The sequence below is a fragment of the Streptomyces purpureus genome (assembly GCF_014648195.1).
GTDB lineage: Bacteria > Actinomycetota > Actinomycetes > Streptomycetales > Streptomycetaceae > Streptomyces > Streptomyces purpureus.
Window position 1 is genome coordinate 46,851 of sequence record NZ_BMQQ01000004.1, and the last position, 57,423, is coordinate 104,273.

Here is a 57,423-nt window from a genome sequence, read left to right on the forward strand (position 1 = left end):
GCCCCGCCGCCGCACCCGCACCGCCCCCCGAGCCCACCGCGCCCGCCTCCTCCCCGCCGCCCCGCACGGCCCCCGTGAAACCCGCCCCGACGACCTCCGGCAGGTGACGCAGTGCCGCCCCAGGACCCTTCGCGCCGCCGCGTACCGGGCCCCGCGCGCCCCCGGCCCACCGCGCGCCCCCAGCGTCCCCGCACCACCGCCCGGCCGCGCACGATCCGGCTCGGCAGCCCCCGCCCCCGGCTGCGCCTGGTCAGCCTCGGCCTGACCCTGGTGATGCTCGCCTTCGTCGTACGGCTCCTGCAGGTCCAGGCCGTCGACGCCAGCGCGTACGCCGCCAAGGCGGAGAAGAACCGGTACCTCAGCCACACCCTCGCCGCCGAACGCGGCGAGATCACCGACCGCTCCGGCATCGCCCTGGCCGCCAGCGTCGACGCGTACGACATCACCGCCGACCCCAAGATGTTCACGCCCGAGGACAGCAAGGTGAAGGACGCGCCCGAACAGGCCGCCGCCCTCCTCGCCCCCATCCTCGGCAGGGACGCCGCCGAGCTCGCCAAGAAACTCCGCGCCCCGGGGTCCCGCTACACCGTCCTCGCCCGCCGCCAGACCCCCCAGGTCTGGAACCAGATCAAGGACCTCAAGAACGTCTTCGCCGAGAAGGCCCGCGCCTCCAAGGCCAAGGGCGGCACCGGCATCAGCGTGCTGGCCGGTGTCTTCAACGAGAAGAGCAGCAAGCGGGTGTACCCCAACGGCCGGCTCGGCGCCGGGATACTGGGCTACGTCAACGCCGACGGCCACGGCGCCGGCGGCCTGGAGTCCATGCTCGACAAGGAACTCGCCGGCAAGGACGGCAAGATCACCTACGCCCAGTCCGGCGGCCGCCGCGTCCCCACCGCCGGAGCCCGCGAGACCCCGGCCGTCCCCGGCTCCGACATCGAGCTCACCATCGACCGGGACATCCAGTGGGCCGCCCAGCAGGCCATCACCGAACAGGTCACCAAGTCCAAGGCGGACCGCGGCTACGTGATGGTCCAGAACACCCGCACCGGCGAGATCCTCGCCATGGCCAACGCCCCCGGCTTCGACCCCAACGACCTCTCCCAGGCCAACGCCGCCGCCATGGGCAACGCCGCCCTCCAGGACGTCTACGAACCCGGCTCCACCGCCAAGGTCATGTCCATGGCCGCCGTGCTCGAAGAGGGCGCCGCCGCCCCCGACACCCACGTCACCGTCCCCAACCGGCTCCACCGCGGCGACCGGCTCTTCAAGGACGACATCGACCACCCCACCTGGCACCTCACCCTCAACGGCGTCCTCGCCAAATCCAGCAACATCGGCACGATCCTGGCCACCGGCCGCCTCGGCAAGACGCAGCCCGAGGCGAACGCGGTCCTCGACTCTTACCTGCGCAAGTTCGGCATGGGCAGCCCCACCGGACTCGGTTATCCGGGCGAGAGCTCCGGCATCCTCGCCAAGCCCAAGGCCTGGTCCACCTCGCAGCAGTACACGATCCCTTTCGGCCAGGGCTTCTCCCTCAACGCCATGCAGGCCGCGTCCGTCTACTCGACCATCGCCAACGGCGGCGTACGCATCCAGCCCACCATCGTCCGCGGCACCAAGGGACCCGACGGCCGCTTCACCCCCGCCCCCGCACCCGAGCGGACCAGGGTCGTCAGCGAGAAGACCGCCAAGACCCTCGCCCAGATGCTCGAATCCGTCGTCGGTGACGAGGAAGGCACCGGCACCAAGGCCGCCATCCCCGGCTACCGCGTCGCCGGCAAGACCGGTACCGCCAACCGCGTCGATCCGGCCACCGGCCGCTACAAGGGCTACACCGCCTCCTTCGCCGGCTTCGCCCCCGCCGACAACCCCCGGATCACCGTCTACTGCGCCATCCAGAACCCCACCAAGGGCAGCTACTTCGGCGGCCAGATCTGCGGACCGATCTACAAGAAGGTCATGGAATTCGCCCTGAAGACCCTGCACGTCGCCCCGACCGGCGCCCAACCCCCGCGGATGCCGGTCACCTTCAAGCCCTGATCCACGCCTGAGCCGCCGGGAGCACCAGTGACAACGATCACCCCCTCGTCCGGGAACCGGAAACCGAACCCCGACGGCGCGGCCCGCCCATTTAGGCCCTCGCAGGGTGCGCCCGGTACGCTCACCGCCGTGCCACACGCTGATCAGTACCGAACCACCCCGCCCCGGCCGGAACGGGTCCACCCGACCCCCCTCGGCGAGCTGGCCGCCCGCCTGGGTGCCGACCTCCCCGGCAGCGGCGAAGTCACCGGCATCACTCACGACTCCCGGGCCGTCCGCCCCGGTGACGTGTACGCCGCACTGCCGGGCGCCCGGATGCACGGCGCCGACTTCGTCGCCCAGGCCGCCGGACTCGGCGCCGCCGCGATCCTCACCGACCCCTCCGGCGCCGCACGCGCCGCCGAGACCGGCCTGCCGGTCCTGGTGACCGAGAACCCGCGGGGCCGGATGGGCGAGCTCGCCGCCGAGATCTACGGCCGCCCGGGCAGCGACCTCCTCCAGATCGGCATCACCGGCACCTCCGGCAAGACCACCACCGCCTACCTGGTCGAAGGCGGGCTCAAGGCGGCCGGCCGACACACCGGACTGGTCGGCACCGTCGAGATGCGGATCGGCGACGAACGCATCAAGTCCGAGCGCACCACCCCCGAAGCCACCGACCTTCAGGCCCTGTTCGCGGTCATGCGCGAACGCGGCGTCGACGCGGTCGCCATGGAGGTCTCCAGCCACGCCCTCGTGCTCGGCCGGGTCGACGGCTGCGTCTTCGACGTCGCCGTCTTCAACAACCTCAGCCCGGAACACATGGAGTTCCACTCCGACATGGAGGACTACTACCGAGCCAAGGCGCAGCTGTTCACCCCGCACCGCTCCCGCGAGGCGGTGGTCAACCTCGACGACGAGTACGGCAGGAGGCTGGCCAAGGAGGCCACGGTGCCCGTCACCACCTTCTCCGCCGAGGGCCACCCCGACGCCGACTGGCGTGCCGAGGACATCGACCTGCGCCAGGACAGCAGCACCTTCACGGCCGTCGGCCCCAAGGGCGAGCGGATCTCCGCCACCGCCCCGCTGCCCGGCCCGTTCAACGTCGCCAACACCCTCGCCGCCGTCGTCACCCTCGCCGTCGCCGGACTCGACCCGCAGACCGCCGCCGACGGCATCACCGCCGTCGCCGGCGTCCCCGGCCGCCTCGAGCGCGTCGACGCCGGCCAGCCGTACCTCGCCGTCGTCGACTACGCCCACAAGACGGACGCCGTCGAATCGGTCCTGCGCTCCCTGCGCAAGGTCACCGAGGGCAGGCTCCACGTCGTCCTCGGCTGCGGCGGCGACCGCGACACCACCAAGCGCGGCCCGATGGGCGCCGCCGCCGCCCGCCTCGCCGACACCGCCGTACTGACCTCCGACAACCCCCGTTCCGAGGACCCCCTCGCCATCCTCGCCACCATGCTCGCCGGCGCCGCCGATGTCCCCGTCCACGAACGCGGCGACGTGCTCGTCGAGCCCGACCGGGCCGCCGCGATCGCCGCGGCCGTGGCCCGCGCCGAGCCCGGCGACACCGTCCTCGTCGCGGGCAAGGGCCATGAGCAGGGCCAGGACATCGCCGGGGTGGTACGCCCCTTCGACGACCGCCAGGTCCTGCGCGAAGCCATCCAGAACAGTCAGGGATAAGTTGTGATCGCCCTCTCCCTCGCCGAGATCGCCGCAGTCGTCGGCGGGCAGTCGTACGACATACCGGATCCGGACCTGATGGTCACCGGCCCCGTCGTCATCGACTCCCGTGAGGTGCGGGCCGGCAGCCTCTTCGCCGCCTTCGCCGGCGAGCACGCCGACGGCCACGACTACGCGCAGCGCGCCGTCGAGGCGGGCGCGGCGGCGGTGCTGGCCACCCGCCCCGTCCAGGTGCCCGCCATCGTCGTGGACGACGTCCAGGCAGCCCTCGGCGCCCTCGCCCGTCATGTCGTCGAACGCCTCGGCACCGACGTCGTCGCCCTCACCGGCTCGGCGGGCAAGACCTCCACCAAGGACCTGATCGCCCAGGTCCTCCAGCACCACGCGCCGACCGTGTGGACCCCCGGCTCCCTCAACAACGAGATCGGCCTGCCCCTCACCGCGCTGCGCGCGAGCGAGGAGACCCGCCACCTCGTCCTGGAGATGGGCGCCCGAGGCATCGGCCACATCCGCTACCTCACCGGACTGACCCCGCCCCGGATCGGTCTCGTCCTCAACGTCGGCAGCGCCCACATCGGCGAGTTCGGCGGCCGCGCCCAGATCGCCCAGGCCAAGGGCGAACTCGTCGAGGCCCTGCCCTCCGCCGACGCGGGCGGCGTGGCCGTCCTCAACGCCGACGACCCCCTCGTACGGGCCATGGCCGGGCGGACCCACGCGCGCGTGACGCTGTTCGGCGAGGCCGACGACGCCGACGTACGTGCCGAGAATGTCCGGCTCACAGCGAATGGTCAGCCCTCTTTCAGTCTTCACACACCCACCGGGTGCAGCGACGTGACCTTGCGCCTGTACGGTGAGCACCACGTGTCGAACGCGCTCGCCGCGGCCGCCGTCGCCCATGAGCTGGGCATGCCCGTCGACGAGATCGCCACCGCGCTCTCCGAGGCAGGCACCCTGTCGCGCTGGCGCATGGAGGTCACCGAGCGTCCGGACGGCGTGACGGTCGTCAACGACGCCTACAACGCGAACCCCGAGTCCATGCGAGCCGCCCTGCGCGCGCTCGCGGCCATGGGCAAGGCCGCACAGGCCCAGGGGGGTCGTACGTGGGCGGTGCTCGGCCCGATGGCCGAGCTCGGCGACGAGTCGCTCGCCGAGCACGACGCGGTCGGACGGCTCGCCGTCCGGCTCAACGTCAGCAAGCTCGTCGCGGTCGGGGGCAGGGAAGCGTCCTGGCTGCAACTGGGCGCATATAACGAGGGTTCGTGGGGTGAGGAGTCGGTGCACGTGTCCGACGCGCAGGCGGCGGTCGACCTGTTGCGCAGTGAGCTGCGCCCGGGAGACGTCGTGCTGGTGAAGGCGTCCAGGTCGGTCGGTCTCGAGCGGGTCGCCCTGGCACTGCTCGACTCCGGGAGCGAGGTCGCCGGCCGATGAGGCAGATCCTCTTCGCGGGAGCCATCGGGCTCTTCCTGACCCTGATCGGTACCCCGCTGCTCATCAAACTGCTGGCCCGCAAGGGATACGGGCAGTTCATCCGGGACGACGGCCCGCGCACCCACGGCAGCAAGAAGGGCACGCCCACCATGGGCGGTATCTCCTTCATCCTGGCCACGCTCATCGCGTACGCGCTCGCCAAGGTCATCACCGGCGAGGACCCGTCGTACTCCGGCGTCCTGGTGCTCTTCCTGATGGCGGGCATGGGACTGGTCGGCTTCCTCGACGACTACATCAAGATCGTCAAGCAGCGGTCGCTCGGTCTGCGGGCCAAGGCCAAGATGGCCGGCCAGCTCATCGTCGGTATCGCCTTCGCGGTGCTGTCGCTGCAGTTCGCCGACTTCCGCGGGCTGACCCCGGCCTCCGAGAAGCTCTCCTTCATCACCGACTTCGGCTGGTCCATCGGACCGGTGCTGTTCGTGGTCTGGGCGCTCTTCATGATCCTGGCCATGTCCAACGGCGTGAACCTCACCGACGGTCTGGACGGCCTCGCCACCGGCGCCTCGGTGATGGTCTTCGGCGCCTACACCTTCATCGGGCTGTGGCAGTTCCAGGAGTCCTGCGCCAACGCGATGACGCTGACCAACCCCAACGCCTGCTTCGAGGTGCGCGACCCGCTGGATCTCGCCGTGGTCGCCTCCGCCCTGATGGGCGCCTGCTTCGGCTTCCTGTGGTGGAACACCTCGCCCGCCAAGATCTTCATGGGTGACACGGGCTCCCTCGCCCTCGGCGGCGCGCTGGCCGGTCTGGCCATCTGCTCCCGTACGGAGCTGCTGCTCGCCCTCCTCGGCGGCCTCTTCGTGATGATCACGATGTCCGTGGTCATCCAGGTCGGCTCGTTCAAGATGACCGGCAAGCGGGTCTTCCGGATGGCGCCGCTCCAGCACCACTTCGAACTCAAGGGCTGGTCCGAAGTCCTTGTGGTGGTCCGGTTCTGGATCATCCAGGGCATGTGCGTGATCGTCGGCCTCGGCCTCTTCTACGCGGGATGGGCAGCGGACAAGTGAGCACCCCGGACTGGCAGGGCAAGAAGGTCACCGTCGCCGGACTCGGCGTGAGCGGCATCCCCGCCGCCCGCGTCCTGCACGGCCTCGGCGCGGACGTGACCGTCGTCAACGACGGCGACGACGAACGCTCCCGGGCACAGGCGGCCCAGTTGGAGGCCGAGGGGATCACCGTCCGCCTCGGCGACGGGGCCACCCTGCCGTCCGGTACCGAACTGATCGTCACCACCCCCGGCTGGCAGCCCGACAAGCCGCTCTTCGCGGCCGCCGCCGAGGCGGGCGTGGAGGTCTGGGGCGATGTCGAACTCGCCTGGCGGCTGCGCGGCCTGGACGGCCGGGAACCGGCCCCCTGGCTCGCGGTCACCGGCACCAACGGCAAGACCACGACCGTACGGATGCTCGCCTCGATCCTTGAGGCGGCCGGACTACGCACGGCCGCCGTCGGCAACATCGGCGTCTCGCTGCTCGACGCGGTCCTCGGCGAGGAGACGTACGACGTCCTCGCCGTCGAGCTCTCCAGCTACCAGCTGCACTGGTCGCCGTCCCTGCGGGCCCACTCGGCCGCCGTGCTCAACCTCGCCCCGGACCACCTGGACTGGCACGGCTCCATGGCGGCCTACGCCGCCGACAAGGGCCGTATCTACGAGGGCAACAAGGTCGCCTGCGTCTACAACGCGGCCGACCCCGCCACCGAGGACCTGGTGCGCGAGGCCGACGTCGAGGAGGGCTGCCGGGCCATCGGCTTCACCCTCGGCACCCCCGGCCCCTCGCAGCTCGGTGTCGTCGACGACATCCTCGTCGACCGCGCCTTTGTCGAGAACCGCCAGAAGCAGGCCCAGGAGCTGGCGCAGATCTCCGACATCAACCCCCCGGCCCCGCACAACATCGCCAACGCCCTCGCCGCGGCCGCCCTCGCGCGCGCCTTCGGCGTCGAGGCCACGGCCGTACGGGACGGACTGCGGGCCTTCCGCCCCGACGCCCACCGCATCGAGCACGTCGAGAACATCGACGGCGTCGCCTACGTCGACGACTCCAAGGCGACCAACACCCACGCCGCCGAGGCGTCGTTGGCGGCCTACGAACCGATCGTCTGGATCGCCGGCGGCCTCGCCAAGGGGGCGACGTTCGACGCGACCGTCGAGAAGGCCGCCAAGCGGCTGCGCGGTGTCGTCCTGATCGGCCAGGACCGGGCCCTGATCGCCGAAGCGCTCGCGCGACACGCGCCCGAGGTCCCGGTCGTCGACCTCGACCGGACCGACACTGGGGCGATGTCGGCGGCGGTCCAGGAGGCGGCCCGGCTCGCCCGGCCCGGGGACACCGTACTGCTGGCCCCGGCGTGTGCCTCGATGGACATGTTCACCAACTACAACAAGCGAGGCGAGGCGTTCGCGGAAGCGGTCAGGGCGCTCGCCGCCGCGCGCGACTGACCAGCCATCAGGCCCGGCCGCGCCGGGCACGACTGGAGGGGACAGCGATCATGGCGCCGCAGGACACCGCGCACGCCGCCCGTAGCCGCAGGTCCTCGGCCTCCGGCGGCCGGCGGCCCGGTGCGTCGCGGCCCCCGCGCGGCTCCGGCGTACGACGCCTGTACGAGCAGGCGCGACGGGCCTGGGACCGGCCCCTGACCGCCTACTACGTCATCCTGGGCGCCGGACTGCTGATCACCGTCCTCGGCCTCGTCATGGTCTACTCAGCCTCCATGATCAAGGCCCTGGAGCTGGACAAGGGCGCCACGTACTTCTTCCGCAAGCAGTTCCTCGCCGCCACCATCGGCACCGTACTGCTGCTGATCGCCTCCCGGATGCCCTCCAGGCTCCACCGGGCCCTCGCCTACCCGCTGCTGGTCGGCAGCGTCTTCCTGATGGCGCTGGTGCAGGTCCCCGGGATAGGGATGTCGGTCAACGGCAACCAGAACTGGCTCTACCTCGGCGGTCCCTTCCAGCTCCAGCCCAGCGAGTTCGGCAAGCTCGCGCTGATCCTGTGGGGCGCCGATCTGCTCGCCCGCAAGCAGGACCGGCGGCTGCTGACCCAGTGGAAACACCTGCTGGTGCCGCTGGTGCCGGTCGCCTTCCTGCTGCTCGGCCTCATCATGCTCGGCGGCGACATGGGTACGGCGATCATCCTCACCGCGATCCTCTTCGGCCTGCTCTGGCTGGCCGGCGCGCCCACCCGGCTCTTCGCGGGCGTCCTCGGGGTGGCCGGCCTGGTCGGTGCGCTGTTCATCCAGACCAGCGCCAACCGGCTCTCCCGCTTCGACTGCGTCGGTGCGACGGACCTCGGGCCCAAGGGCGAGTGTTTCCAGGCCGTGCACGGCATCTATGCTCTGGCATCGGGCGGATGGTTCGGTTCCGGTCTTGGTGCAAGTGTGGAAAAATGGGGCCAACTACCCGAACCTCACACCGACTTCATCTTCGCCGTCACCGGGGAGGAACTGGGTCTCGCGGGGACGCTGTCGGTGCTGGCCCTGTTCGCGGCTCTAGGCTATGCGGGTATCCGCGTGGCCGGACGCACGGAGGATCCCTTCGTCAGGTATGCCGCGGGAGGCGTGACCACCTGGATCACGGCCCAGGCCGTGGTCAACATCGGTGCGGTGCTCGGTCTGCTGCCGATCGCCGGTGTTCCCCTCCCGCTGTTCTCCTACGGTGGATCGGCCCTGCTGCCGACCATGTTCGCCGTCGGGCTGCTGATCGCCTTCGCGCGAGAGGATCCCGCCGCGAAAGCGGCCCTGGCCATGCGCCGGCCCTCCGTGGGCAGGCGAGCCGGGGTGAGATGGAAGTCGATGCGACGGCGCGTCAAGAAGCGTCCGTCCGGAGAGCGGTGAATTTCGGTGCATGTCGTACTCGCCGGTGGGGGGACCGCCGGCCACATCGAGCCCGCGCTCGCCCTCGCGGACGCCCTGCGCAGGCAGGACCCCAGCGTGGGGATCACGGCCCTCGGCACGGAGAAGGGCCTGGAGACCAGGCTCGTACCCGAGCGGGGCTACGAGTTGGCGCTCATCCCCGCCGTGCCACTGCCGCGCAAGCCCACCCCGGAGCTGATCACCGTCCCCGGGCGGCTGCGCGGCACCATCAAGGCCGCGGAGCAGATCCTGGAGCGCACCAAGGCCGACTGCGTCGTCGGCTTCGGCGGCTACGTGGCCCTGCCCGGCTACCTCGCCGCCAAGCGGCTCGGCGTACCGATCGTCGTCCATGAGGCCAACGCCCGCCCCGGCCTCGCCAACAAGATCGGCTCGCGCTACGCCGCCGGGGTCGCCGTCGCCACCCCCGACAGCAAGCTCCGCAGCGCCCGCTACATCGGCATCCCGCTGCGCCACTCCATCGCCACCCTGGACCGCGCCCGGGTCCGGCCCGAGGCCCGCGCCGCCTTCGGTCTCGACCCCGGCCTGCCCACGCTGCTCGTCTCCGGCGGCTCCCAGGGCGCCCGCCGCCTCAACGAGGTGATCCAGCAGATCGCCCCGGTGCTCCAGCGCTCCGGCATCCAGATCCTGCACGCGGTCGGCCCGAAGAACGAACTGCCGCGCGTCGACAACATGCCCGGGATGCCGCCCTACATCCCGGTACCGTACGTGGACCGGATGGATCTGGCGTACGCCGCGGCCGACATGATGCTCTGCCGCGCCGGCGCCATGACCGTCGCCGAACTCTCCGCCGTGGGCCTGCCCGCCGCCTACGTCCCGCTGCCCATCGGCAACGGCGAACAGCGGCTCAACGCCCAGCCGGTGGTCAAGGCCGGCGGCGGACTGCTGGTCGACGACGCGGAGCTGAGCCCGCAGTGGGTGCAGACCAACGTCCTGCCCGTGCTCGCCGATCCGCACCGGCTGTACGAGATGTCCCGCGCCGCCGCCGAGTTCGGCCGCCGGGACGCCGACGACCTTCTCGTCGGCATGGTGTACGAGGCGATCGCCGCACGCCGACAGGCGTAGGAAGGCAGGGGACGTGGCCGGACCGACGACCGCCGAACGGGGCGCGCGCACACCGAAGGGGTCGTCGGGCCGGCCGTCCCGCCCGGGAGAACCGGCCGGCCGCGGCTTCTCGAGCCTGCGTACCCTCCTGCTGAGCGCGCTCGCACTCGCCCTCGCCGCCGGTGCGGTCTGGGTCCTCTACGGCTCCACCTGGCTCCGCGCCGAACACGTCAGGGTCTCCGGCGTCCGGGTCCTGACGGCCCGTGAGGTCCAGTCCGCCGCGGAGGTCCCGCTCGGCGACCCCCTGATCTCCGTCGGCACGGGAGACATCGAGGACCGGCTGCGCCGCGAACTGCCCCGGATCGACACGGTGGAGGTCAGCCGTTCCTGGCCGCACGGAATCGTTCTGGAAGTGACCGAACGAAAGCCGGTCCTCCTCATCGAAAAGGGCGGAAAGTTCACAGAAGTGGACTCGAAGGGCGTGCGCTTCGCCACGGTCGACAAGGCGCCCTCCGGCGTACCCCTGCTCCGCCTGGCCGCCGAGCGCTCCCCGAGCCTGCGCCGCTTCGACTCCGACCGGCTGCTGGCCGAGGCCGTGGAGGTGACCGGCGAACTCCCCGGAGAAATCGCCGAGGACGTCCGGGTCGTCACCGTGACCTCGTACGACTCCATCACCCTGGAGCTCGGCCGGGGCCGCACCGTCTTCTGGGGCAGCGGCGAGGACGGCCCCGCCAAGGCACGGGTCCTGACCGCCCTGATGAAGGCCGCGCCCAAAGCGGGGCACTTCGATGTGAGCGCCCCGAGTGCCCCGGCGGCAGCGCGGAGTTGACGCACATCCGTGCTGGCCAGCACCCTGGTTGGTCAGCGCTATGGGTGATCACATAGGGTGAAAAGAAAAACGGGAGGTTCGGCGTGTTCGTTGAACGTGCGCCACTTGTCGACTTAGTGTCCTGTTCGGAAGAGTCCAGCGAACAGACACACTGGTAACCCTAAACTTCAACGTTAGGGTTTGGGTCGGCGTTTCGGACCGTCCCATTCGGCATCCGTCGTCGCGACGCGTCTACCACCGCGCAGCGGCGACACGTAACTCGAGGCGAGAGGCCTTCGACGTGGCAGCACCGCAGAACTACCTCGCAGTCATCAAGGTCATCGGTGTCGGCGGCGGTGGTGTCAATGCCATCAACCGAATGATCGAGGTGGGCCTCAAGGGCGTCGAGTTCATCGCGATCAACACTGATGCGCAAGCCCTGTTGATGAGCGACGCCGACGTCAAGCTCGACGTCGGCCGCGAACTCACCCGCGGCCTCGGCGCCGGGGCGAACCCGGCAGTCGGCCGCAAGGCGGCAGAGGACCACCGCGAGGAGATCGAGGAGGTCCTCAAGGGGGCCGACATGGTCTTCGTCACCGCCGGTGAGGGCGGTGGCACCGGCACCGGCGGCGCACCCGTCGTCGCCAACATCGCGCGCTCGCTCGGCGCCCTGACGATCGGCGTCGTCACGCGCCCCTTCACCTTCGAAGGCCGCCGCCGCGCCAACCAGGCGGAGGACGGCATCGCCGAGCTCCGCGAAGAGGTCGACACCCTCATCGTCATCCCGAACGACCGGCTGCTGTCCATCTCGGACCGCCAGGTCTCGGTCCTCGACGCCTTCAAGTCGGCCGACCAGGTCCTGCTGAGCGGTGTGCAGGGCATCACCGACCTCATCACCACCCCGGGTCTGATCAACCTCGACTTCGCCGACGTCAAGTCGGTCATGTCCGAGGCCGGTTCGGCGCTCATGGGCATCGGCTCGGCCCGCGGCGACGACCGCGCGGTGGCCGCGGCCGAGATGGCGATCTCCTCGCCGCTCCTCGAAGCCTCCATCGACGGCGCCCGGGGCGTACTGCTCTCCATCTCCGGCGGCTCCGACCTCGGTCTCTTCGAGATCAACGAAGCCGCCCAGCTGGTCAGCGAGGCCGCCCACCCCGAGGCGAACATCATCTTCGGCGCCGTCATCGACGACGCGCTCGGCGACGAGGTCCGGGTCACGGTCATCGCGGCCGGCTTCGACGGCGGACAGCCGCCGGCCCGCCGCGACAACATCCTCGGCTCGGCCGCCGCCAAGCGCGAGGAGCCGGCGCCCGCCACCCGCCCGACCGAGCCCCGCCCCATCGGCGGCCTCGGCACGGTCACCTCCCGCGAGGAGCCGCCGGCCGCCCCGGCCGAGCCGGCCCCGGCCGCCAGCGAGACCGCGGCCACGCCGGTCGCCCCGCCGGTGGTCCCGCCGGCCCGTCCGTACCCGGACACCTCGGCCGAAGAGCTGGATGTCCCGGACTTCTTGAAGTGATAGGGCAGCACGATCACGTGAGCGGCGCCCACTTCGCCTTCACCGACCGGTGGGGCGGGGTGAGCGCCGTTCCGTACGAGGAGCTCAACCTCGGGGGAGCGGTGGGGGACGACCCCGCCGCCGTACGGACCAACCGCGAGCGGGCCGCCGCCACTCTCGGGCTCGACCCGGCGCGGGTGGTCTGGATGAACCAGGTCCACGGCCCGGACGTCGCGGTCGTCGACGGTCCATGGACCACGGACGACATTCCGGGCGTCGACGCGGTGGTCACCGCCCGGCGCGGACTCGCCCTCGCCGTCCTCACGGCCGACTGCACCCCGGTCCTGCTGGCCGACCCGGTCGCGGGGGTGGTCGCCGCGGCCCACGCGGGCCGGCCCGGAATGGTCGCCGGAGTCGTCCCCGCCGCGGTGCGCGCCATGATCGAACTGGGCGCCGAGCCCTCCCGGATCACCGCGAGAACCGGTCCCGCGGTCTGCGGACGCTGCTACGAGGTCCCCGAGGAGATGCGGGCCGACGTCGCCGCGGTCGAACCGGCGGCCTGGTCCGAGACCAGCTGGGGCACCCCGGCCGTCGACGTCACCGCCGGCGTCCACGCCCAGCTCGACGCGCTGGGCGTGAAGGAGCGAGCGGCGTCCCCGGTCTGCACCCTGGAATCGCGCGACCACTACTCGTACCGCCGGGACCGCACCACCGGGCGGCTCGCCGGATATGTCTGGCTGGACGGATGAGGCACACGGCATGACCGATCGAACCGATCACACCGATCGCAGGGACGAACTCGCGGCGAACCTGGCGCGGGTGGAGGAACGTATCTCCGCCGCCTGCGCGGCCGCCGGGCGCAAGCGGGAGGAGGTGACCCTGATCGTGGTCACCAAGACCTACCCCGCGAGCGACGTCCGGCTGCTGCACGAGCTCGGTGTCCGGCATGTCGCCGAGAACCGCGACCAGGACGCCGCTCCGAAGGCCGCCGCGTGCGCGGATCTTGACCTCACCTGGCACTTCGTGGGCCAGCTGCAGACCAATAAGGTCCGTTCCGTGGTGGGTTATGCCGATGTGGTGCAGTCCGTCGACCGGATCAGGCTCGTCGACGCACTCTCCGCGGCTGCGGTGAAGGCGGAGCGTGAGATCGGCTGCCTCGTCCAGGTCGCGCTCGACGCCGAGGCGGGGGAGCGCGGCGCGCGCGGCGGCGTCGCCCCCGACGGCATCGAGGAGTTGGCCGCGGCGGTGGACGCCGCCGAGGGGCTGCGGCTCGACGGACTGATGACCGTCGCGCCGCTCGCCGGACCGTTCGCGGGCCGGCAACATGCGGCGTTCGAGCGGCTGATGGAATTCGCATCCCGCCTGCGCGCGAACCATCCTGCTGCGAACATGGTGTCAGCAGGGATGAGTGCGGACCTCGAAGAGGCCGTCGCGGCCGGAGCGACACATGTGCGCATCGGTACGGCGGTACTCGGAGACCGTCCTCGGCTCGGGTAACGTCGCGAAGCAAGTCGGACCACAGCAGAAAATATGGTCATTCCCACTCAAAAGTGGGTAGACCGAGTGGATCGCGGGCACTTGGTGACGCTGCGACATTGGCCAGTAGGGCGATCCACCACAGAGCGGAGGACTCAGAGAATGGCCGGCGCGATGCGCAAGATGGCGGTCTACCTCGGCCTCGTGGAGGACGATGGGTACGACGGCCGGGGCTTCGACCCCGACGACGACTTCGAACCCGAGCTGGAGCCGGAGCCCGAGCGTGAGCGGCGCCGCCACCCGGCCCCGCACCAGGTGGAGCGGGAGGAACCGGTACGAGTCGTACCGCCGCCCGCCCAGCGGGAGCCGGTGCCCCACGCCGCCGCGCTTCCCGCCGACAACGGACGTCCGGCACGAATCGCCCCCGTGGCATCCATCACACCTGAACGCCCGAACCTGGAGAAGAACGCACCTGTGATCATGCCCAAGGTCGTGTCCGAGCGGGAGCCCTACCGCATCACCACACTCCACCCGCGGACCTACAACGAGGCCCGTACCATCGGGGAACACTTCCGCGAGGGCACCCCTGTGATCATGAACCTGACCGAGATGGACGACACCGACGCGAAGCGACTTGTCGACTTTGCCGCGGGACTCGTCTTCGGGCTGCATGGCAGCATTGAGCGCGTGACGCAGAAGGTGTTCCTCCTGTCTCCTGCTAACGTCGATGTCACGGCGGAGGACAAGGCCCGTATCGCAGAGGGCGGATTCTTCAACCAGAGCTGAGAGAACGACACCGGGAACGACCCGGCCGCGAGGCCGGTAAGACGAGAGCCAGGGGAGAGGGAAGCGCGGGATGGGCGTCGCACTACAGGTGGTCTACATCGCGCTGATGTGCTTCCTCATCGTGCTGATCTTCAGGCTTGTCATGGACTACGTCTTCCAGTTCGCCCGTTCATGGCAACCCGGCAAGGCGATGGTGGTCGTTCTCGAGGCCACCTACACTGTCACCGATCCACCGCTCAAGCTTCTGCGGCGGTTCATCCCGCCGCTGCGTCTCGGGGGCGTGGCACTCGACCTGTCCTTCTTCGTTCTGATGATCATCGTCTACATCTTGATCTCCATCGTGAGCAGCTTCGCGAGGTGAATGTGGACGATACGGTCTTGCCGACTGCCGACGACTACGTAGAGGTGAAGTAGAGATGCCCCTGACCCCTGAGGACGTGCGGAACAAGCAGTTCACGACCGTCCGCCTCCGAGAAGGCTATGACGAGGACGAGGTCGATGCCTTTCTCGACGAGGTCGAGGCCGAACTGACCCGCCTGCTCCGCGAGAACGAGGACCTGCGCGCCAAGCTGGCCGCCGCGACGCGTGCCGCCGCGCAGAACCAGCAGCAGGGCATGCGCAAGCCTCCGGAGCAGCAGGACCGGCCCGTCGGTCCGGGCGCCCCCGTGCCCGCCGCCATATCCGGTCCGCCGGTGCAGCAGCAGCCCCCGCAGATGGGTCCGCCGCAGCTGCCGTCCGGTGCTCCTCAGCTTCCTGCCGGCCCGGGCCACGGCCCCGGCCCGATGCAGGGTGGTCCGCAGGGCCCCATGGGTGGCCCCGGTCCGATGCAGGGCGGTCCGATGGGTGGCCCGATGGGCGGACCCATGGGTGGTCAGATGGGTCACGCTCCGCAGCTCCAGCAGCCGCAGATGCAGCAGCCCGCTCAGGGTCCCGGTGGCGACAGCGCCGCGCGTGTCCTCTCGCTCGCCCAGCAGACCGCCGACCAGGCGATCGCCGAGGCGCGCTCCGAGGCCAACAAGATCGTCGGCGAGGCGCGTTCGCGCGCCGAGGGCCTGGAGCGGGACGCCCGCGCCAAGGCCGACGCGCTGGAGCGGGACGCGCAGGAGAAGCACCGCGTCGCGATGGGCTCCCTGGAGTCCGCCCGCGCCACGCTGGAGCGGAAGGTCGAGGACCTGCGGGGCTTCGAGCGTGAGTACCGTACGCGCCTGAAGTCGTACCTGGAGTCGCAGCTGCGCCAGCTGGAGACCCAGGCCGACGACTCGCTGGCCCCGCCGCGGACCCCGGCGACCGCGTCGCTGCCGCCGTCCCCGTCGATGGCCTCGGCCGGCGCGAGCGCCCCGTCCTACGGCGGCAACCAGTCGATGGGCTCCGGCCCCTCTATGGGCGGCCCCTCCTACGGCGGCCAGCAGCAGATGTCCCCGGCGATGACCCAGCCGATGGCCCCGGTCCGCCCGCAGGCCCCGCAGCCGATGCAGCAGGCCCCGTCGCCGATGCGTGGCTTCCTGATCGACGAGGACGACAACTGACGGCGCCCACGGGCGCGGTGAGCGCGTAGCCGTCGGCAGGCGTCGCACCAAAGGGCCGGGCCCAGGACACGAGAGTCCTGGGCCCGGCCCTTTGGTGTGGGGTGGGTGCGGGTGGGCCTGCGGCGGGCTTGTTCCCCCACCCTCCCCCTACGCCCTGGGGCGTGGGGGGCGGACCCCCACTTCCCGAAACTGGGGCTCCGCCCCAGACCCCGCCAGGCGGCTGCTCCGCGCCGCGCGGCGCACAACCTCGGGGTACGGAACCGGCCCCGGACCCCGGGCCCGGCCGAGTCGTCGCCCGCGCTGTCGCGCGGCGCGCACGCCTCGGCGTACGGGGCCCGTCCAGGATTCGCGTCCCTGGGCACCGCGACGCGCCGTGCAGCGCGCAACTTCGGCCCCCCGGACCCCGGGCCCGGCCGAGTCGTCGCCCGCGCTGTCGCGCGGCGCACATCCCGGCGTTCGGTGCCGTTCGGCCCTCGGGCACGGCCCGGGCGTCGCCAGAGCCGTGCGCGGCGTACGCGCCTCGGCGTACGGGGCTCCGCCCCTGCCCGGGGCGCGGGCTGGGGCAGAGCCCCATCGTCCCGCTCCCCCCGTCTCGTCAGAGTTTCGGGAAGGGGTGGGGTGGGGGAGATCGCCCCGCCCCTGGGCGGGGGGAAACACCCGGGCCCGACCGCCCCCGGAGGGGCAGCCGGGCCCGGGGCCTCAGGCGTTACGCCTTGCGGAGGCGGAACGTCAGCGACAGGCCCTCGTCGGTGAACGGCGAGCCGAAGGTGTCGTCCGCGGGGGTCGTCGTGAACTCCGTCGCCAGGACCTCGTCCGAGATCAGCGACGTGTGGTCCGACAGCGCCGACTCGACCTCCGGGTCCGTCGACTGCCAGCGCAGGGCGATCCGGTCCGCCACGTCCAGGCCGCTGTTCTTGCGGGCCTCCTGGATCAGGCGGATCGCGTCGCGGGCCAGGCCCGCCCGGCGGAGCTCGGGGGTGATCTCCAGGTCCAGGGCGACCGTCGCGCCCGCGTCCGACGCGACCGACCAGCCCTCCCGCGGCGTCTCCGTGATGATCACTTCCTCCGGCGTGAGCGTGATCGTCTCGCCGTTGACCTCCAGCGACGCCTCACCCGAGCGCAGCGCCAGCGACAGCGCCGCCGCGTCCGCCGCCGCGACCGCCTTCGCCACGTCCTGGACGCCCTTGCCGAACCGCTTGCCCAGCGCCCGGAAGTTCGCCTTGGCCGTCGTGTCCACCAGGGAGCCGCCGACCTCGGAGAGCGAGGCCAGCGAGGTCACGTTCAGCTCCTCGGTGATCTGCGCGTGCAGCTCCGGCGACAGGGACTCGAAGCCCGCCACCGCCACCAGCGCCCGCGACAGCGGCTGGCGGGTCTTCACGCCCGACTCCGCGCGCGTGGCCCGGCCCAGCTCCACCAGACGACGGACCAGCGCCATCTGCGCCGACAGCTCCGGGTCGATCGCCGACAGGTCCGCCTCCGGCCAGGTCGACAGGTGGACCGACTCCGGGGCCTCCGGCGTCACCGGCACCACCAGGTCCTGCCAGACCCGCTCGGTGATGAACGGCGTCAGCGGGGCCATCAGGCGGGTGACGGTCTCGACGACCTCGTGGAGGGTGCGCAGCGCGGCCTTGTCGCCCTGCCAGAACCGCCGCCGCGACCGCCGCACGTACCAGTTCGAGAGATCGTCCACGAACGCCGACAGCAGCTTGCCCGCACGCTGGGTGTCGTACCCCTCCAGCGCCTGCGTCATCTGGTCCACCAGCGCGTGCAGCTCGCTCAGCAGCCAGCGGTCAAGCACCGGCCGCTCGGCCGGCGCCGGGTCCGCCGCGCTCGGCGCCCAGCCGGACGTACGGGCGTACAGGGCTTGGAAGGCCACCGTGTTCCAGTACGTGAGGAGGGTCTTCCTGACCACTTCCTGGATCGTGCCGTGGCCGACCCGACGCGCCGCCCACGGCGAACCGCCGGCCGCCATGAACCAGCGGACCGCGTCCGCGCCGTGCTGGTCCATGAGCGGGATCGGCTGCAGGATGTTGCCCAGGTGCTTGGACATCTTGCGGCCGTCCTCGGCGAGGATGTGCCCCAGGCAGACCACGTTCTCGTACGACGACTTGTCGAACACCAGCGTGCCGACCGCCATCAGCGTGTAGAACCAGCCGCGGGTCTGGTCGATCGCCTCGGAGATGAACTGCGCCGGGTACCGGCTCTCGAACAGCTCCTTGTTCTTGTACGGGTAGCCCCACTGCGCGAACGGCATCGAACCCGAGTCGTACCAGGCGTCGATCACCTCCGGCACCCGCACCGCGGTCAGCGCGCAGCCGTCCTGCGGGCACGTGAAGGTCACGTCGTCGATGTACGGGCGGTGCGGGTCCAGCGACGACTGGTCCGAGCCGGTCAGCTCGGTGAGCTCGGCGCGCGACCCGACGCAGGTGAGGTGGTTCTCCTCGCAGCGCCAGATCGGCAGCGGCGTACCCCAGTAGCGGTTACGGGACAGCGCCCAGTCGATGTTGTTGTTCAGCCAGTCGCCGAAGCGCCCGTGCTTGACCGAGTCCGGGAACCAGTTGGTGTTCTCGTTCTCCTCGAGCAGCCGGTCCTTCACGGCGGTCGTACGGATGTACCAGGACGGCTGCGCGTAGTACAGCAGCGCCGTGTGGCAGCGCCAGCAGTGCGGGTAGCTGTGCTCGTACGGGATGTGCCGGAAGAGCAGGCCGCGCTCCTGGAGGTCCGCGGTGAGCTTCTCGTCCGCCTTCTTGAAGAAGACCCCGCCCACCAGCGGCACGTCCTCCTCGAACGTGCCGTCGGGACGGACCGGGTTCACCACCGGCAGCCCGTAGGCGCGGCAGACCTTGAGGTCGTCCTCACCGAACGCGGGGGACTGGTGGACCAGACCCGTACCGTCCTCGGTGGTGACGTACTCGGCGTTGACGACGTAGTGCGCGGTGTCCGGGAACTCGACCAGCTCGAACGGGCGCCGGTAGGTCCAGCGCTCCATCTCGGCACCGGTGAAGGACTCGCCGGTGGTCACCCAGCCCTCACCGAGCGCCTTCTCCAGCAGCGGCGCGGCGACGACGATCTTCTCCTCGCCGTTCGACGCCACCACGTAGGTGACCTCGGGGTGGGCCGCCACCGCCGTGTTGGACACCAGGGTCCAGGGCGTGGTCGTCCACACCAGCAGCGCCGCCTCGCCGGCCAGCGGGCCGGAGGTGAGCGGGAAGCGGACGAAGACGGACGGGTCGACGACCGTCTCGTACCCCTGGGCCAGCTCGTGGTCCGACAGGCCGGTGCCGCAGCGCGGGCACCAGGGGGCCACCCGGTGGTCCTGGACCAGCAGGCCCTTGTCGAAGATCTGCTTCAGCGACCACCAGACCGACTCGATGTACGAGGGGTCCATGGTGCGGTACGCGTCGTCCAGGTCGACCCAGTAGCCCATCCGGGTCGTGAGCTCCGCGAACGCGTCCGTGTGCCGGGTCACCGACTCACGGCACTTCGCGTTGAACTCCGCGATGCCGTACGCCTCGATGTCCTTCTTGCCGGAGAAGCCGAGCTCCTTCTCCACGGCGAGCTCGACCGGCAGGCCGTGGCAGTCCCAGCCGGCCTTGCGGGCCACGTGGTAGCCGCGCATGGTCCGGAAGCGCGGGAAGACGTCCTTGAAGACGCGGGCCTCGATGTGGTGGGCGCCGGGCATGCCGTTGGCGGTCGGCGGGCCCTCGTAGAAGACCCACTCCGGACGGCCCTCGGACTGCTCCAGGGACTTCGCGAAGACCTTGCTCTCGCGCCAGAAGTCGAGCACGGCGTGCTCGAGCGCGGGCAGGTCGACCTGGGCGGGCACCTGGCGGTACTGCGGCGGTGTCATCGTCGGTCTCTCCTCCGGCGGGACTGTTCGTCGTTCCGTCGGAGGGACGAGAGCTGCGCGCTCCCGCGGTACCACCCTCCTTGGCGGCGCACAGGGCACCGCCCCCTCATTGGGGCCGCGAAGCCGGGTCTAGTCGCCCGCCGGGTATCTCACCAGCGGGTTTTCTTCCGGCGGCTCCGGGGTGATCCTTCACATCGCGCTCGCCCCCGGGCTCGCACCGTCCCCGGGTCGCTCATGGCTGCGTACGACGCTACTCGTCCCCATCCACGCCTTTCGCTGCGCCCAGTGTACGGGCCGGGGCACCGCTCGGCCGACCGGTTATCGGCGGGGCGCCCCGCGGCCCGGCCGTGACCCGAATGGCCATACGGGCCGTCGCGGGCTGGGGCGGCCTCCCGATGACGGATTACAGGGCGGGGAGCTGGGCACAACGGATGCAGGCTCCCGAGTCACAAGCGCAAGGAGGGCCCGGCGGGCGGCGTGCCCCGTTGCCGCGGGGCTGGGGTCGATTTATCGTCCCAGCACGATTCGCGAGCAAGATCACAAAATGTGAAGGGGCCGCGACATGGTGGCGAAGAAGACCGCCGCGAAGAAGTCCGCCGCGAAGAAGACGACGGCGGCCGCGGCCAAGGACGTGACCGGGAAGAAGTCCACGGCCACGAAGAAGGCCGCCGGGACGACGACCGCGGCGCCCAAGAAGTCCACAGCGAAGAAGTCGACGGCCAAGAAGACCGCAGCCACGAAGAGCACCACTCCCACGACCCCGAAGACGACGACCCCGAAGACGACGACCCCGAAGACGACGACCCCGAAGACGACGACCTCGAAGACGACGAGCGCGAAGACGACGAGCGCGAAGACCACGAAGACGGCGAAGACCGCCGGAACGAAGAGCACGAAGAGCACGAAGAGCAGGAAGACGCCGGCGACGAAGAACACCACTGCCAGGAACACCACGGCCAAGACGACGACGGCGGCCAGGAAGGCGCCCGCCAGGAAGGCGCCGCCCGTGAAGAAGACCGCGGCCAAGAAGGCCGCAAAGAAGACCACGACCGCGCAGCAGACGGGAGCCAGGACGGTGGCAGCGAAGAAGACCGCGGGTGGGACCACGACGGCCGGTGCCGAGGGCGCCGCCGCGGCGAGTGCGGTGCCCCCGGCCCGTACCTCCCCGGCCGCGCCCGGAGAGCTCGCCGTACGGCCCGGAGAGGACCCGTGGACCCCGGCCGAGGTGGACGAGGCCCGCGAGGGCCTGGAGAAGGAGGCGACCCGGCTCCGGAACGAGCTCAGCGCCTCCGAGGCCGCCCTCACCGGCCTCATGCGGGACTCCGGCGACGGCGCCGGGGACGACCAGGCCGACACCGGCGCCAAGAACATCACCCGCGAACACGAGATGTCCCTCGCCGCCAACGCGCGCGAGATGCTGGAGCAGACCGAGCACGCGCTCGAACGGCTCGACACGGGCACGTACGGCCTGTGCGAGGTCTGCGGCAAGCCGATCGGCAAGGCGAGGATGCAGGCCTTCCCCAGGGCGACCCTCTGCGTGGAGGACAAGCAGAAGCAGGAGCGGCGCGGCTGAGCCGTCCCGGGCCCGTACAGGTGTGCCGTACCCTCGTGCACAGTCAGGCACCTAGGTTGAGGGACTCACGTGGCAGAGGCGGAGCGCATCATCGGTACGCCGGATTCAGCAGGAGCCGAGGAGTCGGCGACCCCCGCCGCCCCGCAGACCCGGGGCAGGCGCAGGATCGCCGTGCTCTTCACGGTCGCGGTCATCGCCTACCTCTTCGACCTGGTCAGCAAGATGATCGTGGTGGCGAAGCTGGAGCACCACGAGCCCATCGAGATCATCGGTGACCTGCTGCAGTTCCGGGCGATGCGGAACGCCGGCGCCGCCTTCGGCATCGGCGAGGCCTACACCGTGATCTTCACGGTGATCGCGGCGGCCGTGATCGTGGTGATCGCCCGGCTCGCGCGCAAGCTCTACAGCCTGCCCTGGGCGATCGCGCTCGGACTGCTGCTCGGCGGCGCGCTCGGCAACCTCACCGACCGGATCTTCCGTTCGCCCGGCGTCTTCCAGGGCGCGGTCGTCGACTTCATCGCACCCGCCCATTTCGCCGTCTTCAACCTCGCCGACTCGGCCATCGTCTGCGGCGGGTTCCTGATCGTGATCCTGTCCTTCAAGGGCCTGGACCCGGACGGAACCGTCCACAAGGACTGATGGGCGGGACGGGGGTGTCGGCGGCGTCCTGCATACTCGACGGGTGAGCACGATTCCCGAGATCCGTACGCTGCCCGTTCCCGATGGCCTCGAGGGCGAGCGCGTCGACGCCGCCATCGCCCGAATGTTCGGGTTCTCCCGCACGAAGGCGGCCGAGCTGGCCGCTGCCGGGAAGGTGCAGGTCGACGGCTCGGTGGTGGGCAAGTCCGAGCGGGTCAGCGGCGGCGCCTGGCTCGAGGTCGAGATGCCCGGCGCCCCGGCGCCCGTGCAGATCGTCGCCGAGCCCGTCGAGGGCATGGAAATCGTCCACGACGACGACGACATCGTCGTGATCGTGAAGCCCGTCGGCGTCGCCGCCCACCCCAGCCCCGGCTGGACCGGCACCACCGTCATCGGCGGCCTCGCCGCGGCCGGCTACCGCATCTCCACCTCCGGCGCCGCCGAGCGCCAGGGCATCGTGCACCGCCTCGACGTGGGCACGTCGGGCCTGATGGTCGTCGCCAAGTCCGAGCGGGCCTACACCCTGCTCAAGGCGCAGTTCCGGGACCGCGTCGTCGACAAGCGGTACCACGCGCTCGTGCAGGGCCACCCCGACCCGATGAGCGGCACGATCGACGCCCCCATCGGCCGCCACCCCAACCACGACTACAAGTGGGCCGTGACCGCCGACGGCAAGCCGTCCGTCACGCACTACGACCTCATCGAGGCGTTCCGCGCGGCCTCCCTGCTCGACATCAAGCTGGAGACCGGCCGCACCCACCAGATCCGGGTGCACATGTCCGCCCACCGCCACCCCTGCGTGGGCGACCTCACGTACGGCGCCGACCCGACGATGGCCAAGCGCCTCGGCCTGACCCGGCAGTGGCTGCACGCCATGCGGCTCGGCTTCGAGCACCCCTCCGACGGCCGGTGGGTGGAGTTCGAGAGCGCCTACCCGCAGGACCTGCAGGACGCCCTGGACCGGATCGCCGCGGAGAGCCACTGATGCCCTCCTCCTACGTGGTGCGCGAGGCCGTCGACCCGGCCGACCGTGAGGCGTGCTTCGCCGTCCGCAAGGACGTCTTCGTCGTCGAGCAGCGCGTCCCGCAGGAGATCGAGTACGACCGGTACGACGCGACCGCCGTCCACCTGCTCGCGATACGCGCCGACGGCCTCCCGCTCGGCACGGGACGGCTCCTCCACGGCGCCGACGCGGCCGGCAAGACCGGCGGCGAGAGCGGTGTCGGCTCCCTGGGCCGGCTCGCCGTGTCGAAGGCGGCGCGCGGTCTCGGCGTCGGCGCCGCCCTGGTCCGGGCGATCGAGGAGGCGGCCCGCGCCCGCGGCCTGACCGCCGTCGACCTGCACGCCCAGACCCAGGCCCTCGGGTTCTACGAACGGCTGGGCTACGCTGCGTACGGCCCCGAGTTCCCGGACGCAGGCATCCCGCACCGCGCGATGCGGCGCACGCTCCAGTCGCCGCGGCCGGCGCCGTCCGTGACTGGCGTCGCACGCTGATTCATCCCGGTTCGTCCGGTCGGCGTGGCAGGGTTGAAGCCCGACCATCAACCGTGCCGACCGGCCGGAGGGCGCACCGTGGACCAACTGGCCCTGCTGTTCCTGCTGTTGCTCGGCGCCCTGCTCACCGTGCCGCTCGGGGAGCGGCTGGGGCTCCCCGCCCCGGTGCTGATGACGGTCGCCGGGGCGGTCCTCGCCTTCCTGCCGTTTGTACCGAACATCGAGTTCCCGCCCGAGTACATCCTCCCGCTGGTGCTGCCGCCGCTGCTCTACGCCGCCGTGCAGCGCACCTCCTGGCGGCAGTTCGCGGCCAACCGCCGGCCGATCTTCCTGCTCGCGGTCGCCCTGGTGTTCGTGACGACCGCCGCCGTCGCCGCGGTGGCGAACGCGCTCGTCCCCGGCCTGCCCCTCGCCGCCGCGCTCGCCCTCGGCGCGCTGGTCGCGCCCCCGGACCCGGTCGCCGCGACCGCCGTCGCCGGATCGCTGGGCCTGCCCAGGCGCCTGGTGTCGATCCTGGAGGGCGAGGGGCTGTTCAACGACGTCACCGCGATCGTGCTCTACCACGTGGCGATCGGCGCGGCCGTCGGCTCGGCCTTCTCCTGGGGAGCCGCCGCCCTGGAACTGGTCCTCTCGGCGGTCGTCGCGGTCGTCGTCGGGCTCCTCCTGGGCTGGCTGAGCAACAGACTCATGGGTGTTCTCGGCGAGGCCACCCTGCAGACCGGGCTCACCCTCCTCGTCCCCTTCGTCGCCTACGTCCTTTCCGAGGAGCTGCGCGGCTCCGGAGTGCTCGCCGTCCTCGTCGTCGCCCTCTACCTCGCCGAACATGCCGTCGACGCCGACGACGTGATGGGCCGGCTGGCTGGACAGACCTTCTGGCAGATCGTCGACACCCTCGTCACCGGCATCGCCTTCGGCCTCATCGGTCTCGAACTCCACAACGTCTTCGGCACGGCCGACGGGCGGATGGCCGAAATGCTCGGCTGGGGCGGCGCGATCCTCGGCGTCGTGGTCGGCGTACGGCTCCTGTGGCTGCTGCCCGCGACCTGGCTGGCCAAGCGGCTGCACACCCGCCGCGACTACGACGAGGAGATCCCGGTCGGCTGGCGGGAGACCGTCGTCATGTGGTGGTCGGGCATGCGCGGGGTGGCGTCCGTGGCGCTGGTGCTCGCCATTCCGCTGCGCAACGACGCCGGACAGCCCTTCCCCGCCCGTGAGGAGATCGTCTTCATCGCCTTCTGCGTGATCATGGGGACGCTGGTCGCCCAGGGCCTCACGCTGCCGTGGCTGGTGCGCAGGCTGGGCGTACGGGCCGACGCGGGCGCCGAGCGGGAGCTGGAACGTACCCTCGCGATCCGCGCCGCGAAGGCGGCCAAGCGGCGTCTCAAGGAGATCGAGGAGACCGAGGAGCTGCCGGAGGAGGTCCAGGAGCGGCTCCAGCGGGGCGCGTTCGACATCGGCGCCAGGATCAGTCCGGACATGCTCGACGACGAGCGGCGGGCGGCCTTCGCCCAGCGGGCCGAACGGTACAAGGTGGTGCAGCGGATCCAGCGGGAGATGATGTCGGCCGCCCGGCACGAGGTGCTGTCGGCGCGCAGCGAGCACGGCGCCGATCCGGAGGTCGTGGACCGGGTGCTGCGGCACCTGGACGTCCGCAGCATGCGCTGACCTCGGGTGGGAGGATGGTCCGTATGGACATCATGCTCTTCCACTCCGTCTACGGCCCGCGTCCGGCCGTACGGGACGCGGCCGACCGGCTGCGTGAGGCCGGACACCAGGTGCACACGCCCGATCTCTACGACGGTGCCACCGCCTCGACGATGGAGGAGGCCCTGGCGCTCAAGGAGCGGATCGGCAAGGAGGAGCTGCTGAAGCGGGCGATCCTGGCCGCCGCGCCGTACTCCGAGCGCGGGTTGGTGTACATGGGCTTCTCGCTGGGCGCCTCGATCGCGCAGACGCTGGCGCTGGGTGACGAGAAGGCGCGCGGTCTGGTGCTGCTGCACGGCACGTCCGACATCGCGGAGAACGCCTCGGCCGACGAGCTTCCGGTGCAGCTGCATGTCGCCGACCCCGATCCGTTCGAGTCGCACGACTGGCTCACGGCCTGGTACCTGCGGATGGGGAGGGCCGGCGCGGACACCGAGGTGTACCGCTATCCCGGTGCCGGGCACCTCTACACCGATCCGGATCTGCCCGACTACGACAAGGCCGCGGCCGAGCAGACCTGGCGGATCACGCTGGCCTTCCTGGAGAGCCTGTAGCCACACCAGGAAGGCCCTGACACCGGATCAGGCGCGGTATGCGGTCCAGTGGTTCTGCATGCGGGTCACCTGGCCCGAGGTGAACTGGTACATGCAGGCGTCGTACGTGTAGTCCATGAAGTTGTGGATCGGGTCGGCACCCGTCTTGGACGCGCAGCTGTCGCGGCCGGTCGGGCACTCGTACGCCGGGCTCTTCTCGGCCGGGGTGTCGGAGACGTAGTCACCGTTTCCGTTGCAGCCGCCCTGGAACGTGTGGTACAGGCCCATCCAGTGGCCGACCTCGTGGGTGGCGGTGTCGCCCTCGTTGTAGTTGGCCGCGGAGCCGCCGGGCAGCGAGGAGTCGAGGACGACGACGCCGTCCATGGACGGGTTGGAGGCGTACGAGGTCGGGAAGGTCGCCCAGCCGAGCAGTCCGCCGCTGAGCTTGGCGGTGTAGAAGTTGAGCGCGCCCGCGCCGCCCTTGCGCAGGGTCTGCTTCATCTGCTTCTCGGCGGTGGAGCCGGAGGCCAGGTTGTACCAGGACGCGTTGTTCGTGTAGTCCGTACCGGCCAGTGAGAACTGGAAGTTGGTGTTCGCATTGCCGGTGCCCTGGCCGCCGTAGGCCGCGTTCAGCACCGCGAGCTGCCTGCTGAGGTCGGTGGCGGTGAGCTTGCCGGTCGCGCCGTCGTGGATGACGTGGAAGTAGACCGGGATGGTGACGACGGCGGTCGCGCGGGTCGAGCGGCCGCTCGCCCGGGCGGCGTCGAGTCTCTTCTTCAGGTCGGCGTCCATGGCCTTGGCCTGGGCCGCGGTGACTTCGTTGGGCTCATGGGCGTGGGTGTTGCCCGAGGGGCGGCCTTCACGGGCGGTGGCGCTGGTCGCCGAGTGGTCGTCACACTCCTCGGCCGAGGCGCCCTTGGCGGCGGCGGTGGCGGGGGCCGAGGCGGCCGCGACTCCGGTGGGGGCGGAGAGCGGGGCCAGGGCCAGAGATCCGGCCAGTACGGCAGTGCCGAGTATGCGGCGTGTCATACGCGGCGATATACGGGCAAGAACGCCCATGGTGACTCCTCGCGGGGGGTTGGGGTGAGGGATTTCCTCGCCACCGCGGGGAGATTACGGGTCCATGACAGATGTCGAAGAGAATCGATCAAGCCCAATCAATCTTGGGGTAAACATGGGCAACGGGGAGAAAATTTTCCGGCCGATTCCGGAGTTTGAGATCTGCACGTAACGGATTCGGCTACAGGGGCGGGTGGTGTGTCCGGATTCGATCGCCCGAACACACCACCCGCAGTGGTGCTGTGATCTTCTGTTAACAGCGCGGAAAGGGGTGGCCGAGTGGCTGAAAATCGCCCCTACGGCGCCGCCAGTTACACCGGCTGGTACACCCGCTCGACCTTCTGCGTTCCGCTGAGCGTCCGGTACGAGCGCGCCCAGGCCGCCGTCGCGCCCTGCTCCGCCTTGTCCGACACCGTGTAGTAGTCCATCTGCGAACGCTCCGCGGTGACGTCGAGGACGCCGTAGCCGTGGCGGTCCATGTCGACCCACTTCACATGGCGGTTGGCGGCCTTGAGCGCCGTGGCCGCGACCACCGAGAGCGTGCCCGGGGCGACGTGCAGCAGGTCGTCGATGTTGTCCGAGCTCACCGACGTCACCACGAACTCGGTCGCCGCCGACTGCGACAGCGGATACGTGGCGGCCTTCACCGGCACGTCGTTGGCCCACGCCATGTGGATGTCACCGGTGAGGAAGACCGTGTTGCGGACACCGCTCGCGGTCAGATGGCCCAGCAGCTCCCTGCGGTCGTCGGTGTAGCCGTCCCACTGGTCCACGTTGATCGCGAGACCCTCCTTTGGCAGACCCATCAACTCCGCGAGGGGCCCCAGCAGATGGGCCGGTACGGAGCCGAAGGCGACCGGCGAGATCATCACCGACGTGCCGACCAGCTTCCAGGTCGCGTCGGACCCCGCGAGACCGGCCTTCAGCCAGTCCAGCTGCGCCCGGCCGGTGAGCGTACGCTCCGGGTCGTCCACCTTCCCGCTGCCGATCGAGGCCTGCTGCGAGCGGAACGAGCGCAGGTCGAGCAGGTGCAGATCGGCCAGCTTGCCGAAGCGCAGCCGGCGGTAGACCGTGCCCTCCGTCGAGGTGCGCACCGGCATCCACTCGAAATAAGCCTGCTTGGCGGCGGCCGCGCGGGCCGCGAAGTCGCCCTCGGCGCCCGGCGTGTGGTTCTCCGCGCCGCCCGCCCAGGCGTCGTTGGCTATCTCGTGGTCGTCCCAGATCGCCACGACCGGATGCGCGGCGTGCAGCGCCTGGAGGTCGGGGTCGGTCTTGTAGTGGGCGTGCCGGGTCCGGTAGTCGGCGAGCGTGACGATCTCGTGCCGCGGCTCGTGGCGCCGTACGACGTACTTGTCCTTCGGGTACGTCCCCGAGCCGTACTCGTAGATGTAGTCGCCGAGGTGCAGCACCGCGTCCAGGTCGGCCCGGGCCGCGAGATGGCGGTACGCGGAGAAGTAGCCCGACTCCCAGTTGGAGCAGGAGACCACGCCGAAGCGGACCCCGGGCGACGACGCGTCGGCCGCCGGGGTCGTACGGGTGCGGCCCACCGGAGAGGAGGCGCCGCCGGCCGAGAAGCGGAAGTAATAGCCGGTCGCCTGGCGCAGGCCCCTTACATCGGCCTTGACCGTGTGGTCGGAGGCGGCCGTGGCGAGGGCCGTGCCGCGGGCGGCGATCCGGGTGAACCCCTTGTCCTCGGCGACTTCCCAGGTCACCTCGGTGTCGGGGCCCTTCCCGGAGCCGGGCACGGCCTCCGGGGCGGGGGTGACGCGCGTCCAGAGCAGGACGCCGTCGGGGAGCGGGTCGCCGGAGGCGACGCCGTGGTGGAAGACGGGCGCCGCGGTGGACGCGGCGGCGGGGGAGGCCGTGGCCACAAGGGCCGGGGCGGCGACCGCGGTGGCGGCCGCGGCCTTGACGACGGTACGGCGGCTGGGTCTGCCGGCGATGTCGTCGGAGGCAGACGGTATGTGTCGACTGGTCACGGCCAGTCATATTACTTACCGGTACGACGAACGGGCAGACGTATGCACGAATGTTCGTCTGCCCGTGGTGAGTTGCTCGGCCGGGAGTCGGATTCCCGTGCCCCCGCCGCCCCTTGACGGGGCGGCGGAAACACATGCCTTCAGCGCGGAGGTCAGCCCTTCAGCGCGGGGGTCAGGGCCGCGGTGAACTGCTCCACCGTCAGGGGCGGGTTGTCGCTGCCCGGCGCGGTCAGCGCCTTGCCGTCCATCCTCAGCGCCGGCGTGCCCTTCACACCGCTCTCCTGGAAGGCGTCCGACATCTTCATCGCCCAGGCGTCGAAGGTGCCGTCCTCGACGTTCTTCTTGAACTGGGCGTTGTTCTTCAGCGCGGGCACGGTCTCGGCGACCTCCAGGAGGTAGGAGTCCTTGCCGAACTTGTCCTCGCTCTCGGCCGGATGGAACTTCGCCGAGTAGAGCGCGCCCTTGTACTCCAGGAAGGCCTCGGGGCTCACGTCGAGCGCCGCGCCCAGCGCGGACAGCGCGTTCTTCGAGCCCTCGCCGGCCGCGCTGTTCGGGCCGTCGAGGAAGGTGGCGCCGACAAACTTCAGCTTGTACTTGCCCGCGGCCACGTCCTTCTTGAGCGTCTCGCCGACCTCCTGCTCGAAGCTGGCGCAGATCGGGCAGCGGGCGTCCTCGTACAGCTCCAGGGTCTTCTTGGCGGTCGGCTTGCCGATGACGACGGTGGTGCCGTTGGTGCCCTCGGTGTTCTTGGGCGCGGTCACGCTCGCCTTCGCGGCGGCCTCCCACTGGTCGGGCTTGTTGGCCTGCATGACCAGGTAGCCGGCGCCGCCGACGACGGCGAGGGCGGCGACGACCGACAGGCCGACGACGACCTGACGGCGGGCCTTGTCCTTCTTGGCCTGACGCTCGCGCTCGGCGCGCAGCCGCTCGCGGGCGGCGGCCTTGTTGGCGTGGCTGTTGCGTGCACTCATGATCGTGATCTCCGTGACGTGATGAGGAAAAAGGGACTGCTGTGCTCAGGCGGGGAGGAGACCCGGGCACGGCGGCCCCCGTCGCGCGACGGAGTGCACGAGGAGACGGGCGGGGGAGCGGCGCGCCGGGGCGGGCAGCCACCGGCCGCGGCGCGCGGCCGGGCGGGGGGCGCCGCGCAGGGCGGCCATGGTCAGCAGCGGCCGGAAGGCGAACGCCGCGACGGCGTCCAGCAGGGCGGCCAGCGCCGCCTCACCGCGGCGCAGCCAGGCCGCGGCAAGGAGCCCGACCGAGGTGTGCGCGGCGAGCAGCAGCCACGGCAGGGACGGGTCGGGCGAGTTCAGCAGGGCGGCAACACCGCTGTCGGTGGCGGCCACCCCGGGCAGCGGGGAGCCGACGCCGCCCCCGCACAGCACGTCCACCCCGACCGAGCGCAGCGAGCCCGCCACCGGGCCGCCGGCGGCCCCGTAACAGACGTGCTGGCCGGTGGTGAAGACGGTGTCGGCGGCCAGCTCCAGCGGGACGAGCAGCCCGGCGATGGGCCAGAAGCCGCGCTCCCGGCCGGCCAGGGCGTACGCCACCGCGAAGACCCCGGCCGCGACCAGCGCCACGGTCAGCAGCGGCAGCGGGACGCCGGAGAGCAGCACATGCGAGGCCACGGACAGCGTCACGACCAGTGCCGTGAAGAGTGCCGCCCGCAGCCCCCTGAGCCGCGTCCCTGATATGTCCATCGCGAGCCGAGTGTGCCATGCCTGCCTGTGAGGTGCGTGTGAAGAAGCGCCCCCGCGGCGGCTACAGGCCCGGAATCCGGCCGTTGCGGAAGAGGTCCACGAAGATCTGGTGGTCGGCACGCGCGCGTGCGCCGTAACTGTGCGCGAAGTCGACCAGCAGCCCGGCGAAACCCTCCTCGTCCGCGGCGATCGCCGCGTCGATGGCCCGCTCGGTGGAGAACGGCACCAGCGAGTGGCCGCTCTCGTCGTCCGCCGACGCGTGCATGGTCGCCGTCGCCCGGCCCAGGTTCGCCACCGTGAGCGCGATCTCCGCCGGGTCGTCGATGTCCGACCAGTCCAGGTCCACCGCGTACGGCGACACCTCCGCCACCAGCTGGCCCGATCCATCCAGCTCCGTCCAGCCCAGCCACGGGTCCGCGTGCGCCTGCAGCGCCCGCTGCGAGATCACCGTGCGGTGGCCCTCGTGCTGGAAGTACTCCCGCACGGCCGCGTCCCTCACATGCCGGGAGACCGCCGGGGTCTGCGCCTGCTTCATGTAGATGACGACGTCGTTCTCCAGGGCGTCGCTGTTGCCCTCCAGGAGGATGTTGTACGAGGGCAGGCCCGCCGAGCCGATGCCGATCCCGCGCCGGCCGACCACGTCCTTCACCCGGTAGGAGTCCGGGCGGGCGAGCGAGGACTCCGGCAGCGTCTCCAGGTAGCCGTCGAAGGCCGCGAGCACCTTGTACCGCGTCGCCGCGTCCAGCTCGATCGAGCCGCCGCCCGGCGCGAAGCGCCGCTCGAAATCGCGGATCTCCGTCATCGAGTCCAGCAGCCCGAAGCGCGTCATGGCGCGGGCGTCGCGCAGCGCGTCCAGCAGCGCCCCCTCGGCCGTGTCCAGGGTGAAGGGCGGCAGCTCGTCGTCCTTCGCACCGGTGGCCAGTGCGTGGATCCGCTCCCGGTAGGACTCCGCGTAGATCCGGACCAGGTGGCTGATCTGCTCGTCGCTGAGCGCCTTGGTGTAGCCGATGAGCGCGAGCGAGGCCGCGAGCCGCTTCACGTCCCAGGTGAAGGGGCCGACGTACGCCTCGTCGAAGTCGTTCACGTTGAAGATCAGCCGGCCCGTGGCGTCCATGTACGTGCCGAAGTTCTCGGCGTGCAGGTCGCCGTGGATCCACACCCTGCCGGTCCGCTCGTCCAGGTACGGTCCGCCATGGGCCTCGCGCTCCAGGTCCTTGTAGAACAGGCACGCCGTGCCCCGGTAGAACGCGAAGGCGGAGGCGGCCATCTTCCGGAACTTGACCCGGAAGGCCGCCGGGTCGGCGGCCAGGAGCTCGCCGAAGGCGGTGCCGAAGACGGTGAGGATCTGCTCACCGCGCTCGGCGGCGGTGGGCTGCGGGACCGACATCGAGGTACCTCCTGGTGCAAACTGTTCATGACAAAACGGACAGGTGTTCCTGTCTCTCAACGGGCGACCGTACTCCCGAGTGCCCCCGGGCTGTCAGTGCGGAGACGTAGACTTCCACGCTGACCCCCCAGACTGTCATCGCTCGTTCTCCGGAGGCCTTCCGCCGTGACCAAGCCGCCCTTCACGCACCTTCACGTACACACTCAGTACTCGCTGCTGGACGGTGCCGCGCGGCTCAAGGACATGTTCAACGCGTGCAACGAGATGGGCATGACCCATATCGCCATGTCCGACCACGGCAACCTGCACGGGGCGTACGACTTCTTCCACTCGGCCAAGAAGGCCGGTGTGACGCCGATCATCGGCATCGAGGCGTACGTCGCCCCGGAGTCCCGGCGGAACAAGCGCAAGATCCAGTGGGGCCAGCCGCACCAGAAGAAGGACGACGTCTCCGGTTCGGGTGGTTACACCCACAAGACGATCTGGGCGGCGAACGTCACCGGCCTGCACAACCTCTTCCGGCTCTCCTCCGACGCCTACGCCGAGGGCTGGCTCCAGAAGTGGCCCCGGATGGACAAGGAGACCATCTCCCAGTGGTCGGAGGGCCTGATCGCCTCCACCGGCTGCCCCTCGGGAGAGCTCCAGACCCGGCTGCGCCTCGGCCAGTTCGACGAGGCCCTGAAGTCCGCCTCCGAGTACCAGGACATCTTCGGCAAGGACCGGTACTTCCTGGAGCTGATGGACCACGGCATCGAGATCGAGCGCCGGGTCCGCGACGGCCTCCTGGAGATCGGCAAGAAGCTCGGCATCCCCCCGCTGGTCACCAACGACTCGCACTACACCTACGCGCACGAGGCGACCGCCCACGACGCCCTGCTGTGCATCCAGACCGGCAAGAACCTCTCCGACCCGGACCGGTTCAAGTTCGACGGCACGGGCTACTACCTCAAGTCCACGGACGAGATGTACGCCATCGACTCGTCGGACGCCTGGCAGGAGGGCTGCCGCAACACCCTCCTGGTCGCCGAGCAGGTCAACACCGACGGCATGTTCGAGGCCAAGAACCTCATGCCGAAGTTCGACATCCCCGAGGGCTACACCGAGGTCACCTGGTTCCGCGAGGAGACCATGCGGGGCATGCACCGCCGCTTCCCCGACGGCATCCCCGAGGACCGCCTCAAGCAGGCGGAGTACGAGATGGACACGATCATCTCGATGGGCTTCCCCGGCTACTTCCTCGTCGTCGCCGACTTCATCATGTGGGCCAAGAAGCAGGGCATCGCGGTCGGCCCCGGCCGAGGCTCCGCGGCCGGCTCGATCGTCGCGTACGCCATGGGCATCACCGACCTCGACCCGATCCCGCACGGCCTGATCTTCGAGCGGTTCCTCAACCCCGAGCGCGTCTCCATGCCCGATGTCGACATCGACTTCGACGAGCGCCGGCGCGTCGAGGTGATCAGGTACGTGACCGAGAAGTACGGCGCCGACAAGGTCGCCATGATCGGTACGTACGGCAAGATCAAGGCGAAGAACGCCATCAAGGACTCCGCGCGCGTCCTCGGCTACCCGTACGCGATGGGCGACCGGCTCACCAAGGCCATGCCCGCCGACGTCCTCGGCAAGGGCATCGACCTCGACGGCATCACCAACCCCTCCCACCCCCGCTACAGCGAGGCGGGCGAGATCCGGGGGATGTACGAGAACGAGCCGGACGTGAAGAAGGTCATCGACACCGCCAAGGGCGTCGAGGGCCTGGTCCGGCAGATGGGCGTGCACGCCGCCGGCGTGATCATGTCCAGCGAGACCATCACCGAGCACGTCCCCGTCTGGGTCAGGCACACCGACGGCGTCACCATCACGCAGTGGGACTACCCGAGCTGCGAGTCGCTCGGCCTGCTGAAGATGGACTTCCTCGGCCTGCGCAACCTGACGATCATGGACGACGCCGTCAAGATGGTGAAGTCCAACAAGGGGATCGACATCGATCTCCTCGCCCTCCCGCTCGACGACCCCACGACCTTCGAACTGCTCCAGCGCGGCGACACGCTCGGCGTCTTCCAGTTCGACGGCGGCCCGATGCGGTCCCTGCTGCGGCTGATGAAGCCGGACAACTTCGAAGACATCTCCGCCGTGTCCGCGCTCTACCGCCCGGGCCCGATGGGCATGAACTCGCACACCAACTACGCCCTGCGCAAGAACGGCCAGCAGGAGATCACCCCGATCCACCCCGAGCTGGAGAAGCCGCTCGAAGAGGTGCTCGCGGTCACCTACGGCCTGATCGTCTACCAGGAGCAGGTGCAGAAGGCCGCCCAGATCATCGCCGGGTACTCCCTGGGCGAGGCCGACATCCTGCGCCGCGTGATGGGCAAGAAGAAGCCCGAGGAGCTGGCGAAGAACTTCACCATCTTCCAGGCCGGTGCCCGCAAGAACGGCTACAGCGACGAGGCGATCCAGGCCCTGTGGGACGTGCTGGTCCCCTTCGCCGGCTACGCCTTCAACAAGGCCCACTCCGCCGCGTACGGACTCGTCTCCTACTGGACCGCCTACCTCAAGGCGAACCACCCCGCCGAGTACATGGCGGCCCTGCTCACCTCGGTCAAGGACGACAAGGACAAGTCGGCCGTCTACCTCAACGAGTGCCGGCGCATGGGCATCAAGGTGCTCCCGCCCAATGTGAACGAGTCCGAGGCGAACTTCGCCGCCCAGGGCGACGACGTGATCCTCTTCGGCCTCACCGCCGTCCGCAACGTCGGTACGAACGTCGTCGAGTCGATCATCAAGTGCCGCAAGGCCAAGGGGAAGTACGCCTCCTTCCCCGACTTCCTCGACAAGGTCGAGGCGGTCGTCTGCAACAAGCGCACGGTCGAGTCGCTGATCAAGGCCGGCGCCTTCGACGAGATGGGCCACACCCGCAAGGGCCTGGTCGCCCACCACGAACCGATGATCGACAACGTGGTGGCGGTCAAGCGCAAGGAGGCCGAGGGGCAGTTCGACCTCTTCGGCGGCATGGGCGACGAGGAGAGCAGCGAGCCCGGCTTCGGACTCGACGTCGAGTTCTCCGACGTCGAATGGGAGAAGTCCTACCTCCTCGCGCAGGAGCGCGAGATGCTCGGCCTCTACGTCTCCGACCACCCGCTCTTCGGCCTGGAACACGTCCTGTCCGACAAGACCGACGCGGGCATCTCCCAGCTCACCGGAGGTGAGCACGCCGACGGCGCCGTCGTCACCATCGGCGGCATCATCTCCGGGCTCCAGCGCAAGATGACCAAGCAGGGCAACGCCTGGGCCATCGCCACCGTCGAGGACCTGGCCGGCTCCATCGAGTGCATGTTCTTCCCGGCCACGTACCAGCTGGTCTCCACCCAGCTCGTCGAGGACACGGTCGTCTTCGTCAAGGGCCGGCTCGACAAGCGCGAGGACGTGCCCCGGCTGGTCGCCATGGAGCTGATGGTCCCCGACCTGTCGTCCGCCGGGACCAACGCGCCCGTGGTCCTCACCATCCCCACGGTCAAGGTCACCCCGCCGATGGTCAGCCGCCTCGGCGAGATCCTCAGCCACCACAAGGGCAACACCGAGGTACGGATCAAGCTCCAGGGCCCCCGGTCCACCACGGTGCTCCGCCTCGACCGCCACCGCGTCCAGCCCGACCCCGCCCTCTTCGGCGACCTGAAGGTCCTCCTCGGCCCCTCCTGCCTGGCCGGCTGAGACCCGGCTCACCCCGACCGCGGGGCTCGGTTCTCCTCCGAGCCCCAAATGAAGAAGGGCCGTGCCCGTCGTCACGGGCACGCCCCTTTCGGTCAACGGATCAGTTGTGACCGAAGCGCTTCTGACGGCCCTTGTGGGCGATGTCCGCCGGCGTCACCGCCTGGGCGCGCTGCTGCGCCTGCGACTCCATGGAGGACTGCCGCGCCTGCTCGGTGCCGCGCTCCGCCTGGGACGCCTTCTGCTGACTTCGGTCCTGCTTCTTGTTCTTGGCCATGGGGTCGCCTCCTGGGGGATGTGGGGCCAGGGCCGCTGTCAGCCTCACACACCCCCCGAAACCACGCATTTTGGATCATTACCGGGCGTGACCGCGCGACCTCTGGGCATCCCACGCCGTTTTGCGTACGATCCGCCACGCCGATGATCGAGTTCCGGCCGTCAACCCTCCAGCCGTCGGGCAGACTCGAAGGAAACCCGAAGCACTCCCGATCCCGAGGTTCCCGAAAGAGGGTGGAACACGTGGACCGCTGCGTCGTTCTGGTGGACGCCGGCTATCTGCTGGGCGCCGCCGCCAGCCTTCTCGCCGGGGAACCGGCCCGCTCCCGCATCACCGTCGACCACACCGCCCTGATCCAGGGACTGCGCGAGCGCGCCGAAGCCGACACGGAACAGCCCCTGCTCCGTATCTACTGGTTCGACGGCGCCCCCGACCGGGTGCCGCAGCCCGAACACCGCCGGCTGCGGGTGATGCCCCGGGTGACCGTCCGGCTGGGCGCGCTGACCCGCAGCGACGGCCGCTGGGCACAGAAGGGCGTCGACGCGGCCATGCACGCCGAACTCACCGAACTGGCCAGAAACCGCGCCTGCTCGGATGTCGTCCTGGTTACCGGCGACGGCGATCTCCTGCCCGGCCTGATGTCCGCCAAGGAACACGGGGTGGCCGTCCACCTCTGGGCCGTCCAGGCCGCCGACGGCGACTACAACCAGTCCGAGGACCTCGTCGCCGAGGCCGACGAACGCCGCGTCCTCGACCGGGCATGGATCACCCGCGCCGTCCGCGCCAAGGACCTCACCGGCATCTGCGCCCCCGCCCCCGCTCCCCGCCCCGAGATCGCCGCGATCCTCTCCGCCCCGCTGCCCGAGTCCGCGCTCGCCGCCTCCGCCGAGCGGGCCGCCGAGGCCGCCGCACAGGCCGCCCAGGCCGCGCAGGCCGCCGCGGGGAACTCCCACGGCTCGCCCGAACCTCCCACCGCGGTCAACGGCTCGGCCGCCGCCGGGCCCGCCGCCCCCGCCAAGGGCGTCCCCACCCCCAAGGACCTCGCCGGCCTGCGCGGCCCGACCGCGCCCGCCCCCCAGACCCCGCAGCCCACCGGCGCCACCCTGCGCTGGTCCTCCGACAAGGGCTGGATCGAGCGCCCCGGCAACGGCTCGCTCGGCGAGCCCCCGGAGACCGCCTCCCTGCCCACCCTCGCCCAGCTCACCAGCGCCGAGCAGCGCTGGGCCGACCGCGAGGAGGACATCACCACCGTCGGCGGCGACCCCTTCGAGGTGGGCCAGGTCTTCGCCCGCCGCTGGATGGAGCGGCTGCCCGAGCAGACCCACGTACAGAAGCTGTCCACGATGTACCCGCGGATCCCGCACCGCATCGACGGCGAACTGCTGCGGTACGCGGCACGGTTCGGGCTGCTCGCGCACAAGGACGACCAGATCGACGAGCACGACCGGTACGCGATCCGGGCGGGCTTCTGGCGCGAGATCGACGTACGGGCGGCCGCGGAACACGCCCCCGCGGGGGAGTAGCCCAGGGGACCCCGTAGGCTCATCCCTCGTGAGTACGGTGTGTGTGGTGCGGGATCTGGTCAAGACGTACCCCGCCACGCGCGGCAGGCGCGGGGCGCCCGCGACCCCCGAGGTGCGGGCCACCGACGGGATCAGCCTGCAGGTCAACGGCGGCGAGATCTTCGGCCTGCTCGGCCCCAACGGCGCCGGAAAATCCACCCTCGTACGCCAGCTCACCGGCCTGATGCGCCCCGACTCCGGCACCGTCGACGTGCTCGGCCACGATCTCGTACGCCACCCGGAGCGGGCCGCGCGCCTCATCGGCTACCTCGGCCAGGAGTCGACCGCGCTCGACGAACTGACGGTCGCGCTCGCCGCCGAGACCACCGGCCGGCTGCGCGGACTGTCCATACGGGCCGCGCGGGCCGAGCGGGACGCCGTGCTGGCGGAGCTGGGCCTCACGGGCCTGGCCGGGCGGCCCCTGAAGAAGCTCTCCGGCGGCCAGCGGCGGCTCGCCTGCTTCGCCGCCACCCTCGTCGGCGAGCGCCCCGTCCTCGTCCTGGACGAGCCCACCACCGGGATGGACCCGGTCGCCCGGCGGTCGGTCTGGGCGGCCGTGGACCGGCGCCGCGCCGAGCACGGCACGACCGTGCTGCTGGTCACCCACAACGTCATCGAGGCCGAGACCGTCCTCGACCGCGTCGCCGTCCTCGAACAGGGCCGGGTCATCGCCTGCGACACCCCCACCGGACTCAAGGAGCGCGTCGCCGGAGAGGTACGCGTCGAACTGGTCTGGCGCGACCGGGCGCCCCTGGACGTCCCCGAGGTCGCCGCCCTGCGCCCGAGCGCCCAGGAGTCCGGCCGCCGCTGGGTGCTGCGCCTCGCCCCCGACGAGGCACGAGCGGCCGTCGCCGCGGTGACCGGCGGCGCCGCGTTCGCGGCCCTGGACGACTTCACCCTGGCGACGCCGAGCCTGGAGGACGTCTACCTGGCGCTCGGCGGCGCGACGAAGGGACTGTTGAAGGCATGAACACCACCCTGGCTGCCCGTCCGGGCGCGCAGCCCCACCGCGCCGTGCCGGCCGTGCCGCCCGTGCTCGGCACGGGCGACCTGCCGGCCGTGCCGGCCCCGTCCGCCGTGACTGACGTGACCGTAGTGAACAGGAGCAGTGCCCAGTGAGCATCGTGCCCGCGCAGGCGGGGTCCCGCGGCGTGCCGGTGGCGGCCGGGGAACGGGGGGAGCGGGGCGGCCGCGTCGCTCCGCTCGCGCCGCGGGCGCGGCTGCTGCCCGCGCTCGACGCCGTGTACCGCGCACAGCTGTCACGGGCCCGCGTCTCCCGCATCCCGCTGCTGTTCGTGGCGACCTTCCAGTCCGTCGGGATCATGGTCCTGATGCGGGGGGTCGTCGACGGCGGCTCCGAGGCCCGCGCCGTCGTCGCCGGGTCCGCCGTGCTCGTCGTGGCCTTCGTCGCGCTCAACCTGCTCGCCCAGTACTTCGGGCAGCTGCGGGCCGGCGGCGGCCTGGACCACTACGCCACCCTGCCCGTGCCGCCCGCCGCCGTCGTGCTCGGCGCGGCCGGGGCGTACGCCTCCTTCACCGTGCCCGGCACGGTCGTGACCGCGGTCGCCGGGTCGCTGCTCTTCCAGCTGCCGCTGACACATCTGTGGATCCTGGCCGCCGTCGTCCCGCTCTCCGGCGCCGCGCTCGCCGGGCTCGGCGCGGCGCTCGGCCTGCTGGCTCCCCGCCCCGAGCTGGCCACCCTCCTCGGCCAGCTGGGCATGTCCGCCGCGCTGCTGCTGGGTGTGCTGCCCCCGGACAGGCTGCCCGTACCGATCGCCTACGCCCGCGAGCTGCTGCCCTCGACGTACGGCGTGGAGGCGCTTGCCCGTACGTTCGACCCGCACCCGGACTGGTCGGCGGTGGCCCTGGACCTCACGGTCTGCGCGGCTGTCGGGGTCGTCTCGCTGGCCGTCGCCACCTGGGCCTACCGGCGGGCCGCGGTCCGATGAGGCGGCCGCCCGGCACGTTTGGCACGATGTGCAGGTGACCGCACCTCTGACGCCGCCTCACCAGCCGCCCCCGCACAACCCCTGGCCGTCGCCGGACCCGTCGTCGGAAGGCGAGGACGGCGGGCCGGATCTGCTGACCGAGCTGAAGCACTCCGCCGTGGTGGCGGGTGCCTCCCTGGTCGCCGGTGTGCTGCTGGGGCTGCTGTGGCTGTGGCTGGCGCCTCGGGTGCCGCTCATCTCCGACGGCAAGGCGGTCTTCCTCAAGGAGAGCGAAGGGGAGTCGGCGATCGGCGCCGACGGAACGTTTGTCCTGCTGGCGCTGGCCTTCGGCGCCCTCGCCGCGGCGCTCGTGTTCCTGCTGCACCGCCGCGGCGGTGTGATCCTCGTGGTGGCGCTGGCGCTGGGCGGGGTGCTCGGTTCGCTGCTCGCCTGGGGCACCGGCACGTTCCTCGGCCCCACCCACGACGTGGCCGCGCATGCCCGCGAGGTCGGCAAGGGAGTCGTCTTCGACGCCCCGCTGGAGCTCAACACCTGGGGCGCGCTCCTCGCCTGGCCGGTCGCGGCGATGGTCGTCCACCTGGCGCTGACCGCGCTGTTCGGCCCCCGGGACCCGGAAGAGGACTGGGACGCCTCCCACGACGCCTGACCCAAGCGCGGCCGCGGCAAGCGTCCCACCCCTGACGCCCGCCCCTTACGCCGGCCTGCGCCCGTGGTTCGCGCGGTGCTTGCGCACCCGCCACTTCCGCTTCCGGGTTCGCTTGGACATCGCGGCCTCCTGACGCCGACGGCAGTCCTTCAGGCGTAGCCGAGAAAGCCGCAACCGTCGATGGCCCGCGCGGGCCGGTGTCCGGCTACCCGCGCCCGATCGGGGCCAGAACGGCCGACGTCAGGGCCGCCAGGTCCGCCGGGGTGAGCTCGACCTCCAGGCCCCGGCGGCCCGCCGAGACACAGATCGTCTCGTGGCCCGAGGCCGACGCGTCCAGGACCGTACGCAGCCGCTTGCGCTGCCCCAGCGGGGAGATGCCGCCCCGGACGTAGCCCGTCGTCCGCTCCGCGGCGGCCGGGTCCGCCATCGCCGCCCGCTTGCCGCCCACCGCCGACGCCAGCGCCTTCAGGTCCAGCTGGCCCGCGACCGGGACGACCGCGACGGTCAGCTCGCCGTCCACGTCCGCCACCAGGGTCTTGAAGACCCGGTCCGGGGAGACACCCAGCGCCTCGGCCGCCTCCTCGCCGTACGACGGGGACGCCGGGTCGTGCTCGTAGGCGTGGACCGTGAAGCCGACCCCCGCCGCCGCCAGCGCCACGGTCGCCGGGGTGCCGCCCGCCTGCTGCTTCTTCTGCTTCTTCGCCACTCGGTACTCGGCTTCCTCGCGTCAGTTCGGGCTCGTCGGCGTCCGGGTCAGATCCGTTGCAGGAAGCGACGGCAGGTGGCGCAGCACCGCCGTCTCCGACCGCAGCAGCTTGAGCTCCTCCCGCAGCCGGGTCGCCGTGTCCGGCGCCTGGAGCAGCCGCTGCTTGGCCGGGGTGTCCAGGATGGCGGCGGCCGCCACCAGGTACGACACCACCGTCGGGTCGTCCGGCAGTTCCGCGCCGGTGGTCAGCGACCGCTCCCGCGCCCCGGCCAGCCGCTTCTGGTACGCCCGGAAGGCCCGCAGCACGCCTTCGGCGAGCGCGCCCGAACCCTCGCCCGGCTGCTCGTCCACGTACTCCAGCTCGGCCGTGAGGAACGGGCCCTTCGCGTCGACCGACAGCAGCTTCACCCGCCGCGTCCCGGTCGCCATCACCTCGAAGCTGCCGTCGGCCCGCTCCCGGATGCTCGCCGCGTCGGCCACACAGCCCACCCGGTGGAACGCCTGGATCGGGTCAGGGCCGAAGCCCGCCGCGGGCCCCTTCTCCAGCACGGCGGTCGGGTCCGGCATCCCGGGCGCGGTCGGCGCGACCTCGCGGCCGTCGCGGATGGCGACGACGGCGAACCGGCGCGGTTCGGACTCGTCCGTCGTGAGCAGCTCCCGCATCATGGCGCGATAACGCTCCTCGAAGACGTTCAGGGGCAGCACGAGGCCCGGGAACAGCACCGAGTTGAGCGGGAAGAGTGGCAGGCGAGCGGTGGTCACAGCGGTCAAGCGTAATGGCCGCGCGAGGCGCGGTGTCCGGCCCGTCCGCGCAACGGGATCATCGCGGCCACCTCGAGCCGTACGCCGTCGCGCGCGTCCAGGAACCGGCCCAGCGGATCGTCGCTCACCGACGCCCACGGGAAGGAGGTGGCGTACGGGCCGATCCGGCGGAACTCCGCCAGCGCCTCGGTCCACCGCCCCCGCGCCAGCAACACGTGGACCAGCAGGTTTCTTGTCTCCGCCGGCCAGGGATCGGCGGTCGGGCAGGCCGCGGACAGCGCGATCGCCCGGTCGGCGGCCTCGTCGATCCGCTCCGGGCGGACGCAGGAGGTGTCCCCGCTCAGCAGGTACGCGAAGGCGGCCGTGAGCGGCAGCGCCTGCGCGGTCGAGCCCATCGGCGCGTCCTCGGCGGCCTGTTCGGCGAAGTCGAAGCACTCGCGGTGGGAGCCGTACCCGTGCGCGGAGAGGTAGGTGAGAGCGGAGACATGGCAGCCGTAGTGGCGTGCGGAGCGGCGCACGGCCTGCTCCCACAGCGCCTCGAAGGCGGTGTGGGGAGCCCGGGTGCCACGGGCGTGGTCCAGGGCGATCCGCCAGGGCACCGGATCGTCGGGCGCGGCCTCCGCCGCCGCCGCGATCAGCGGCCCGGTCTCCCGCAGCCGCTCCGCGCGGGCCGGGGACTGCCAGGCCCTGCGGACCGCCAGCTCGGCCCTGACCAGCAGCGCGTCCGGGTCGTGCGGCGCCCTAGCCAGCCAGTCGGCGAGCCATTCGTCCCGGCTCAGCGCGAAGGAGGCGAGCCGCACGGTGTAGCGGTCGCGGTGCTCCCACTCGGCGGCGCCCCGGGTGGTGGCGAGCAGCTTGGCGGCCGGTTCGTGGTCGCCGAGGGCAGCGGCGACCAGCGCCGGACCGAGCCGCTCGTCCGGCGCGTCGAGCAGCACGGCATTGTCCGGCACCAGCCCGTCGGCGAGCAGCGGTGTGTGCCGGACCATGCGTGCGGTGCTGATCAGTGCGCGCAGCAATGACATGGTGCGGACCATTGAAAACCGCAGGTGGGAGCGGCGCCAGAGGGCGGCTGTGAAGAGTTGGTGGCGGCGGAATGGTTGTCCTGACGTAAGTCAAGAGACCGCAAAGAAAGCGGGGGCGGGGTGGCTCAATCGTTCCCCTCGCCACACACGCCCCGCCCGTCCCTCAGTGGCCGTACGGCCCGGAGGTCACCCGCGCCGCAGCAGCCTCGACGCTCCCGCCGCCACGGTCGTCGCCAGGACCCAGCCCAGCAGGATCAGCACCGCCGCGGCCCATTGCCAGCCGCCCTCCAGCCGCCAGTACCCGTCCTGCCCCAGATTGATCACCGGCAGCAGCAGATCCAGCGAGTACAGCGACGGGCTCCACTTCGGCGCCTCGTCCTTCTTGATCGGTACGGGGTCGTACTGCCCGAACGCCACCGCCCCGGCCGCCCAGAGCACCGCCATCCACAGCGCCGCCCGGCCCGGCCGGTAGCCGTACGCCACCGTCCAGTCCTGGAGAAAGCCCCACAGCTTCCCCGCCAGCGGCAGCGTCTCGCGCCGCCGCCGCTGCTTGGCGAGCAGCACCTCGCGCGCGTCGGCGTCCTCGCCGCTGTTGCGCAGCACGGTCGCCAGGCGTTCGTACGGCTCCGGCGCGTACTCCGGAGTCGCCGCCTCCACCCACTCCAGGCGGCGCGAAAGCGGGAAGTGGCCGTAGGGGACGAGGTTCTCGTAGACGAAACCGCCCATCTTCAGACCGCCGGGCCCCGGCCAGCTCGACGCCAGGTCGATCAGCGTGACGATCTTCGCGCCGTTGAGGACCACCCGGCCCTCCTCCGGACGCTCGCCGTTGAAACGCAGCTCCGGAGTGACGATCCGGCGCAGCGACAGCTCCTCGCGGCGCGCGGTCGACAGCACGAACCGGGCGTGGTGCAGATCCACCGCGTCCCCGAACCGCCCGTCGTCCAGCCGGATCCCGCCGACGCACTCGAAGGGCTGGCGCCGCTGCCCGCGCCCCGGGCCGGTGCTGGAGATCCCGAACGGGGGAGTCGTCCCGGCGTTCCCCGTCGCGTCGTCCACCCACGCGTGGGTCAGATACAGCGAACGCTCCACCGTCAGCTGGGGAGCGTTCAGCGCCCGCCGCTCCTGGGCGCCGCGCAGCCGGCTGCCCCGCAGGCTCAGCGACACGCCGACCTTCGCACCCCGCAGACTCACCTCGCCATGGGTCTCGATCAGCTCCGCCTGGAGGTCCTGCGCCACCGACATGCCGTCGGCGGTGATCGCCCGGCCGCGCCGGTCGGGCCGCACGTGGATCTGGTTGATCAGCAGGTCCGTACCGATCTGGGCGTCCGTCAGCCGGATCCCGCGCTCCACCCGGCAGCGCGGCAGATGCAGATCGCCCTCGGTGTGCAGCCGCGCCGCCTCCAGCCGCGGCAGGGCGCAGGCGACCATCCGCAACGTGGTGAAGTGCGACTCGGGCAGCACCACCTCGTTGTCGAACCGGCAGCTGTTCAGCTCCACGTACGGCGCTATCGTGCCGCCGGCGAGATTGAGCGTGCCGGTGATCCGCACCCCGCGCAGCTTCAGCGCCGACACCCGCCCGGCCCGCGGGGGCGGCCCGTCGAGCAGCAGCAGCGCCATCACATCGGCCCGCACACTGCGGTCCGAAGGCCACGGCCGCGCGGCGAACGGATCGTCCAGAACCGGATTGCCCGTGCTCATGTTGCAGGTCGCGCCGATCCGGAAGGCTTGCCACATGGTCTGTTCCGCGCGGGTCAGATCGCCCGGCATGCCGTCGTCGTGCGGCTCGGTCACTGCCGCCCCCTCGCTTCCCCTGTTTTCGTACAGCCGTTCTTCCCGCTGTGTGACGACCTGAACGCTAACGGTCAGCTGTGACACCGAGTACGTCTTGTGGCGTGTATCAGCCAGTGATACAGGCGACCGGCGTGGTGGGACGGTCTGCGAGAATTGATCCCGTGATCTCTCGAATCGATCTGCGCGGCGACGCCCTCCCCGAGGGTGGCGCACTGCGCGACCTGCTGCCCCGTGCCGAGTTCGACGTGGAAGCCGCCCTGGAGAAGGTGCGGCCCATCTGCGAGGACGTACGCCATCGTGGCTCGGCGGCGGTGATCGAGTGGGGGGAGAAACTCGACGGGGTGCGCCTCACGTCGGTCCGGGTGCCCGTGGAGGCCCTCACCGACGCCCTCGACCAACTGGATCCGGCCGTCCGCGCCGCGCTGGAGGAGTCCATCCGCCGCGCCCGCCTGGTCCACCGCGAGCAGCGCCGCACCACCCACACCACCCAGGTCGTGCCCGGCGGCACGGTCACCGAGAAGTGGGTCCCGGTCGAGCGCGTGGGCCTCTACGTGCCCGGCGGCCGGTCCGTCTATCCGTCCTCCGTCGTCATGAACGTCGTCCCGGCCCAGGAGGCCGGCGTCGAGGGCGTCGCCATCGCCTCGCCCCCGCAGAAGGAGTTCGGCGGCCTGCCGCACCCCACCATCCTGGCCGCGTGCGCGCTGCTCGGCGTCGACGAGGTGTACGCCGCCGGCGGCGCCCAGGCCATCGCCATGTTCGCGTACGGCACCGAAGGCACCGAGGACGAGGCCGGCTGCGCCCCGGTCAACCTTGTCACCGGCCCCGGCAACATCTACGTCGCCGCCGCCAAGCGCCTCCTCAAGGGCCGCATCGGCATCGACGCCGAGGCCGGCCCGACCGAGATCGCGATCCTCGCCGACGACACGGCCGACCCGGTCCACGTCGCCGCCGACCTGATCAGCCAGGCCGAGCACGACCCGATGGCCGCCGCCGTCCTGGTCACCGACTCCGAGGAGCTCGCCGCCGCCACCGAGCGGGAGCTCAAGACCCAGGTCGCCGCGACCAAGCACGTCGACGACCGGATCGTCCCCGCCCTCGCGGGCCGGCAGTCCGCGATCGTCCTCGTCAACGACCTTGAGGACGGCCTCAAGGTCGTCGACGCGTACGCCGCCGAGCACCTGGAGATCCAGACCGCGGACGCCGCTGCCCGCGCCGAGCGGGTCCGCAACGCCGGCGCGATCTTCGTCGGCCCCTGGGCCCCGGTCTCCCTCGGCGACTACTGCGCCGGCTCCAACCACGTCCTGCCCACCGGCGGCTGCGCCTGCCACTCCTCGGGCCTTTCCGTGCAGTCCTTCCTGCGCGGCATCCACATCGTCGACTACACCCGCGACGCCCTCGCCGAGGTCACCCACCACGTGGTGACGCTGGCCGAGGCCGAGGACCTGCCCGCGCACGGCGCCGCCCTCAAGGCGAGGTTCGGATGGAAGGTCCCCCAGCAGTGACCGGCATCGACGACCTTCCCATCCGGGACGAACTGCGCGGCAAGTCGCCGTACGGCGCCCCGCAGCTCGACGTGCCCGTCCAGCTGAACACCAACGAGAACCCCTACCCGCTGCCCGAGCCGCTCGTCGCGCGGATCGCCGAGCGGGTCACCGAGGCCGCCCGCGGCCTCAACCGCTACCCCGACCGGGACGCCGTCGAGCTGCGCACCGCGCTCGCCGCCTACCTCACCCGGACCGGAAAGCACCCGGTTTCCGTAGGAAACGTCTGGGCCGCCAACGGCTCCAACGAAGTCCTCCAGCAACTGCTGCAGACCTTCGGCGGACCCGGCCGTACGGCCATCGGTTTCGAGCCGTCCTACTCGATGCACGCGCTGATCGCGCGCGGCACCGGCACCGGCTGGATCTCCGGACCCCGTAACGACGACTTCCGCGTAGACCTCGCCGCCGCCGAGAAGGCGATCGCCGAGAACCGGCCGGACGTCGTCTTCATCACCTCGCCCAACAACCCCACCGGCACCGCGGTGGAGGCCGAGACGGTCCTCGCGCTGTACGAGGCCGCCCAGGCCGCCAAGCCGTCCCTGGTGGTCGTGGACGAGGCCTATGTCGAGTTCAGCCACCGCGACTCGCTGCTGCCGCTCATCGAGGGCCGCCCGAATCTGGTGATCTCCCGCACGATGTCCAAGGCCTTCGGCGCCGCGGGGCTCCGCCTGGGCTACCTCGCCGCGCACCCGGCCGTGGTCGACGCCGTGCAGCTCGTACGGCTGCCGTACCACCTGTCGGCCGTCACCCAGGCCACCGCGCTGGCCGCCCTGGAGCACACCGACACCCTCCTCGGCTACGTGGAGCAGCTGAAGTCGGAACGGGACCGGCTGGTCACCGAGCTGCGGGCGATCGGCTGCGAAGTCACGCCGTCCGACGCGAACTTCGTCCAGTTCGGGAAGTTCGACGACTCCCACGCCGCCTGGCAGCGGATCCTCGACCAGGGCGTCCTGGTCCGGGACAACGCCGTACCGGGATGGCTGCGGGTCACCGCCGGCACCCCCGAAGAGAACGACGCGTTCCTCGATGCGGTTCGCGCAATCAAGAAGGAGCAGAGCTCATGAGCCGCGTAGGACGGGTCGAGCGCACCACCAAGGAGACCTCCGTCGTCGTCGAGATAGACCTCGACGGCACCGGAAAGGTCGATGTGTCGACAGGTGTCGGCTTCTACGACCACATGCTCGACCAACTCGGCCGCCACGGCCTGTTCGACCTCACGGTCAAGACCGACGGCGATCTGCACATCGACACGCACCACACCATCGAGGACACCGCCCTCGCGCTCGGCGCCGCCTTCCGGCAGGCGCTCGGCGACAAGGTCGGCATCTACCGCTTCGGCAACTGCACGGTCCCGCTGGACGAGTCCCTCGCCCAGGTCACCGTCGACCTCTCCGGCCGCCCCTACCTGGTGCACACCGAGCCGGAGAACATGGCGCCGATGATCGGCAGCTACGACACGACGATGACCCGGCACATCTTCGAGTCCTTCGTCGCCCAGGCCCAGATCGCGCTGCACATCCACGTCCCGTACGGGCGCAACGCCCACCACATCGTGGAGTGCCAGTTCAAGGCCCTCGCCCGCGCCCTGCGCTACGCCTCCGAGCGCGACCCGCGCGCGGCCGGCATTCTCCCGTCGACCAAGGGCGCGCTGTGAACGGCCTCTCGACCGTCCTGATCGTCGTCGGGCTGTTCCTCCTCGGTGGCGTGTACTCCTTCGTCAAGCAGCAGATGCCCAAGGGCCTGATCGTGCTCGTCTCCATCGGCGCCGCGATGTGCCTGGCGGCCGGGGTGCTGCGACTGGATGTGTGGTCATGACCAAGCGTGTCGTGGTGTTCGACTACGGTTTCGGCAACGTCCGCTCCGCCGAGCGGGCCCTCGCCCACGTCGGCGCCGACGTCGAGATCACCCGTGACTACGACAAGGCGATGAACGCCGACGGGCTCCTCGTCCCCGGCGTCGGCGCCTTCTCCGCCTGCATGCAGGGGCTCAAGGACGCCCGCGGCGACTGGATCGTGGGCCGCAGGCTCTCCGGCGGCCGCCCGGTCATGGGTATCTGCGTCGGGATGCAGATCCTCTTCGCGCGCGGGATCGAGCACGGCGTGGAGACCGAGGGCCTCGACGAGTGGCCCGGCACGGTCGAGCCGCTGCGCGCCCCGGTCGTCCCGCACATGGGCTGGAACACCGTCGACGCCCCCGAGGGCAGCGAGCTCTTCGCCGGCCTCGACGCCGGGACCCGCTACTACTTCGTGCACTCCTACGCCGTACGCGAGTGGGGCCTGGAGGTCACCAACCCGGCGATGCGCGCGCCTCAGGTCACCTGGGCCACGCACGGCGAGCCGTTCGTCGCGGCGGTCGAGAACGGCGCGCTGTGGGCGACGCAGTTCCACCCCGAGAAGTCCGGCGACGCCGGCGCCCAGCTCCTCACCAACTGGATCGGAACGCTCTGATGTCCCGCACGCTTGAACTGCTTCCCGCCGTCGACGTCCGCGACGGCCAGGCCGTCCGGCTCGTGCACGGCGAGTCCGGTACGGAGACCTCCTACGGCTCCCCGCTGGAGGCCGCCCTCGCCTGGCAGCGCGCGGGCGCCGAGTGGCTGCACCTGGTCGACCTGGACGCCGCGTTCGGCACCGGCGACAACCGTGCCCTGGTCGCCGAGGTGACCGCCGCGATGGACATCAAGGTCGAGCTCTCCGGCGGCATCCGCGACGACGCCACGCTCGCCGCGGCCCTCGCCACCGGCTGCACCCGGGTCAACCTCGGCACCGCCGCCCTGGAGACCCCCGAGTGGGTCGCCAAGGTCATCGCCGAGCACGGCGACAAGATCGCGGTCGGTCTGGACGTACGCGGCACGACCCTGCGCGGCCGTGGCTGGACCCGTGACGGCGGCGACCTGTACGAGACGCTGGCCCGGCTCGACTCCGAGGGCTGCGCCCGCTACGTCGTCACCGACATCGCCAAGGACGGCACCCTCCAGGGCCCCAACCTGGAGCTGCTGAAGAACGTCTGCGCCGCCACCGACAGGCCGGTCGTCGCCTCCGGCGGCGTCTCCTCGCTGGACGATCTGCGGGCCCTGTCCGCGCTGGTCCCGCAGGGTGTCGAGGGCGCGATCGTCGGCAAGGCGCTGTACGCCAAGGCGTTCACCCTGGAAGAGGCGCTCGCGGCGGTGGCGTCATGAGCGAGGTGCGGCGTTTCCAGAGCGGCAGCCCCTGGGAGGACGCGTTCGGCTTCGCCCGCGCCGTCGCCGCGGGCGACCGGGTGATCGTCGGCGGCACGACGTCCTTCAAGGGCACCGTCCTGTACGGCGAGGGTGACCCGTACGAGCAGGCGAAGGTGGCCTTCACCTCGGCTCTTGAGGCCATCGCCGAGTTCGGGCTCACGGCGGACGCGGTCATCCGCACCCGCATGTTCCTGACGCACGTACGGGACATCGACGCGGTGGGCCGGGCCCACCAGGAGCTCTTCGACTCCGTACGCCCCGTGGCGACCCTGATGGTGGTCGAGGGCTTCGTCGACCCGCGCATCCTGGTCGAGGTCGAGATCGAGGCCTACCGAGGGGAGGGGCGATGACACTCGCCGTACGGGTCATTCCCTGCCTGGACGTGGACAACGGCCGCGTCGTCAAGGGCGTCAACTTCCAGAACCTGCGTGATGCGGGCGACCCGGTCGAGATGGCCAAGCTGTACGACGCCGAGGGCGCCGACGAGCTGACCTTCCTCGACATCACCGCCTCCTCGGGCAACCGGGAGACCACCTACGACGTGGTGCGCCGCACCGCCGAGCAGGTCTTCATCCCGCTCACGGTCGGCGGCGGGGTCCGGGCCGCCGAGGACGTCGACAAGCTGCTGCGCGCGGGCGCGGACAAGGTCGGGGTGAACACGGCGGCGATCGCCCGGCCCGAGCTGATCCAGGAGATCGCTGAGCGGTTCGGCCGCCAGGTCCTGGTCCTCTCGGTGGACGCCCGGCGCACGGAGAGCGGTTCCTTCGAGGTCACCACGCACGGCGGCCGCCGGGGCACCGGCATCGACGCCGTGGAGTGGGCGCACCGCGCCGCCGAGCTGGGCGCGGGCGAGATCCTGCTGAACTCGATGGACGCGGACGGCACGAAGGACGGCTACGACACCGAGATGATCGCGGCCGTGCGCAAGCACGTCACGGTCCCGGTGATCGCCTCCGGCGGCGCCGGCCGGCTCGCCGACTTCCCGCCGGCCATCGAGGCGGGCGCGGACGCGGTCCTGGCGGCGTCCGTCTTCCACTTCGGCGACCTGCGGATCTCCGAGGTCAAGGGCGCGCTGCGGGAGGCGGGCCACCCGGTCCGCTGAACCGGCCGTTTCAAGGAGGGGGCCCCTGCGGGGGCCCCTTTCTTCTTTCGCCATATCCACAGGATTATTTGTGCAATTTCTGTTGCGCAAGTTTTCTTTCGTATCTACGGTCGTGGACATGACCTCGCCAGAGCGCCGGATCACCGATCTCGGCACCCTCAAGGCCATCTCGCACCCGCTGCGGATGCGCCTCTACCGCGCCCTCTTCGTGGCCCGCACCGCCACCGCCTCACAACTCGCCGACCAGGTCGACGAGGCCGTCTCCCTCGTCAGCTACCACCTGCGCAAGCTCGCCGACGGCGGCCTGATCGAGGAGGCCGAGACCCAGTCGGCCGACGGACGCGAGCGCTGGTGGCAGCCCAGCTCGTACGGCTTCAGCATCCACGACGAGGACCTCAAGGACGCCCCCGAACTCGCCGCGGCCAGCGCCGCCTTCGGCCGTACCCTCGGCGAGCAGCGCGCCGAGATGCACACCCGCTTCCTCGACGAACGGCACACCTGGTCCGACGCCTGGCGCTCCGCCGCGATCAGCTCCGAGTGGCTGCCCCGCCTCACCGCCGCCGAGCTCGCCGCCCTCGGCGAGGAACTGCACGCCGTCCTCAGGAAGCACGACCAGGCCGCCCGCGCAGCCGAAGCCGCCGGCGACACCGAGGGCCGCGAGAACGTCGCCGTCCACCTCCACGGCTTCCCCTACCGCTCATGACGGCCACACTCGCCGCCCAGACGGCGACCCGCCCCGCCCACCGCGACCCCAACGTCCTGCGCTGGGTGGCCGCCTACACCGCCTCCACCCTCGGCGACAGCGTCTACCACCTCGCCCTGTCCTGGGCCGCCGTACGTGGCGGCACACCCGCCGAGGCAGGACTCGTCCTGGCCGTCAGCGCCGTGCCGCGCGCCCTGCTCATGCTCGGCGGGGGAGTGGTCGCCGACCGCTTCGGCCCGCGCCGGGTCGTCGTCGTCTCCGACACCGTCCGCTGCCTGGTGGTCCTCGCGGTGGCCGCCTCGCTGTTCCTCTCCTCACCCGGCCTGTGGTTCCTCGCCGCCGTCGCCCTCGTCTTCGGCTGCGTCGACGCCCTCTTCATGCCCGCCGTCGGCGCCCTGCCGCCCCGGATCGCCCCACGCGACCAGCTCGCCCGCGTCCAGGGCCTGCGCGGCCTCGCCTACCGGGCCGGCCTCGTCCTCGGCGCCCCGCTCGGCGGACTCGCCGTCGCCCTCGGCGGAGCGGCCGCGGCGTTCGGGACGGCCGCACTCCTCTTCGCGTTCTCCCTGCCCCTGCTCCTCGCCCTGCGCGTGGCCCCCCTGCCCGGGGACCAGGCCGCGAACGCCGGCGGCACCGCCGTACGCGACCTCGCCGACGGCCTGCGCTACATCCGGCGCCACCAGGTCCTCGGCCCGCTGATGATCGTCATCGCCCTCAGCGACCTCTGCTTCGTCGGCCCGCTCAACGTCGGCCTCGCGCTCCTGTCCGACGCGCGCGGCTGGGGCGCCGCCGGCATCGGCTGGGTCCTCGCGGGCTTCGGCACCGGAGCCGGTGCCGCCTCGCTCCTTTTGACCGTCAGGGGCCGGATACCGCGCGCCGGAGCCGTCATGGCCTGGACCATCACGCTCGGGGCGGTCTCCATCGCCGCCCTCGCGTACGTCCCCCTGCTCCCGGTCGCCGTAGCCGTCGCCCTCTGCGTCGGCCTGCTCGCCGGACTCAGCGGCGCCCTGTGCGGCGCGCTCACCCAGACCGAGTGCGACCCCGCCTACCTGGGCCGGGTCACCTCCGTCTCGCACTTCTTCAGCCTCGGCGTCGCCCCGCTGAGCTTCCCCCTCACCGGCGCGGCCGTGGGCCTGTGGGGCCCCGGCCCCGTCTTCACCGCCAGCGCGGCGATCTGCGCGCTCGGCGGCGTGTACGCCCTGTCCGTACGGGCCCTGCGCCGGGCCGAACTGCCGCGCTAGACCCGCTCAGATCCCCAGCTGCTTCGTCTCGTGCAGCCGGTCGATCGCGTCCTTGTCACCCTCGATGTCCACCCGCGCAGCGTCCTGCCGGCCGAACGCGAACATGACCAGCTCACCCGGCTCACCGGACACCGTCACCACCGGCGTACCGCGGTGCGCCACCACCGTCTGCCCGTTCGGCCGGCGCAGCACCAGACCCACCGGCGCCCGGCGGCACAGCACCCTCGCCGACCGCTCAAGCCGCGCCCACAGCACGTCCGCGAAGACCGGGTCCAGCTCGCGCGCCGTCCAGTCCCGCTGCGCCCGCCGGACGTCCTCCGCGTGCACATAGAACTCGACCGTGTTCGCACCCTCGTCGACCTGTTTGATCGTGAACGGGGACATCCGCGGGGGACCCGTACGGATGAGCTGGATCAGCTCCTCGTACGGCTTCGAGGCGAATTCGGCCTGCACCCTCTCCAGCCGCTCCTTGAGCACCGGCAGCAGCACCCCGGCGGCCGCGTCGGGCCGCCTCTCGCGCACCACCACATGGGCCGCGAGGTCCTGGGTCTGCCAGCCGTCGCACAGCGTCAGGGCATCCGGGCCGGCCGCCTCCAACAGATCGGCGAGCAGAAGTCGTTCACGCTTGGCATGGGTCGACATGCCCGCCAGCGTACGACCGCCGGGGCCGGTCCGCCCAGTGGACGCTCCGCCGTCGTTGTCCGTGGCCCACGGCACAATGGCGTCATGACCAGCACGCCCAGCAATCTGGACCCGGCCATCGCCGCCCGCCTCAAGCGCAGCCCCGACGGCCTCGTGCCCGCCATCGCGCAGCAGTACGACACCGGCGAGGTGCTGATGCTGGGCTGGATGGACGACGAGGCCCTGCACCGCACCCTCACGACCGGCCGCTGCACCTACTGGTCCCGCAGCCGCGGGGAGTACTGGGTCAAGGGCGACACCTCCGGCCACGTCCAGCACGTCAAGTCCGTCGCCCTCGACTGCGACGCCGACACCGTCCTGGTCAAGGTCGACCAGGTGGGGGCCGCCTGCCACACCGGTGCCCGCACCTGCTTCGACGCCGACGTCCTCCCGCTGGGAAAGTAGCCGCATGGATCTCGACACCTTCCGCAAGCTGGCGGCCGATCGCCGCGTCATCCCGGTCAGCCGCAGGCTCCTCGCGGACGGCGACACCCCCGTCGGGCTCTACCGCAAGCTCGCCGCCGAACGCCCCGGCACGTTCCTGCTGGAATCCGCCGAGAACGGCCGCACAGCCCAGTTGTGGTCTCGCTACTCCTTCATCGGCGTCCGCAGCGACGCCACCCTCACCGTCAAGGACGGCCAGGCGCACTGGCTCGGCACCCCGCCGGTCGGCGTCCCCCTCGAAGGCGACCCGCTCAAAGCCCTGCGCGCCACCGTCGAGACCCTGCACACTCCCCGCGACCTCGTGGGGGGAATGCCGCCCTTCACCGGCGGCATGGTCGGCTACCTCGGCTACGACATCGTGCGCCGCCTGGAGCGCATCGGCGAGAGCACCCAGGACGACCTGAAGCTCCCCGAGCTGACCATGCTCCTCACCAGCGACCTGGCCGTCCTGGACCACTGGGACGGCACGGTCCTGCTCATCGCCAACGCGATCAACCACAACGACCTCGACACCGGCGTCGACGAGGCCTACGCCGACGCCGTCGCCCGCCTCGACGCCATGGAGGCCGACCTCTCCCGCGCCGTGGCCCAGACCCCGGCCGCGCTGCCCGACTCCGCCCTGCCCGAGTACACCGCCCTGTGGGGCGGCCCCGCCTACCAGGACGCCGTCGAGGACATCAAGGAGCGCATCCGCGCCGGCGAGGCCTTCCAGGTGGTCCCCTCGCAGCGGTTCGAGACCCCCTGCACCGCCTCCGCGCTCGACGTCTACCGCGTCCTGCGGGCCACCAACCCGTCGCCGTACATGTACCTCTTCCGGTTCCAGAACGGCTTCGACGTCGTCGGCTCCTCGCCCGAGGCCCTGGTCAAGGTCGAGGACGGCCAGGCCATGCTCCACCCCATCGCCGGCACCCGGCACCGCGGCGCCACCCCGCAGGAGGACCACGACCTCGCCGAGGAGCTCCTCGCCGACCCCAAGGAGCGCGCCGAGCACCTGATGCTCGTCGACCTCGGCCGCAACGACCTGGGCCGCGTCTGCGAGCCCGGCTCCGTCGAGGTCGTCGACTTCATGTCGATCGAGCGGTACTCGCACGTCATGCACATCGTCTCGACCGTCACCGGCCGGGTCGCCCAAGGCCGCACCGCCTTCGACGTACTCACCGCCTGCTTCCCCGCCGGCACCCTCTCCGGCGCCCCCAAGCCCCGCGCCATGCAGATCATCGAGGAGCTCGAACCCTCCAGGCGCGGCCTGTACGGCGGATGTGTCGGATATCTCGACTTCGCCGGCGACTCCGACACCGCCATCGCCATCCGCACCGCCCTCCTCCGCGACGGCACCGCGTACGTGCAGGCCGGAGCGGGTGTCGTCGCCGACTCCGACCCCGTCGCCGAGGACAACGAATGCCGCAACAAGGCAGCCGCCGTACTCCGCGCCGTCCACACCGCCAACCGGATGAACGGCGCCTGACGCCGTAGGGGATAGTGGGGTACGTGAGTGCCGTACCCGTACCCCAGCCCCGCGCCGCGCGCGCCGGAGCCGCCCGCGCCGCCACCGGCGGCCGGCGCAGCCTCGCCGCGGCCCTCGTCCTGGGCGGTGCCGGCGCCACCGTCGCGCTGCTCTCCTCGGGCCAGATCTGGGCCAAGGGCACGGCAGCGGTCGGCGGCGGCACCGTCCCGCTGGAAGCCTCCGGCGGCGACGTCACCGGCGTCCCCTCCGCGCTCGCCGTGGTCGGCCTCGCCGCCCTGGTCGCCGTCTTCGCCGTCCGCAGCGGCGGCCGGCTCCTCGTCTCCTGCCTGCTCGCACTGAGCGGCGCCGGCGCGGCCACCGCCGCCCTGCTCGGCGCCTCCGACAGCGCCGCCCTCGACGAGAAGGCCGCCCGCACCACCGGCGACACCGCCGCCACCGTCGGCGCGCTCACCCACACCGCCTGGCCGTACGTCACCGTCGGCGCCGGAGCGCTCATCCTCATCGCCGGACTGCTCGCGCTCCGCTACGGCAAGGCCTGGCCCTCCATGGGCGGCCGGTACGAACGCGACGGCGCCCCCCGCCCCCGCAAGGCCCCGGCGGCCGTCGACCCCGACCGCCCCGAGGACCTCTGGAAGGCGCTCGACCGCGGCGAGGACCCCACCCGCGAGGCCTGAGCCCGCCCCCCACCCCCAGATCACGCCCACGGCCCCCCGTACGGGACAATGGGCGGCGAGTGTCCGCATTCGGCGGGACCTCACCCAGCACCAGCAACGAGGAGCAAACTCATGGCGGGCAGCGCCCACGGACACACCCCGGCCGCCTGGACCGGTGTCACCATCTCCTTCATCGGCTTCTGCATCGCCGGAGTCTTCATGGTCGCGGCCAACCCGCTCGGCTTCTGGGCCGGCATGGTGGTCGTCCTGCTCGGAGGTGTCGTCGGCCTCGCGATGAAGATGGCCGGCCTCGGCATGCCCAAGGAGTCGGAGGCGTCGGTCCAGGCCCGCGCCGCGGCCGCGGCGCAGAGCGCGCCCTGAGGCCCTTCTCAGCCTCCTGTGAAGGCGCGGTCCGGCAAGGCCGGGCTGCGCCTTCGCGCGTCGACGGGGACAATCACCGGGTGGACGCCCAGCCTCAGCCCGTAGCCCCGCCGCCCGCCCCGCTGCCGGCGGCGCCCCCGCCGCTCGCCCGGCGGCTCGCCACCCCGCTCGCCACCCTCACCGCCGTCGCCGCCGCCTGGACGTACGTCGGCCTGGTCGACCCGAACGAGCCGGGCCACTACCCCGTCTGCCCCATGCTCCGCTTCACCGGCATCCTCTGCCCCGGCTGCGGCGGGCTGCGCAGCGCCCACGCCGTCGTCCACGGCGACATCGCCACCGCCCTCGGCGCCAACGCGCTCGCCGTCGCCGGCTACGGCGTCTTCGCCGTCCTGATGGCCCTCTGGCTGGTTCGGGCCGTCCGCGGACTGCCCGTACGGGTCACCGCGGGCCCCGTCTGGTGGTGGGCCCTGGGAGCCGTCCTGGTGATCTTCACCGTCGTACGGAACCTTCCCTTCGGGGCCGCCCTCGCCCCCTGAGCCGGTCGGAGAAGTCCCAGGTAGTGGGACGGTCGTCAACCGGATGCGGGCGCTTCGCCGTCCTGCGGATACCATCGAGATGGCTGATCCTGGCCCACATCGACCTACATCACCGTCCCGGAAGGGGGCCTCTCGCGTGAGTGTGCTCGACGAGATCATCGAAGGCGTACGCGCCGACCTCGCAGAGCGGCAGGCGCGGGTCTCCCTCGACGAGCTCAAGGAGCGCGCGGAGAAGGCGCCGCAGGCCAGGGACGGAGTCGCCGCCCTGCGCGGCGACGGCGTCCAGGTCATCTGCGAGGTCAAGCGCTCCAGCCCGTCGAAGGGCGCTCTTGCCGCGATCGCCGATCCCGCGGGTCTCGCCGCGGACTACGAGGCGGGTGGCGCGGCCGTCATCTCCGTCCTCACCGAACAGCGCCGCTTCGGCGGCTCCCTCGCCGACCTGGAGGCCGTCCGCGGCCGGGTCGACATCCCCGTCCTGCGCAAGGACTTCATCGTCACCGCGTACCAGCTCTGGGAGGCGCGGGCCTACGGCGCCGACCTGGCGCTGCTCATCGTCGCCGCGCTCGAGCAGGAGGCCCTGGTCTCCCTGATCGAGCGGGCCGAGTCCATCGGCCTCACGCCGCTGGTCGAGGTCCACGACGAGGACGAGGTCGAGCGGGCCGTCGACGCGGGCGCCCGCATCATCGGCGTCAACGCGCGCGACCTGAAGACCCTCAAGGTCGACCGCTCCACCTTCGAGCGCGTCGTACCCGAGATCCCGGCCGGCATCGTCAAGATCGCCGAGTCCGGCATCCGCGGCCCGCACGACCTGATCGCCTACGCCAACGCCGGCGCCGACGCGGTCCTGGTCGGCGAGTCCCTGGTCACCGGCCGCGACCCCAAGGCCGCCGTCGCCGACCTGGTCGCCGCCGGCGCCCACCCGGCCCTGCGCCACGGCC

The 57,423-nt window shown here is 71.4% G+C and carries 55 protein-coding genes (1 of these 55 cut by a window edge); 42 read left to right on the top strand and 13 right to left on the bottom strand.

Annotation, left to right across the window (positions count from 1 at the left end; genetic code table 11):
* Positions 1-111 precede the first annotated feature (111 nt).
* The 14 genes from IEZ01_RS07330 (at position 112) to IEZ01_RS07395 (ending at position 16,189) form a co-directional block, all read left to right on the top strand.
* On the top strand, positions 112-2,040 hold the full coding sequence (locus IEZ01_RS07330; protein ID WP_019885538.1) for a peptidoglycan D,D-transpeptidase FtsI family protein: 1,929 nt from the start codon (positions 112-114) through the stop codon (positions 2,038-2,040).
* A 27-nt stretch (positions 2,041-2,067) separates the two neighbouring features.
* On the top strand, positions 2,068-3,705 hold the full coding sequence (locus IEZ01_RS07335) for a UDP-N-acetylmuramoyl-L-alanyl-D-glutamate--2,6-diaminopimelate ligase (RefSeq protein ID WP_189200551.1): 1,638 nt from the start codon (positions 2,068-2,070) through the stop codon (positions 3,703-3,705).
* A gap of 3 nt (positions 3,706-3,708) precedes the next feature.
* Positions 3,709-5,133: a UDP-N-acetylmuramoyl-tripeptide--D-alanyl-D-alanine ligase gene (locus tag IEZ01_RS07340; RefSeq protein ID WP_019885536.1), complete on the top strand. Its 1,425-nt coding sequence runs from the start codon at positions 3,709-3,711 to the stop codon at positions 5,131-5,133.
* Entirely contained in the window at positions 5,130-6,200 is a 1,071-nt protein-coding gene (gene mraY / locus IEZ01_RS07345) for a phospho-N-acetylmuramoyl-pentapeptide-transferase (RefSeq protein ID WP_019885535.1), read from the top strand. Before IEZ01_RS07340 ends, mraY begins: the two co-directional genes overlap by 4 nt.
* Positions 6,182-7,624, top strand: a complete 1,443-nt coding sequence (murD, locus tag IEZ01_RS07350; protein WP_078513270.1) for a UDP-N-acetylmuramoyl-L-alanine--D-glutamate ligase — start codon at positions 6,182-6,184, stop codon at positions 7,622-7,624. The genes mraY and murD overlap by 19 nt, the downstream gene beginning before the upstream one ends.
* 50 nt (positions 7,625-7,674) lie before the next feature.
* Entirely contained in the window at positions 7,675-9,018 is a 1,344-nt protein-coding gene (gene ftsW, locus IEZ01_RS07355; protein ID WP_019885533.1) for a putative lipid II flippase FtsW, read from the top strand.
* 6 nt (positions 9,019-9,024) lie between these two features.
* Entirely contained in the window at positions 9,025-10,119 is a 1,095-nt protein-coding gene (murG, locus tag IEZ01_RS07360) for an undecaprenyldiphospho-muramoylpentapeptide beta-N-acetylglucosaminyltransferase (protein ID WP_019885532.1), read from the top strand.
* Positions 10,120-10,132: 13 nt separating this feature from the next.
* On the top strand, positions 10,133-10,927 hold the full coding sequence (locus IEZ01_RS07365) for a cell division protein FtsQ/DivIB (RefSeq protein ID WP_189200553.1): 795 nt from the start codon (positions 10,133-10,135) through the stop codon (positions 10,925-10,927).
* Between the two features lie 280 nt (positions 10,928-11,207).
* Positions 11,208-12,422, top strand: a complete 1,215-nt coding sequence (ftsZ, locus tag IEZ01_RS07370) for a cell division protein FtsZ (protein ID WP_019885530.1) — start codon at positions 11,208-11,210, stop codon at positions 12,420-12,422.
* The gene (gene pgeF / locus IEZ01_RS07375; RefSeq protein WP_028797427.1) at positions 12,419-13,150 is read left to right on the top strand and encodes a peptidoglycan editing factor PgeF; all 732 of its coding nucleotides are present in this window, start codon (positions 12,419-12,421) and stop codon (positions 13,148-13,150) included. Before ftsZ ends, pgeF begins: the two co-directional genes overlap by 4 nt.
* 10 nt (positions 13,151-13,160) lie before the next feature.
* A complete protein-coding gene (locus tag IEZ01_RS07380; protein WP_019885528.1) occupies positions 13,161-13,898 on the top strand; it encodes a YggS family pyridoxal phosphate-dependent enzyme in 738 nt (245 codons plus the stop codon).
* Positions 13,899-14,039: 141 nt separating this feature from the next.
* Positions 14,040-14,663: a cell division protein SepF gene (locus tag IEZ01_RS07385; RefSeq protein WP_019885527.1), complete on the top strand. Its 624-nt coding sequence runs from the start codon at positions 14,040-14,042 to the stop codon at positions 14,661-14,663.
* A 70-nt stretch (positions 14,664-14,733) separates the two neighbouring features.
* On the top strand, positions 14,734-15,024 hold the full coding sequence (locus IEZ01_RS07390; protein WP_019885526.1) for a YggT family protein: 291 nt from the start codon (positions 14,734-14,736) through the stop codon (positions 15,022-15,024).
* Positions 15,025-15,079: 55 nt separating this feature from the next.
* Positions 15,080-16,189, top strand: a complete 1,110-nt coding sequence (locus IEZ01_RS07395) for a DivIVA domain-containing protein (RefSeq protein WP_019885525.1) — start codon at positions 15,080-15,082, stop codon at positions 16,187-16,189.
* Between the two features lie 706 nt (positions 16,190-16,895).
* Here IEZ01_RS07395 and ileS read toward each other — a convergent pair.
* Entirely contained in the window at positions 16,896-20,039 is a 3,144-nt protein-coding gene (ileS, locus tag IEZ01_RS07400) for an isoleucine--tRNA ligase (RefSeq protein ID WP_189200555.1), read from the bottom strand.
* A gap of 537 nt (positions 20,040-20,576) precedes the next feature.
* A complete protein-coding gene (locus IEZ01_RS35835) occupies positions 20,577-21,065 on the bottom strand; it encodes a hypothetical protein (protein ID WP_308427149.1) in 489 nt (162 codons plus the stop codon).
* On the opposite strand from IEZ01_RS35835, the gene IEZ01_RS35840 reads away from it, so the two are divergent.
* The 6 genes from IEZ01_RS35840 to IEZ01_RS07430 all read left to right on the top strand — a co-directional run bounded on the left by IEZ01_RS35840 (position 21,046) and on the right by IEZ01_RS07430 (position 26,003).
* On the top strand, positions 21,046-21,612 hold the full coding sequence (locus tag IEZ01_RS35840) for a TraR/DksA family transcriptional regulator (RefSeq protein ID WP_019885522.1): 567 nt from the start codon (positions 21,046-21,048) through the stop codon (positions 21,610-21,612). The two genes, IEZ01_RS35835 and IEZ01_RS35840, sit on opposite strands and share 20 nt — an antisense overlap.
* Before the next feature lie 69 nt (positions 21,613-21,681).
* A complete protein-coding gene (gene lspA, locus IEZ01_RS07410) occupies positions 21,682-22,251 on the top strand; it encodes a signal peptidase II (RefSeq protein WP_019885521.1) in 570 nt (189 codons plus the stop codon).
* Between the two features lie 43 nt (positions 22,252-22,294).
* Positions 22,295-23,236 (top strand): RluA family pseudouridine synthase, encoded by a 942-nt coding sequence (locus IEZ01_RS07415; RefSeq protein WP_189200559.1) that lies wholly within the window; start codon positions 22,295-22,297, stop codon positions 23,234-23,236.
* Positions 23,236-23,745, top strand: coding sequence for a GNAT family N-acetyltransferase (locus IEZ01_RS07420; RefSeq protein ID WP_189200561.1), 510 nt, complete (start codon positions 23,236-23,238; stop codon positions 23,743-23,745). The genes IEZ01_RS07415 and IEZ01_RS07420 overlap by 1 nt, the downstream gene beginning before the upstream one ends.
* 78 nt (positions 23,746-23,823) lie before the next feature.
* Entirely contained in the window at positions 23,824-25,410 is a 1,587-nt protein-coding gene (locus IEZ01_RS07425; protein ID WP_189200563.1) for a Na+/H+ antiporter, read from the top strand.
* A 23-nt stretch (positions 25,411-25,433) separates the two neighbouring features.
* Positions 25,434-26,003: a dienelactone hydrolase family protein gene (locus tag IEZ01_RS07430; RefSeq protein WP_019885517.1), complete on the top strand. Its 570-nt coding sequence runs from the start codon at positions 25,434-25,436 to the stop codon at positions 26,001-26,003.
* Between the two features lie 27 nt (positions 26,004-26,030).
* Here IEZ01_RS07430 and IEZ01_RS07435 read toward each other — a convergent pair whose 3' ends face one another.
* The 5 genes from IEZ01_RS07435 to IEZ01_RS07455 form a co-directional block, all read right to left on the bottom strand.
* Positions 26,031-27,011, bottom strand: coding sequence for a zinc metalloprotease (locus IEZ01_RS07435; RefSeq protein WP_189200565.1), 981 nt, complete (start codon positions 27,009-27,011; stop codon positions 26,031-26,033).
* Between the two features lie 341 nt (positions 27,012-27,352).
* Positions 27,353-29,020 (bottom strand): alkaline phosphatase D family protein, encoded by a 1,668-nt coding sequence (locus IEZ01_RS07440; RefSeq protein WP_189200567.1) that lies wholly within the window; start codon positions 29,018-29,020, stop codon positions 27,353-27,355.
* 152 nt (positions 29,021-29,172) lie between these two features.
* A complete protein-coding gene (locus IEZ01_RS07445; RefSeq protein ID WP_019885514.1) occupies positions 29,173-29,991 on the bottom strand; it encodes a DsbA family protein in 819 nt (272 codons plus the stop codon).
* A 45-nt stretch (positions 29,992-30,036) separates the two neighbouring features.
* Positions 30,037-30,720, bottom strand: a complete 684-nt coding sequence (locus tag IEZ01_RS07450; protein ID WP_028797425.1) for a hypothetical protein — start codon at positions 30,718-30,720, stop codon at positions 30,037-30,039.
* 61 nt (positions 30,721-30,781) lie between these two features.
* Positions 30,782-32,107, bottom strand: a complete 1,326-nt coding sequence (locus IEZ01_RS07455; RefSeq protein ID WP_019885512.1) for a DUF2252 domain-containing protein — start codon at positions 32,105-32,107, stop codon at positions 30,782-30,784.
* Between the two features lie 165 nt (positions 32,108-32,272).
* Here IEZ01_RS07455 and dnaE point away from each other — a divergent pair, with 165 nt between their 5' ends.
* Entirely contained in the window at positions 32,273-35,812 is a 3,540-nt protein-coding gene (gene dnaE, locus IEZ01_RS07460) for a DNA polymerase III subunit alpha (RefSeq protein WP_019885511.1), read from the top strand.
* A gap of 100 nt (positions 35,813-35,912) precedes the next feature.
* On the opposite strand, the gene IEZ01_RS07465 is transcribed toward dnaE, so the two are convergent.
* A complete protein-coding gene (locus IEZ01_RS07465; RefSeq protein WP_019885510.1) occupies positions 35,913-36,086 on the bottom strand; it encodes a hypothetical protein in 174 nt (57 codons plus the stop codon).
* 233 nt (positions 36,087-36,319) lie between these two features.
* Here IEZ01_RS07465 and IEZ01_RS07470 point away from each other — a divergent pair, with 233 nt between their 5' ends.
* The 5 genes from IEZ01_RS07470 to IEZ01_RS07490 are packed head-to-tail and all read left to right on the top strand — an operon-like array spanning position 36,320 to position 40,243.
* Complete coding sequence (locus IEZ01_RS07470; RefSeq protein ID WP_189200569.1) at positions 36,320-37,609, top strand: NYN domain-containing protein; 1,290 nt, start codon at positions 36,320-36,322, stop codon at positions 37,607-37,609.
* A gap of 37 nt (positions 37,610-37,646) precedes the next feature.
* Positions 37,647-38,618: an ABC transporter ATP-binding protein gene (locus tag IEZ01_RS07475; protein ID WP_189200801.1), complete on the top strand. Its 972-nt coding sequence runs from the start codon at positions 37,647-37,649 to the stop codon at positions 38,616-38,618.
* Complete coding sequence (locus tag IEZ01_RS07480; RefSeq protein WP_189200571.1) at positions 38,615-38,767, top strand: hypothetical protein; 153 nt, start codon at positions 38,615-38,617, stop codon at positions 38,765-38,767. Before IEZ01_RS07475 ends, IEZ01_RS07480 begins: the two co-directional genes overlap by 4 nt.
* The gene (locus tag IEZ01_RS07485; protein WP_189200573.1) at positions 38,764-39,597 is read left to right on the top strand and encodes an ABC transporter permease; all 834 of its coding nucleotides are present in this window, start codon (positions 38,764-38,766) and stop codon (positions 39,595-39,597) included. The genes IEZ01_RS07480 and IEZ01_RS07485 overlap by 4 nt, the downstream gene beginning before the upstream one ends.
* 28 nt (positions 39,598-39,625) lie before the next feature.
* Positions 39,626-40,243, top strand: a complete 618-nt coding sequence (locus tag IEZ01_RS07490) for a hypothetical protein (RefSeq protein WP_019885503.1) — start codon at positions 39,626-39,628, stop codon at positions 40,241-40,243.
* A 205-nt stretch (positions 40,244-40,448) separates the two neighbouring features.
* On the opposite strand, the gene ybaK is transcribed toward IEZ01_RS07490, so the two are convergent.
* The 4 genes from ybaK to IEZ01_RS07510 form a co-directional block, all read right to left on the bottom strand.
* Positions 40,449-40,949, bottom strand: a complete 501-nt coding sequence (gene ybaK, locus IEZ01_RS07495; protein ID WP_189200574.1) for a Cys-tRNA(Pro) deacylase — start codon at positions 40,947-40,949, stop codon at positions 40,449-40,451.
* Between the two features lie 21 nt (positions 40,950-40,970).
* A complete protein-coding gene (locus IEZ01_RS07500) occupies positions 40,971-41,711 on the bottom strand; it encodes an LON peptidase substrate-binding domain-containing protein (RefSeq protein ID WP_189200576.1) in 741 nt (246 codons plus the stop codon).
* A 5-nt stretch (positions 41,712-41,716) separates the two neighbouring features.
* A complete protein-coding gene (locus IEZ01_RS07505; RefSeq protein ID WP_189200578.1) occupies positions 41,717-42,745 on the bottom strand; it encodes a hypothetical protein in 1,029 nt (342 codons plus the stop codon).
* 174 nt (positions 42,746-42,919) lie between these two features.
* A complete protein-coding gene (locus IEZ01_RS07510; protein ID WP_019885496.1) occupies positions 42,920-44,524 on the bottom strand; it encodes a hypothetical protein in 1,605 nt (534 codons plus the stop codon).
* Positions 44,525-44,685: 161 nt separating this feature from the next.
* Here IEZ01_RS07510 and hisD point away from each other — a divergent pair, with 161 nt between their 5' ends.
* The 10 genes from hisD to IEZ01_RS07560 all read left to right on the top strand — a co-directional run bounded on the left by hisD (position 44,686) and on the right by IEZ01_RS07560 (position 52,325).
* Positions 44,686-46,026 carry a histidinol dehydrogenase gene (gene hisD, locus IEZ01_RS07515; RefSeq protein WP_019885495.1) on the top strand — a complete coding sequence of 447 codons (1,341 nt, stop codon included), beginning with the start codon at positions 44,686-44,688 and terminating at the stop codon, positions 46,024-46,026.
* Entirely contained in the window at positions 46,023-47,129 is a 1,107-nt protein-coding gene (locus tag IEZ01_RS07520) for a histidinol-phosphate transaminase (protein WP_019885494.1), read from the top strand. The genes hisD and IEZ01_RS07520 overlap by 4 nt, the downstream gene beginning before the upstream one ends.
* Positions 47,126-47,719 (top strand): imidazoleglycerol-phosphate dehydratase HisB, encoded by a 594-nt coding sequence (hisB, locus tag IEZ01_RS07525; protein ID WP_189200583.1) that lies wholly within the window; start codon positions 47,126-47,128, stop codon positions 47,717-47,719. The genes IEZ01_RS07520 and hisB overlap by 4 nt, the downstream gene beginning before the upstream one ends.
* Positions 47,716-47,880, top strand: coding sequence for a CG2302 family histidine operon protein (locus IEZ01_RS07530; protein ID WP_019885492.1), 165 nt, complete (start codon positions 47,716-47,718; stop codon positions 47,878-47,880). The genes hisB and IEZ01_RS07530 overlap by 4 nt, the downstream gene beginning before the upstream one ends.
* A complete protein-coding gene (gene hisH, locus IEZ01_RS07535; protein WP_189200586.1) occupies positions 47,877-48,512 on the top strand; it encodes an imidazole glycerol phosphate synthase subunit HisH in 636 nt (211 codons plus the stop codon). The genes IEZ01_RS07530 and hisH overlap by 4 nt, the downstream gene beginning before the upstream one ends.
* Positions 48,512-49,240 (top strand): bifunctional 1-(5-phosphoribosyl)-5-((5-phosphoribosylamino)methylideneamino)imidazole-4-carboxamide isomerase/phosphoribosylanthranilate isomerase PriA, encoded by a 729-nt coding sequence (gene priA, locus IEZ01_RS07540; RefSeq protein ID WP_189200588.1) that lies wholly within the window; start codon positions 48,512-48,514, stop codon positions 49,238-49,240. Before hisH ends, priA begins: the two co-directional genes overlap by 1 nt.
* The gene (locus IEZ01_RS07545) at positions 49,237-49,632 is read left to right on the top strand and encodes a RidA family protein (RefSeq protein WP_019885488.1); all 396 of its coding nucleotides are present in this window, start codon (positions 49,237-49,239) and stop codon (positions 49,630-49,632) included. Before priA ends, IEZ01_RS07545 begins: the two co-directional genes overlap by 4 nt.
* Positions 49,629-50,384: an imidazole glycerol phosphate synthase subunit HisF gene (gene hisF / locus IEZ01_RS07550; RefSeq protein ID WP_019885487.1), complete on the top strand. Its 756-nt coding sequence runs from the start codon at positions 49,629-49,631 to the stop codon at positions 50,382-50,384. The genes IEZ01_RS07545 and hisF overlap by 4 nt, the downstream gene beginning before the upstream one ends.
* A 118-nt stretch (positions 50,385-50,502) precedes the next feature.
* Complete coding sequence (locus IEZ01_RS07555; protein ID WP_189200590.1) at positions 50,503-51,087, top strand: winged helix-turn-helix domain-containing protein; 585 nt, start codon at positions 50,503-50,505, stop codon at positions 51,085-51,087.
* Positions 51,084-52,325 (top strand): MFS transporter, encoded by a 1,242-nt coding sequence (locus IEZ01_RS07560; protein WP_189200592.1) that lies wholly within the window; start codon positions 51,084-51,086, stop codon positions 52,323-52,325. Before IEZ01_RS07555 ends, IEZ01_RS07560 begins: the two co-directional genes overlap by 4 nt.
* A gap of 6 nt (positions 52,326-52,331) precedes the next feature.
* On the opposite strand, the gene IEZ01_RS07565 is transcribed toward IEZ01_RS07560, so the two are convergent.
* On the bottom strand, positions 52,332-52,967 hold the full coding sequence (locus IEZ01_RS07565; RefSeq protein ID WP_028797421.1) for a TIGR03085 family metal-binding protein: 636 nt from the start codon (positions 52,965-52,967) through the stop codon (positions 52,332-52,334).
* 84 nt (positions 52,968-53,051) lie between these two features.
* On the opposite strand from IEZ01_RS07565, the gene hisI reads away from it, so the two are divergent.
* The 6 genes from hisI to trpC all read left to right on the top strand — a co-directional run.
* Positions 53,052-53,411 (top strand): phosphoribosyl-AMP cyclohydrolase, encoded by a 360-nt coding sequence (hisI, locus tag IEZ01_RS07570; RefSeq protein WP_019885480.1) that lies wholly within the window; start codon positions 53,052-53,054, stop codon positions 53,409-53,411.
* A gap of 4 nt (positions 53,412-53,415) precedes the next feature.
* Positions 53,416-54,915 carry an anthranilate synthase component I gene (locus IEZ01_RS07575; RefSeq protein ID WP_189200594.1) on the top strand — a complete coding sequence of 500 codons (1,500 nt, stop codon included), beginning with the start codon at positions 53,416-53,418 and terminating at the stop codon, positions 54,913-54,915.
* A gap of 14 nt (positions 54,916-54,929) precedes the next feature.
* Positions 54,930-55,589 (top strand): TIGR02234 family membrane protein, encoded by a 660-nt coding sequence (locus IEZ01_RS07580; protein ID WP_019885478.1) that lies wholly within the window; start codon positions 54,930-54,932, stop codon positions 55,587-55,589.
* Positions 55,590-55,700: 111 nt separating this feature from the next.
* Positions 55,701-55,949: an HGxxPAAW family protein gene (locus tag IEZ01_RS07585; RefSeq protein WP_019885476.1), complete on the top strand. Its 249-nt coding sequence runs from the start codon at positions 55,701-55,703 to the stop codon at positions 55,947-55,949.
* An 80-nt stretch (positions 55,950-56,029) separates the two neighbouring features.
* Complete coding sequence (locus tag IEZ01_RS07590) at positions 56,030-56,485, top strand: DUF2752 domain-containing protein (protein WP_019885475.1); 456 nt, start codon at positions 56,030-56,032, stop codon at positions 56,483-56,485.
* A 136-nt stretch (positions 56,486-56,621) separates the two neighbouring features.
* Positions 56,622-57,423, top strand: partial view of an indole-3-glycerol phosphate synthase TrpC gene (trpC, locus tag IEZ01_RS07595; RefSeq protein ID WP_028797420.1) — the 5' portion only. The gene runs 8 nt beyond the window's last position; the window shows 802 of its 810 coding nt (coding positions 1-802); it begins with the start codon at positions 56,622-56,624; its stop codon lies off the right edge, out of view.

Bases quoted from the DNA above. Each gene is read 5' to 3' on its own strand.
- ileS (WP_189200555.1), bottom strand. From the start codon at position 20,039: ATGACACCGCCGCAGTACCGCCAGGTGCCCGCCCAGGTCGACCTGCCC.
- IEZ01_RS07450 (WP_028797425.1), bottom strand. From the start codon at position 30,720: ATGGACATATCAGGGACGCGGCTCAGGGGGCTGCGGGCGGCACTCTTC.
- IEZ01_RS07575 (WP_189200594.1), top strand. From the start codon at position 53,416: ATGGATCTCGACACCTTCCGCAAGCTGGCGGCCGATCGCCGCGTCATC.
- IEZ01_RS07565 (WP_028797421.1), bottom strand. From the start codon at position 52,967: ATGTCGACCCATGCCAAGCGTGAACGACTTCTGCTCGCCGATCTGTTG.
- IEZ01_RS07505 (WP_189200578.1), bottom strand. From the start codon at position 42,745: ATGGTCCGCACCATGTCATTGCTGCGCGCACTGATCAGCACCGCACGC.
- ftsW (WP_019885533.1), top strand. From the start codon at position 7,675: ATGGCGCCGCAGGACACCGCGCACGCCGCCCGTAGCCGCAGGTCCTCG.
- IEZ01_RS07455 (WP_019885512.1), bottom strand. From the start codon at position 32,107: ATGTCGGTCCCGCAGCCCACCGCCGCCGAGCGCGGTGAGCAGATCCTC.
- IEZ01_RS07465 (WP_019885510.1), bottom strand. From the start codon at position 36,086: ATGGCCAAGAACAAGAAGCAGGACCGAAGTCAGCAGAAGGCGTCCCAG.
- IEZ01_RS07395 (WP_019885525.1), top strand. From the start codon at position 15,080: ATGCCCCTGACCCCTGAGGACGTGCGGAACAAGCAGTTCACGACCGTC.
- IEZ01_RS07435 (WP_189200565.1), bottom strand. From the start codon at position 27,011: ATGACACGCCGCATACTCGGCACTGCCGTACTGGCCGGATCTCTGGCC.
- IEZ01_RS07380 (WP_019885528.1), top strand. From the start codon at position 13,161: ATGACCGATCGAACCGATCACACCGATCGCAGGGACGAACTCGCGGCG.
- mraY (WP_019885535.1), top strand. From the start codon at position 5,130: ATGAGGCAGATCCTCTTCGCGGGAGCCATCGGGCTCTTCCTGACCCTG.
- hisF (WP_019885487.1), top strand. From the start codon at position 49,629: ATGACACTCGCCGTACGGGTCATTCCCTGCCTGGACGTGGACAACGGC.
- IEZ01_RS07390 (WP_019885526.1), top strand. From the start codon at position 14,734: ATGGGCGTCGCACTACAGGTGGTCTACATCGCGCTGATGTGCTTCCTC.
- IEZ01_RS07555 (WP_189200590.1), top strand. From the start codon at position 50,503: ATGACCTCGCCAGAGCGCCGGATCACCGATCTCGGCACCCTCAAGGCC.
- IEZ01_RS07480 (WP_189200571.1), top strand. From the start codon at position 38,615: ATGAACACCACCCTGGCTGCCCGTCCGGGCGCGCAGCCCCACCGCGCC.
- IEZ01_RS07420 (WP_189200561.1), top strand. From the start codon at position 23,236: ATGCCCTCCTCCTACGTGGTGCGCGAGGCCGTCGACCCGGCCGACCGT.
- IEZ01_RS07585 (WP_019885476.1), top strand. From the start codon at position 55,701: ATGGCGGGCAGCGCCCACGGACACACCCCGGCCGCCTGGACCGGTGTC.
- priA (WP_189200588.1), top strand. From the start codon at position 48,512: ATGTCCCGCACGCTTGAACTGCTTCCCGCCGTCGACGTCCGCGACGGC.
- hisI (WP_019885480.1), top strand. From the start codon at position 53,052: ATGACCAGCACGCCCAGCAATCTGGACCCGGCCATCGCCGCCCGCCTC.
- hisB (WP_189200583.1), top strand. From the start codon at position 47,126: ATGAGCCGCGTAGGACGGGTCGAGCGCACCACCAAGGAGACCTCCGTC.
- murD (WP_078513270.1), top strand. From the start codon at position 6,182: ATGGGCAGCGGACAAGTGAGCACCCCGGACTGGCAGGGCAAGAAGGTC.
- IEZ01_RS07560 (WP_189200592.1), top strand. From the start codon at position 51,084: ATGACGGCCACACTCGCCGCCCAGACGGCGACCCGCCCCGCCCACCGC.
- IEZ01_RS07385 (WP_019885527.1), top strand. From the start codon at position 14,040: ATGGCCGGCGCGATGCGCAAGATGGCGGTCTACCTCGGCCTCGTGGAG.
- hisH (WP_189200586.1), top strand. From the start codon at position 47,877: ATGACCAAGCGTGTCGTGGTGTTCGACTACGGTTTCGGCAACGTCCGC.
- IEZ01_RS07430 (WP_019885517.1), top strand. From the start codon at position 25,434: ATGGACATCATGCTCTTCCACTCCGTCTACGGCCCGCGTCCGGCCGTA.
- IEZ01_RS07545 (WP_019885488.1), top strand. From the start codon at position 49,237: ATGAGCGAGGTGCGGCGTTTCCAGAGCGGCAGCCCCTGGGAGGACGCG.
- IEZ01_RS07445 (WP_019885514.1), bottom strand. From the start codon at position 29,991: ATGAGTGCACGCAACAGCCACGCCAACAAGGCCGCCGCCCGCGAGCGG.